Source organism: Rhodopseudomonas sp. P1, from assembly GCF_039642825.1.
In the GTDB taxonomy this organism is placed as follows: Bacteria; Pseudomonadota; Alphaproteobacteria; order Rhizobiales; family Xanthobacteraceae; genus Rhodopseudomonas; species Rhodopseudomonas palustris_H.
The window spans coordinates 2785068-2842738 of record NZ_CP088006.1 but is presented as its reverse complement, the minus strand read 5'-3'; the positions used below and the strand labels follow the sequence as shown (position 1 = coordinate 2842738).

The following is a 57671-nucleotide window of genomic DNA, read 5'->3' as shown; positions in this document are numbered from 1 at the left end:
GCAGCCGTTCAGCATAACGGTCGAACCGAGCCGCCTCCTTCCGGGGGCGGCTTTGTTCTTGACCGCATCCGTTGCGGATCAGCTCACCACACACCGCACGACGAAGGCCGATCGCTAAAATTGTAGCGATCGGCTCAACCGGCCCCACAACAGTTTTTGCCACACTCAGGTTCGGACAGGGGAGCCGAACATGAGCGAAGCCGAATACGATCTGTTGCTGGAATCAATCAGCGACGCCGTTGCGGAAAGCACGCAGGACAACGTCGTGCGGCCGAACGTGGTGGCGACGATGCGCCGCGCCGCTAACGACAATTCGGTCGAATGGCCGCTGCTGCCCTTCCCGTCCGACTGGTACGCCTCCTGCTGAGCGAGGCGCTGCTGCCGCCCTAGCGGCCTTCCTGCGCGACGGTGTCCGCCAGCGAATCCAAATGCCGCTCCGCGAGCTCCTCGATCACCAGATCTGGCTTCTCGCGTTCGATCAACGGCGCGATCTCGCGTGACGGCTTGAAGCCCGACCGGGCGACATAAACCACCTCACCAAAACTGCGCGACAGATACTTCACCAGTGCTTCGGTGAACGAGTCGCCGATGAACATGATCTTGTATTTGGCCTGCGGACAAAACGTCCGCCCGATCGAAATGTCGTCGCCCACCGGCTGATACGCCGTCGCGGTGAAAGCACAGCGATCGGCCGGCAGCTCCGACAGCCGGGTCGGTTCCCGCCGCGTCAATCCCGCCATGCCGGCGAGATCGCCCGCGTGGTCCGAGGGAATCGCAAACTGCGTCGCATCGAGATCGAGCACCGGCAGATCGGTCAGCGGCAGCGCAGCCATGATGCGGCGATAGCCGAGATACGCGCCCCAATCGGTCCAGTGCGAGTCGTCCTTGAGGTACACCTGCCCGTCGGCCTTGCCCTGCCGCAGCGTGGCGCGCAGATCGAGCACCGGGAGGCGCGCAGCTTCCGCCATCGCGACGACTTGGTCGAGCTGCGACGGCGGATCGCGCCGCGACATGAAGCTCGGCATCATCTCCGGATAGATCGTGTGCTTGTCCGGCACCACCACGAACAGATATGGCCGGCTGGCCGCCTGCAGCGGGCGCATCCGCAACGCGAGCGCAGCTTCGGTATTGGCAAGCTGCAGCGTGCTGAAAGGACGCTGGTTGCGATACAGCTCGATCGAATTGTCGCCGGCGTAGAACAGCCAGTCGTCCTTGCCGAACACCACTTTGTCCGACGGCGAGCGTCCCAGCATCACCGTGGTGAAGTTCGAGTTCAGCCGCAGCAGCAGCTTTCGCAAGCCGAAATTGTCGTTGAAATAAGCATCGAACCGCTCCGGGAAGCTGTCCCACTGCGCCACCGTGCGCGGCCATCCTGGGAGCTGGGTGAGCGCGCGCTTCTCGCCGATGCTGATCTCGGCGTGCTTGAAGGTCATCGCGATCAGCGACGCGAACGAAAACGCCGCGACGAGGCCCACGAGGGCGCCGCAGTACAGCCGAACGGTGAAAGGGGTTCGCTGCATCGCTAGAACCGGAAATAGATGAAGGGATTGTAGGTGCCGGCCGCGACCTGGCTGCTGGCCAGCAGGCCGATCGTCAGCAGCACGATCAACCGGCCCGTCATCATCAGGGTCCCATCACCGCCGATCTGCAAGGTGCTGATGTCGGGATGCACCCGGCCCTGGTTCTGCTCCCGGCGCAGCCGCCAGTCCGCGGTCAGCGGGCTGAACGCCGCAGCACTCGCCAGACTTCCCATCACCAGGCAGATGACGACCAGCGGATCGACATTGCCGACGAAATCCAGCGACCAGCCGGCGCCGAGCCCGACCATCGCGCGCAAATAGGCGATCGCGTGCGACAGGTCGGTGGCGCGGAAGAACACCCAGGCCAGCGACACCACGGCCAGTGTGTAGACGTGCCGCACCGGCCGCGGCATCCGCGCCAGCAGCGACGCCAGTCCGAGCCGTTCGAAGATCAGGAACAGGCCATGGATCAGGCCCCAGACCACGAACGTCCAGTTGGCGCCATGCCACAGCCCGCACAGCAGGAACACGGTGGCGAGATTGAAATACACCCGCCACGGCGGCACGCGGTTGCCGCCGAGCGGGATGTAGAGATAGTCGCGCAGCCAGTTCGACAGCGAGATGTGCCAGCGCCGCCAGAATTCCTGCAGCGACTGCGACAGATACGGATAATTGAAGTTCTCCAGGAAGGTGAAGCCGAACAGCCGCGCCAACCCGATCGCCATGTCCGAATAGGCCGAGAAGTCGAGATAGATCTGCAAGGTATAGCAGAGCAGCCCGAGCCAGGCCGCGCCCGGGCTGAGGTCGGCGGCCGGCAACGCAAAGATCCGGTCGGCGACTTCTCCGAGCGGATTGGCCAGCAGCATCTTCTTGCCGAAGCCGGCCAAAAACCGCTCGAGCCCGGAGGCCGCCAGCTCCAGCGTCACCGGACGGCGCCGAAGCTGATCGGAGATGTCGTGATAGCGGATGATCGGGCCGGCAATCAGCTGCGGAAAGAACGCAATGTACAGCGCGAAGTCGACCGGCCGGCGCTGTGCGCGGGCGACGCCGCGATAGACGTCGATCACATAAGACAGCGCGTGGAAGGTGAAGAACGAAATCCCCAGCGGCAGATGCGGCGCCACAATGGTGACCGGGGCGATTCCGACCGTCTCCAGCAGCGCGTTGAGGTTCGCGATCAGGAATTCTGAATACTTGAACACCGCAAGCAGGCCGATGTTCAGCACCACCGCGGCGGCCACCACTAGCTTGCGCCGGCCCGGGTCTGTCAGGGCATCGAGCGCCAGCCCGAGCAGCCAGTTGCCGAAAATCGACCCCAGCATCACCAGCGCAAAGAACCGCTCGCCCCAGGCATAGAACACCAGGCTGGCGACCAGCAGCACGCTGTTGCGAAGCGGCCGCGGCACGCTCCAATAGACTAGGAGCAGCAGCGGCATGAACAGGAACAGGAAGACCGGCGAACTGAACAGCATCAGGCCATCGCCCTCGCTTCCCAGCTCCTGCAGTTGCGCTCCGGCATCGCCGCCCCGTCGTTTGGTGCGCCTTCTCCTTGCGCGACCGCCCCCGATTGTTCAAGGCCGCCTCTGTCCCCAGGACTTTTCGCTGGATGGGGCATTCGCGCGTGACCCGATTCCGCGCGCAACAGCGCGCGACTCGACGCGGTTCCGGTCGAGTCTCAGGAAGATCGGCTAAGTGCTTGATTGGAAAGTGGAGGCCACGACCAGAATTGAACTGGTGTACACGGTTTTGCAGACCGTTGCGTAACCACTCCGCCACGTGGCCCCACGCGGCGAACTCATATACGGCCGAACGGCGATAGGCAACCGTCGCACAGCACGTTGCAGCGATCGAGATCGTCGCGTCAGGCCGCGGCGCGGGCGCGCGCCCTCACCCGCGCTTCTTGCGGCGCCAGTCGCGCTTCTTCGGCTTCGGGGCCAGATCCGGCCGCTCGGCCTGGACCTGCTTGAACCGCGCCAGCATCCGGTCGAAGGCTGACAGCAAGGCAGTCTCGATCTCCGGGCGATGCTCCAGCCGCGACAGCAGCATGGCGGCGGCTTCCAGCGTCGACAGCCCGTCGCGGCGCGGCTCCTTGCGCAGCCGGCCGTAGCGCGACGGCGCCGCGGGGTCGAGAATCACCCGCTGGCACTTCAGCATCCAGGCATTGCGCCACCACAGCGCCTTGGCCTGACTCCAGGTGCCGTCGAGCAGCACCACGCCCTCGATCTCGTCGAGGATCATGTCCTGATACGGCTCGGGCTGGCCCTTGGCGTCGACCGCGAGGATCTCCCGCCCCTCGGCCAATTCGACCGCGCGGGCCGAACCGAGATACAGCACCGCCCAGCGCGACGGATCGTGCACGGTACGGCCGAGCGCCTTGGACAGGCTCGGCCATGACAGCCCGATCCGCACCACCGCGTTCTTGAAATGCTGCGCGGTCAGCCGCGCGGTGCCGAGTGCGCGATCCTGCTCCTGCGGATGCTGCAGAATCAGAAGCTGGATGCGGCTGGCGATCGGCTCGACGGTGTCGCAGATGCACAGCGGCAGCGCTTTGCCGCAGCGCTCGCACTCGGGCTCCGGCGCGCCCAGCTCTGCCGCAGGTGTCTCGTGTTCGGTGGTCATCTCGTCCCTACCCCGCCGGCACTGCGGCCGGCGCACCGCGGCGCCAGCGCCGCTGCCGCACCCGGTCGATCAACAGATAAATCACCGGCGTCGTATACAGCGTCAGCACCTGGGATACGAACAGCCCGCCGATGATGGTGATGCCGAGCGGCCGGCGCAGCTCGGTGCCGGGGCCGACCGCGACCACCAGCGGAATGGCGGCGAACAGCGCCGCCAGCGTGGTCATCAGGATCGGCCGGAATCGCACGATACAGGCTTCGAAGATGGCGTCTGCGGATGGCAGGCCGCGGTCGCGTTCGGCCTCCAGCGCGAAGTCCACCATCATGATCCCGTTCTTCTTGACGATACCGATCAACATGATGATGCCGACGAAAGCGATCACCGACAGCTCGGTGCCGGTGACCAGCAGCGCCAGCAGCGCCCCCAACCCCGCCGACGGCAGCGTCGAGATGATCGTCAGCGGATGCGCCAGGCTCTCGTAGAGCACCCCGAGGACGATATACATCGCGATGAACGCCGCCAGGATCAGCAGAGGCTGCTTGTTGGAGGTGGCGCGAAAATCGCCGGCATTCCCGTCGAACGAGCCGCGAATCCCCTCCGGCATGTGCAGTTCATCGACCGCGCGCTGAATGTTGGCGGTCGCCTCCTGCAGCGGCACTTCGGGCAACGTGTTGAACGACACCGTCGTCGACGGCACGCCCTGGGTATGGGCGACCGCCAGCGCCGCCAGCCCGCGCTCGGCGCGCACCACCGCCGACAACGGCACCTGATCGCCGCTGGTGCTGTCGACGTAGATCCTCTTCAGGTCGGTCGGATCGGTCTGGAAATTCGGATCGATCTCCAGCACCACCTGATACTGGTTGCGCTGGGTGTAGATCGTCGCGATCTGCCGCTGCGAGAATGCGTTGTTGAGCGCGTTGTCGATGTCCTGAATCCGCACGCCGAGCCGCGACGCCATGGTGCGGTCGATCGACAGCGTCAGCTGCAGGCCACCGTCGTCGCGATCGCTGGTGACGTCGGTGATGCCGTCGACCGTCTGCATCCGCTTGGCGACGATCGGCGCCCATTTCTGCAACAGGTCGAGATCGGGACTGCTCAGCGTGTACTGATAATTGGATTCGCTGGAGCGGCCGCCGCCGCGCAGATCCTGGGCGGCGAACATAAACAGCCGGATGCCGGCAACGCGGCTGAGCTGCCGGCGCAGGCGATCGATCACCATCTGGGTGGTGACACCTTCGCGTTCGGCGGTCGGCTTCAGATTGATGAACATCGTGCCGCGATTGGCGCCGCCGGCGCCCGGCCCGCCGCCGCCCAGCACCGAGCCGACGCCGCTCACCGCCGGATCGGCCATCACGATGTCGGCGAGCTCCTCTTGCAGAGTCCGCATCGACTGGAACGAGATGTCGGCCGATGCGCGGGTCGAACCGATGATGAAGCCGGAATCGTCGATCGGGAAATAGCCCTTGGGCACCTTGATATACAGCGTCACCGTGAGCGCGATGGTGGCGATGAACACCACAACGGTCAGCCACGGCACCGACAGCACGCCACGCAACGTCCAGGCGTAGAAGCCGACGATGCGGTTCAGCGTGCCTTCGACCGCGCGATCGAACCAGGTCTGCTTCGGCAACGCTTCGGCGCGGATGTAATGGGCGCAGATCATCGGCGTCACCGTCAGCGACACCACCGTCGAGACCACGATCGCAAACGTCAGCGTCAGCGAGAATTCGCGCAGCAGCCGGCCGATCAGGCCGTCCATGAAGATCAGCGGCGCGAACGCGGCCACCAGCGACAGGCTGATCGACAGCACCGTGAAGCCGATCTGCCGGGCGCCCTCCATCGCGGCCGGCAGCGGCGCCATGCCGCGCTCGAGGTTGCGGTACATGTTCTCGATCATCACGATCGCATCGTCGACGACGAAGCCGACCGCGATCGCCAGCGCCATCAGCGACAAATTGTTGATCGAAAACCCGCTGATCCACATCCCGGCGCAGGTCCCGGCCAGCGCCAGCGGCACCGACACGCCGGCGGCGATCGTCGGCGTCAGCCGGCGCAGGAACAACAGCACCACCGCCATTACCAGCACCGCGGTCGCCAGCAGCGTCCACTGCATGTCGTCGACGCTGGCGCGGATCGTGCCGGTGCGGTCGGCCAGCACCGAGATATCGACACCCGCCGGAATCCACTGCTTCAGCTCGGGCAGCAGCGCTTTGACCCGGTCGACGGTCTCGATGACGTTGGCGTCGCCCTGCTTGGTGATCTGGATGATCACCGCCGGCTGCTTGTTGTACCAGGCGATGGTGCGGGCGTTGCGGGTCGCGTCGCTGACGGTGGCGACATCCGACAGCCGCACCGTGCCGTTCGTATCGCTCTTGATGACGATGCTGCGGAATTCCTCCGCGGTGCGCATCTGCGGATTTGTCGACAGCGTTTCGGTCAGCCGCGGCCCGTCGAATGAGCCGACCGGGCCCACCGGATTGGCGTTGATGATCGCGGTGCGGACATCGTCGGTCGAGATGCCGGCGTTGGACAGCGCAACCGGGTTGAGCGCAATCCGCACCGCAGGCTGGTCGGCGCCGGAGACCGTGACGTCGCCGACGCCCGGCACCTGCGAGATGCGCTGCGCCAACACCGTGTCGGCGACGTCGTAGATCGCGCTCGCCGGCATCGTCTTGGAGGTCAGCGCCAAGATATAGACCGGCGCCGCCGCGGAGTTGAACTTGCGGAACTTGGGTAGCGTCGGCAGGTCGGTCGGCAGGTCGCTGACCGCGGCGTTGATCGCCGCTTGCACATCGCGCGCGGCGCTGTCGACGTTGCGGCCGATCGAGAACTGCAGCTGTATGCGGGTGTTGCCCAGCGAGCTGGTCGAGGTGATCTGATCAAGCCCGGCGATTTCGCCGAGCCGGCGCTCCAGCGGTGCCGCGACGGTCGAGGCCATCACCGACGGCGCCGCCCCAGGCCGCGACGCCTGCACCATGATCATTGGGAAATCGACGTTCGGCAGCGCCGCCACCGGCAGCACCGCATAGGCCACCATGCCGACCAGAAACAATCCGATCGCCAGCAGCGTGGTGCCGACCGGCCTTCGGATGAACGGGTCGGACATCGAGGCCATTACAGCCCCTCCCCGGCGCCGGCCAGCGGCGGCGATGGTGTCGCCGGCGGGACCGGCGGCAATGCCCGCTCCAGCTTCCGGTTGATGCGGTCGAGCGCCAGATAGATCACCGGCGTGGTGTACAGCGTCAGCAACTGGCTGAGCAGCAAACCGCCGATGATCGAGATGCCGAGCGGAAACCGCAGCTCAGACCCGGTACCGCTTTCGACCGCCAGCGGCAGCGCGCCGAACAAGGCCGCCAGCGTCGTCATCATGATCGGCCGGAAACGCAGCCGGCAGGCTTGAACGATCGCCTCGTAGGACGACATCCCCTGTCCGCGCTCAGCTTCGAGCGCGAAGTCGATCATCATGATGGCGTTCTTCTTGACGATGCCCATCAGCAGGATGATGCCGATCAGGCCGATCACCGACAGATCCTGGCCGAACAGCATCAACGCCAGGATCGCACCGACGCCGGCCGACGGCAGCGTCGACAGGATGGTGATCGGGTGGATGTAGCTCTCGTACAGCACGCCGAGCACGATGTAGATCGCCACGATCGCGGCCAGGATCAGCCAAGGCTGGCCGGCGAGCGCCTTGGAGAATTCGGCGGCGTCGCCATAGAACACCCCGACGATGCTGCCGGGCATCCCGATCTGTTTCTCGATGGTTTCGATCCGCTTCAACGCCTCACCGAGCGACGCATCGGGCGCAAGATTGAAGCTCATCGCGACCGACGGGAACTGCGCCTGGTGCGAGATCGCCAGTGGCGCGATGGTGCGCTTCAACTCGGCGACCGCCGAGATCGGCACCTGGGCGCCGGCATTGCCCGGCACATACAGCTTGGACAGGATCGACGGGTCCTGCTGATAGACCGGCATCGCTTCCAGCACGACGCGGTACTGGTTGGCCTGGCCGTAGATCGTCGAAATCTGCCGCTGCGCGAAGGCGTCATTGAGCGTGTCGTTGATCGCCTGAACGCTGACGCCGAGTTGCCCGGCGCGCTCGCGGTTGACGTCGAGCGCGGCCCGCAGGCCGCCCTCCTGCGCCTCGGTCGAGACGTCGCGGAACAGCGGATCGCGGCGCAGTTCACCGAGCAGCCGATTGGCCCATTGCGACAGCAGCGCCGCATCTGTCGCGGTCAGCGTGTATTGATACTGCGACCGGCTGGCCTGGGTCGAAATCTGCACGTCCTGCACGGCCTGGAAGTACACGGTCATGCCGGGAATGCCGGCGACGCGCTGCTTCAGCCGTTCGATCACCTCGCCGACGTCGGACTTGCGGTCGCCGCGCGGCTTCAGCGTTAGCACCAGCCGGCCGACATTCGGCGTCGGATTGACCGAGCCGGCGCCGATCACCGACACCACGCCGACGACATCCGGATCGGCTTCGATCGCCTGGGCGGTCTCGGTCTGCCGCGCCTTCATCTCGGCGAACGATACCGCAGGGCCCGCTTCTGTCACCGCGGTGATCGAGGCGGTGTCCTGCAGCGGCAGGAAGCCCTTCGGCGCGATCGCATACAGCACCAGCGTCGCGGCGATGGTCAGGAACGTCACCACCAGCGTGGCGCGCTGATGCTTCAACACCCACAGCAGGCTGCGGTGATAGGCCTCCGCACCGCGATCGATCCAGGCGGTGATGGTGGCGAGCCCCGGCACCTGGCGCTCGTCGCGGGCGTGCTTGAGCAGCCGCGAACACATCATCGGCGTCAACGTCAGCGACACGATTGCCGAGGTGACGACCGCGATCGTCAGCGTCAGCGCGAATTCGCGGAACATCCGGCCGACCAGCCCGGACATGAACAGCAGCGGGATGAACACCGCGATCAGCGACATCGTCAGCGAGATCACGGTGAAGCCGATCTCGCTGGCGCCCTTCAGGGCCGCCTGCATCGGGCTCTCGCCGTCCTCCATGTGGCGGACGATGTTCTCGATCATCACGATGGCGTCGTCGACGACGAAGCCGGTGCCGATCGTCAACGCCATCAGCGACAGATTGTCGAGGCTGAAGCCCATGAAATACATCACGCCGAAGCTGGTGATCAGCGACAGCGGCAGCGCCACGCCGGCAATGATGGTGGCACGCATCGAGCGCAGGAACAGCAGCACCACCAGCGTCACCAGCACCACGCTGAGCAGCAGCGTGAACTGCACGTCGTGCACCGAGGCGCGAATGGTTTCGGTGCGGTCGCTGACCACGGTCAGCTTGACGCCGGCCGGCACCAGCCGCTGGATCCGCGGAATTTCGGCGCGGATGCCCTTGACCACATCGATGACGTTGGCGCCGGGCTGGCGCTGAATGTCGAGGATTACCGCCGGTGTGCCTTGGTACCAGGCGCCGGTGCGCTCGTTCTCCAGCCCGTCGACGATCTGCGCGACGTCGCCGATCGTCACCGGCGAGCCGTTGCGATACGCCACGATGATCGGCCGGTACGCATCCGCAGCAGCGATCTGGTCGTTCGCCGCGATGGTGTAGGCCTGCTGAGCGCCGTCGAGCGAGCCCTTCGGCCCCGACACGTTGGCGTTGGCGATCGCCGTGCGCAGGTCCTCCATCGAGATGCCGTAAGCGGCGAGCCGGGCCAGATCGGCCTGCACCCGCACCGCCGGCTTCAGCCCGCCGAGCACCGAGACGCGGCCGACACCGGAGATCTGCGCCAGCCGCTGTGCCATCAGCGTGTCGGCAAGGTCGCTCATGGTGCGCAGCGACACTGTGGTCGAGGTCAGCGCCAGCGTCATCACCGGCGCATCGGCCGGATTCACTTTGGCATAGACCGGCGGGTAAGGCAGGTTCTTCGGCAGAATGCCGGCGGCCGCATTGATCGCCGCCTGCACGTCCTGGGTCGCGCCGTCGATATCGCGGTTGAGGTCGAACTGCAGCGACACCTGGCTGACGCCATAGGACGAGGTCGAGGTCATCGCCGTCAGCGACGGAATCTGGCCGAGCTGCCGTTCCAGCGGCGCCGTGATCAACGACGCCACGACGTCAGGGCTCGCGCCTGGGAGCTGGGTCGTCACCTGCACGGTCGGAAAATCGACCTGCGGCAGGGCCGACACCGGCAGCGCCAGATAGCCGAGCAGACCGCCGATCATCAGCGCCACGCCAAGCAGCGAGGTCGCGATCGGACGTCGGATGAACGGCTCAGATACGCCCATGAAAACTCACCTCAGCGTTGCGTCCTGACGTCTCGCGCTCCGGCATCCGCCACCGTCGCGCTGGCAGCGGACCGCGTCAGGGCGCCTTGGGCGCACCCGACGACGGGGCTCCGCCTGCGGCCGGTGCCTGCTGCCCGGCTTCACCGCGGCGGCGCTTGCCTTGCCCCTCGCCGGCTTCGTTGCCTCCCTGGCCCTGAGCACCCGGCGGACGACGGCGCTTCTGCGGAGCGAGATCGGCGGTCGGAATCTGGCTGGCATCGCCGATCGTCACCTTGGCGCCGTCGGCCAGATTGGCAAAGCCGGTGGTCACCACCCGGTCGGCCGGCGTCAGCCCCTCGGCGACCACGGCCTCGCTTTCGTTCTGCTGCGTCACCTTCACCGGGCGGGCATGAACGATGTTGTCCTCGCCGATGATGTAGCTGAACGTCCCGGCGGGGCCGCGCTGCACGGCGGAGACCGGCACCACGATCGCCTGCTTCAAGGTGTCGACCTTGAGCCGCACGTTGACGAACTGGCCGGGCCAGAGCTGCAGCTTGGCGTTGGGGAATTCCGCCTTCAGCTTCACCGTGCCGGTGGTCTGATCGACCTGATTGTCGATCCCCTTAAGCATGCCGGTATCGACCACGCTGACGCCGTCATTGCCGAACACGTCGACCGGGAGCGGCGCTTCGGCAGCCGCGGCGTTGACCCGCACGATCTGCTGCTGCGGCAGGCTGAACTGCACCGCGATCGGCTTGAGCTGCGTCAGCACCACGATGCCCGTGGCGTCCGAGGCGTGCACGATGTTGCCCTTGTCGACCTGGCGCAGGCCGGCGCGACCCGAGATCGGCGCCACCACCTTGGTGTAGCTCAGCGTCGCCGCGGCATTATCGATCGCGGCCTGATCGGAGCGCACCTGCGCCTCGAGCTGCGCCACGGTCGCCTTCTGGGTGTCGGCCTGCTGCTTGGAGCCGGCATTGGAGGCCGCGAGCTGCTGATAGCGCGCCAGATCGATCCGAGCGTTGGCGAGCTGGGCTTCGTCCTGCGCCTTCTTGGCGACCGCCTGATCGTATTGCGCCTGATAGATCGCGGGATCGATCTCCGCGAGCACGTCGCCGGCCTTGACGTCCTGCCCCTCGGTGAAATTCACCGCGATCAGCTTGCCGTCGACCTGGGCGCGCACCGTCACGGTGGCGAGCGCCTTCACGGAGCCGACGCCGTCGAGATACACCGGCACGTCGGCAACCTTCGGCGTCGCCGCCAACACCGGGACCGCGAGGTCCGGCGGCATCCGCCGCTCCGCCTGCTTGGTCTGGATCGCACGCCAGGCGATGAAGCCGAGCCCGCCGAGGATGGCCACGACCAGCAGCAGCGACACGCTGCGGCGGCGCAGGCGCTGGCCCCAACCGTTGCGTCCGGGCCCGGCGCCGGACGTATCCTTCGCATCCGGCTTAAAGAGCATCGGCTGTTCTTTCCATCTTTGGCTCCCAGCCGCCCCCGAGTGCCTGAAACAGACTGACGATCGCCTGGAAGCGCGCAAGCTGCGTCTGGATCAGCGCGTCCTCGGCCTGGAATAGCGTGAGCTGCGTATTCAGCACCGTGACGATGTCACTGGTGCCGGCGCGGAGCTGCTGTTCGGCGAGATCGAACGCCCGCCGCGACGACGCCACCACCTCGCGCTGCAGCCGCAGCCGCTCGGTGTTCTGCTTGATTGACTCCAGCGCGTTGTCGACATCCGCGAATGCCGACACCACGGTCTTGCGATAGGTCTGCAGCAGCTCTTCCTGCTGCGCCTGCGTCAGATCGAAATTGCCCTGGATGCGGCCGCCATCGAAGATCGGCTGCGTCAGCCCCGCGGCGATGTTGGAGAACGTCGCCTGCGGCGTGAACAGCGACGCCAGCGCCGCGCTCTGATAGCCGCCCTGCGCGGTGAGCTGGATAGTCGGGAAGAACTGCGTCCGCGCGCTGCCGACGTTCGCAGTTGCGGACGCAAGCTGCGCTTCCTGGCGGCGGATATCGGGCCGCTGCGTCAGCAGATCGGACGGCAGCCCCGGCGTCACCCGCGGCGACGACAACCGCGTCAGCGAACCGCCGGCGACCTTCACGCTCTCCGGCGGGCGCGCCACCAGCGTCGCCAGCGCGTTGACGTTCTGCGCCAGCGTCAGCCGCAGCGGCGGCAGCGCGGCGCGCTGGTTCGCCAGCACGCTCTCCTGCTGTGCCACGTCGAGATCGGTGCCGGTGCCGGCTTTGAGCCGCTGCTTGATCGCGTCGAGAATCCGGCTGGCGCTCTTGATGTTGCCTTCGGCAGTGCGAATCCGGTCCTGCGCGGCGAGCACCTGGAAATACGCGTTGGCGACGCTCGCCATCGTGGTCAGCATCACCGTGTCGCGGTCGAACCGGTTCGCGGTGGCGGTCTCCTCGGCCGCAAGTGCGGCGTCGTGGTTCTTGCCCCAGAAATCGATCTCGTAAGATGCGCTGAGCGACGACGAATAGGTGCTGTAGCGGCGGCCGGCGATCGTGGTGTTGGAGATGTTCGATCCCGAGGTCTTGACCTGACTGCCGTTGCCGCTGGCGCTGAGGCTCGGCAGCAGCGCCGCGCCGGTGATCCGCGCCTGCGCGTCCGCCTGGCGGATACGCGCCACCGCGGCGGCGACGTCGAGATTGACGGTCTGCGCCTCTTCCATCAGTTGCGTCAGCTCGGCCGACCGGAAGCCGCGCCACCAATCCAGAGCCGGCGGCTTCTCGACCGCGGTGCGCGACGCAGCCTTGTAGCGATTCGGCAGGTCGAGCGCGGGATCGGGCAGATCTTGCGTGAGGATGCAGCCGCCGGACGCAGCGACCAGCGCCGAGGCCACCACCAGTCGGGCTGCGCGGCCAAGGTAGCGAAGTGTGGTGCTCATGCTGGGCGCGATCCATCTCCCGGCGCGGCGTAAAGCCGCGCACGCCGCGCCACGATCGACTTCGGCGCACGATGTTCTCTGCCAGTCACTTGCAACTCGATCACGGAAGACTGCTGTTTGAAAGCCAGCCGCCATTGTAACGGGCGGAAACGCCGACGCACAGGGCCGTCATCGCCGCGTTCAGTGACAAGTTGTTTCCGGTATCCCGCCGCCTGAGCCGGCTTCGGCGGTGCGATTCTCCCGATTCCATCGGTGTTCCCTCAGCTTGACGGCCCCGCCGAATGCGGCAAAGCTTACAAAGATTTCATCTGCTGATACGGCCGTCCGAGGACGATTCCCTGCCCGCCCTTCGAATTTTTTCGCTGCCGGACGTGCTGAAACTCTCGAGCCTGGATGCCGTAACTCGGTCGCCGGTGGGCTAGAGGGGGCTTGGAATGCGCGTTGCTATCGTCGGAACGGGGATCGCGGGGAATGCTGCCGCGTGGGCGCTGTCTCAGCGCTATCCTGTCACAGTGTATGAGCGCGAATTGCGCGCTGGCGGCCACAGCCACACCGTCACGGTCGATTACGACGGCACCTCGATCCCGGTCGACATCGGCTTCATCGTCTACAACCAGCTCAACTATCCCGACCTCACCGCGATGTTCGCCCATCTCGGCGTCGAGACCGTCGAAAGCTGCATGAGCTTTTCGGTCAGCGCCGACGCCGGACGATTCGAATGGAAGGGCGGTGGATCGAACTGGCTGGAAACGGCGGACGGCCTGTTCGCGCAGCGCCGCAATCTGCTGTCGCCGTCATATCTGAAGATGCTCCGCCACATCCTGATCTTCAACGAGCGGAGCGTCGAAGACTTCAAGACCGGCGCCCTCGCCGGCCTGTCGCTCGGCGACTATTTCACCAGCCGCAAATTCGCGCCGCGACTGCTGACCGATTATCTGGCGCCGATGGGTGCCGCGATCTGGTCGGCGCCGGCGTCGCAGATCCTGGATTTCCCGGCGGAGAATTTCGTCGCCTTCTTCAACAACCATCGGCTGCTGCATTACGAACGCCCGATCTGGCGCACCGTGAAGGGCGGCAGCGCGCGCTATGTCGAGAAGCTGACCAGCGCCTTCAAGGAGGATATGCGGCTCGGCGCCGCCGTCACCTCGATCGAGCGCTCGCCGAAAGGCGTGATCGTCCGCGACAGCCTCGGCGGCCTCGGCGTGTTCGATCACGTGGTGATCGGCGCCCACAGCGATCAGGCGCTGGCAATGCTCTCGGACGCCAGCGACGTCGAGCGCGACATTCTCGGCAGCATCGGCTACGCGCCGAACATGGTGTACCTGCATCGCGACCCGCGACTGATGCCCACGCGCAAGCGCGCCTGGGCGTCGTGGAATTTCCTGCGCTGGCAGCGCGAGGGCTCGCCCGTCAACGACGTCGCCGTCACCTATTGGATGAACCGACTGCAGGGCATCGATGCGGACAAGCCGCTGTTCGTCAGCCTCAACCCGCCGTTCGAGCCCGCGCCCGAACTGACCTTCGGCCGCTACGCCTGCGACCATCCGCAATACACCGCCAAGGCATTTGCGGCGCAGCGCCGCGTCGGCGAGCTCCAGGGCCATCGCAACACCTGGTTCTGCGGCGCCTGGACCGGCTACGGCTTCCATGAAGACGGGCTTCGTTCGGGTCTTGCGGTCGCCGAACATCTCGGCGCTCCGGTGCCGTGGCGCGGCCCGCCGTCGGAATTCCGCGAAGCGGCCGAATAACCATGGCCGCCCTCGCCGCCTCAACTTTGTCGACCCGCGGCGCGCCGCCCGCAGCGGCCGCGTCGCTGTATATCGGCGATGTGATGCATGCGCGGCTGAAGCCGGTTGGGCACCGTTTCCAATACCGGGTGATGTCGCTGCTGATCGATCTCGATCGTCTGGACGAGGCCGACCGGATGTCGCCGCTATTCGGCGTCAACCGGCGGGCGCTGTACAGCTTCCATGAAACCGATCACGGTCCGCGCGACGGCACCTCGCTGCGCGCCTACGCTCAGGCCAGCGCCGCGGCGAAGGGCGTCGATCTCAGCGGCGGCCGGGTGCTGCTGCTGACCTATCCGCGGATCGCCGGCTACACCTTCAATCCGCTGTCGGTGTACTTCTGCTACGACGCCTCCGGCGCCCTCGCGGTGGTGATCTACGAAGTCCGCAATACCTTCGGGGACATCCATCCTTATGTGCTGCCCGTGAGTCCCGGCGAACTCGGGCCAGCCGGTCTGCGGCAGGAGCAGGACAAGCTGTTCTACGTCTCGCCCTTCATCGAGATGGCGATGCGCTATCACTTCCGCATCGTGCCGCCGGGCGAAATCGTACGCTTGCGGATTCTCGAGACCGACGCGGAGGGTCCGGTGCTTGCTGCCACTTTTGCAGGCACGCAGCGGGTTCTGTCGACGGCATCGCTGCTACAGGCATTCCTCGCGCTACCGCTGATGACATTGAAAGTGATCGCCGCGATCCATTGGGAAGCGCTGCGGCTGTGGATCAAGGGCGCCAAGCTCGTTCCGCGTCCGGCGTCGCCGCCGCCTCCGACCGGCTTTGCAGCCGGCGGTCACGATGCTTATACTCACTAAAGCTAAAGTATGAGCCCGGCGTTGCTCCCGTCCCGCTGGGCGCAAGCAATGGAACTGGAATGTCCGAGTTAGTAGCGCTGACCCCCGACAACGTCGATGACCGTGTGGCCGATCTGCCGCGCTTGGTCCGGATGGCGCTGGCGTTCGGTGCGCGGCTGCAGCGCGGCACGCTCGACGTCACCCTCCCCGATGGCCGCCGCTTTCGTCTCGGCGGCACCGAGCCCGGCCCCGCCGCCGAGATGCGGCTGCACAGCTACGCGTTTGCGTCGCGGCTGATCAATGGCGGCGACATCGGAATCGCCGAGGCCTATCTGAACCGCGAGTGGGACACGCCCGATCTCACCCAGTTCCTGTATCTGTTCTGCGTCAATCACGAGATGATCCAGGCGATGCTGGCGGACAATCCGCTGATGCGGCTGGTGCAGATGGTGCGGCACTGGTTCAACCGGAACACCAAGCGGCAGGCGCGCAAGAACATCTACGCCCATTACGATATCGGCAACGAGTTCTACTCCGCCTGGCTCGATCCGAGCATGACGTATTCGTCGGCGCTGTTCGAAGATCACACCCACGATCTGACCGCGGCGCAGATCAACAAATATCAGCGGCTGGCCGAGGCGATCGACCTCAGGCCGGGACAGTCGGTGCTCGAGATCGGCTGCGGCTGGGGCGGCTTTGCCGAATATGCCGCCAAGACCTTCGACGTCCGCCTCGTCGGCCTGACGATCAGCCGGGAACAGCGCGATTTCGCGCAGAAGCGGATGTTCGAGGCCGGACTCGCCGACAAGGTCGAGATCAGGCTGCAGGACTACCGCGACGAGCGCGGCCGCTACGACCGCATCGCCTCGATCGAGATGATCGAAGCGGTCGGCGAGGAATTCTGGCCGAAATACTTCTCACAGTTGCGCGATCGGCTGATGCCGGGCGGATTGGTCGGTATCCAGGCGATCACCATCCAGGATCGCTTCTTCCAGACTTACCGGCGCGAGGTCGATTTCATCCAGCGCTACGTGTTCCCCGGCGGCATGCTGCCCTCACCGGGCGTGCTGAAATCGCTGGGCGAGACGTTCGGCGTGCCGGTGGTGCGCGAGCGGGTGTTTGGAGAAGATTATGCCAAGACGCTCGCAACCTGGAGAGACAATTTCCGCGCCGCGTGGCCGAAGCTGACGTCGCAAGGCTTCGACGACCGCTTCCGCCGGTTGTGGGAATACTACCTGTCGTATTGCGAAGCCGGCTTCCTGTCCGGAAACATCGACGTCCGCCAAGTGGTGTTCGCAAAGGCGGGTTGATCTCGGCTGCATGGTCGCCGCGTTTGCTCAATGCAGCGGCATGCGTGCCTTGTCTCGCGCCGCGCGGTCTCTTACCTTGAGGGCCCGCAACGTCACCAGCCGGACAGCATGAGCATCAAGAACGACGTCGTCGACGCCATCGGCAACACGCCCCTGATCAAATTGAAGCGCGCGTCGGAACAGACCGGCTGCACCATTCTCGGCAAGGCCGAGTTCATGAATCCGGGCCAGTCGGTGAAGGATCGGGCTGCGCTGTTCATCATCCAGGATGCGGTGAAGCGCGGTGCGCTGCGCCCCGGCGGCGTCGTGGTCGAAGGCACCGCCGGCAACACCGGCATCGGGCTGGCGCTGGTCGCCAACGCGCTCGGCTTCCGCACCGTGATCGTGATCCCGAATACGCAGAGCCAGGAAAAGAAGGACATGCTGCGGCTGTGCGGCGCCGAACTGATCGAGGTGCCGGCCGTCCCCTACGCCAATCCGAACAACTACGTGAAGCTGTCCGGCCGCCTCGCCGCGCAGCTTGCGAAGACCGAGCCGAACGGCGCGATCTGGGCCAATCAGTTCGACAACGTCGCCAATCGCCAGGCCCACATCGAGACGACCGCTCCGGAAATCTGGAATCAGACCGATGGCAAGGTCGACGGCTTCGTCGCCGCGGTCGGCTCCGGCGGCACGCTCGCCGGCGTATCGATCGGCCTGAAGCAGTTCAATCCGAAGGTCCGCATCGTGCTCGCCGACCCGTTGGGCTCGGCGCTGTACAATTACTACAAGAACGGCGCGCTGAAGTCGGAAGGCTCTTCGATCACCGAAGGCATCGGTCAGGGCCGCGTCACCGCCAATCTCGAAGGCGCGCAGATCGACGACGCCTATCAGATCCCCGACGATGAAGCAGTGCCGCTGATCTACGATCTGCTCGAACACGAAGGCCTGTGCCTCGGCGGCTCGAGCGGCATCAACGTCGCCGGTGCGATCCGCCTCGCCAAGGATCTCGGCCCCGGCCACACCATCGTGACCATCCTGTGCGACTACGGCAGCCGCTATCAGTCCAAGCTGTTCAATCCGGACTTCATGCGCAGCAAGAACCTGCCGGTACCGGACTGGATGGAGACCAAGAGCACGATCCAGGTGCCGTTCGAGCAGGCCTGAATGCCGAGGGCCGCAGGCGCGGCCGCGACATCCTGAGCGACCGCGTTAACCCGCCGCCAACCGTGCTCATACGGGGCGCTGCGCATTAAACTGAAACTTCATGGCGCCGGCCGATCCTTGCGCAAAACAAGGAGCGCGTCGGCTCATGTCCGTGTTCAGGTCGTTCGGCGCCACGCTGGTGGCGGCGGTTGCTGTGCTGTTGGTCTCAGATGCTCTGTTCGGCGACGACAGCTACCGCTTCGATCGGTCGCTGTACGACAGCCGGCTTTATGCCCCGCGACACACGCCAGGCGCGGCGGGGATAAGCGACTTCGACGAAGCGATGACGCCGGCCGAGCGCATCCGCGAAACCTTCAGCCAGTTCACCGTCAGCAGCGCCAAGCGCTACACGTCGCGGGCGACCATCATCAGATAGCGCAGCCTCGATCGTCCGGCCTCAGCGCAGGATCTGGCTGAGGAATAGCTTGGTGCGCGCGTGCTGCGGATGGGCGAAGAACTCCTTCGGCTCGTTCGCCTCGATGATCTGCCCGGCATCCATGAACACCACGCGGTCGGCGACCTCGCGGGCGAAGCCCATTTCGTGCGTCACCACCAGCATGGTCATGCCCTCTTCGGCGAGGTCGACCATGGTGTCGAGCACCTCCTTGACCATCTCCGGGTCGAGCGCCGAGGTCGGCTCGTCGAACAGCATCACTTTCGGGTTCATCGATAGCGCCCGCGCGATCGCCACGCGCTGCTGCTGACCACCTGAAATCTGGCCGGGATATTTATTCGCCTTGTCGGGAATCCGCACCCGCTCCAGGAATTTCATCGCGGTGGCTTCGGCATCCTTCTTCGGGATGTTGCGCACCCAGATCGGCGCCAGCGTGCAGTTCTCCAGCACGGTCAGGTGCGGAAACAGGTTGAAGCTCTGGAACACCATGCCGACTTCACGACGGATCTCGTCGACGTGCTTCAGCGTGGGTCCGAGGTCGATGCCGTCGACCACGATCTGGCCTTCCTGAAACTCCTCCAGCGCGTTGATGCAGCGGATCAGCGTCGATTTGCCCGAGCCGGACGGCCCGCAGATCACGATGCGTTCGCTGCGCGCGACATCGAGGCTGATGTCGCGCAGCACATGGAACTCGCCGTACCATTTATTCAGGCCCGCGATCGAGACGATCGGAGTATCAGCCATCAATCGATCCTTCCGTCAGGTCCGCCGGTGCGCGTTGAGCCGGTGCTCGACCGACAGCGAATAGCGCGACATCCCGAAGCAGAACACGAAGTAGATCAGCCCGGTGAACGCGAAGCCGGTGAACAGCGTCGTCGGCGTCGACCAGGTCGGATCAGCAAATGCGGCGCGGAGCTGGCCGAGCAGATCGAACAGCGCGACGATCGACACCAGCGAGGTGTCCTTGAACAGCGCGATGAAGCTGTTGACCAGGCCCGGAATGACGTGACGCAGCGCCTGCGGCAGCACGATCAGCCCGGTCGTCTTCCAATACGACAGCCCGAGCGCGCTCGCCGCCTCCGCCTGCCCGCGCGGGATCGCATTCAGGCCGCCGCGAATGACCTCGGCATTGTAGGCGCCGGCGAACAGCGCGATGCCGATCAGCACCCGCATCAGATTGTCGATGGTGAAGTTGCCGGGCAGGAACAGCGGCAGCATGTAGGTGGCGAAGAACATCACCGTGATCAGCGGCACGCCGCGCCAGAACTCGATGAAGGCGACCGAGAAAATCCGGATCAGCGGGATGGTCGAACGGCGGCCGAGCGCCAGCGCAATACCGATTGGCATCGAGGCGACGATGCCGGTGACTGACACCACTAGCGTCACTAACAGGCCGCCCCACATCCGAGTATCGACCACAGGCAAGCCGCCGCGGTCGAGCCGCAGCGCGGCGACCATCACGGCGATGCCGACGAAGATGCCGACCGTGGTCGCCAACGCGCGCCAGCCGTTGCGCACCCCGGTCAGGATGAACACCAGCGCAGTGACGGCGACCGCGGTGAGGAGAAGATCGAGCCACACCGGCTGCGACGAGGCCTGGATCCAATCGCGCAGCGCCACCAGCGGCCAGCTCAGCCACACCAGCACGGTGCCGAGGCCGAGCAGCACCTGCCCGATCACGCTGCCGATCGGCCCGCCCGCGGCGAGCTTGCGGCCGGCGCGCCCGACGCTGTCGGCAACACCGCTCAGCAGGTCCGCGCTCCAGGTGACGCCGAAGCCCTGCACGCCGCCGCCATGCAGCAGGAAGAACGCCAGCACCGGAAAGGCGATGAAGAACAGGCCGGCATTCAGCGTCTTGGCCGGCGCCCGCGGGATCAATAGCGGCAGCAGCAGCAGCGCGCCGAGCGCGAACACCAGATCGACCCGCCAGCGTTCCGGCGTCGGATAGAAGCCGTAGATGAACTGCGAGAACTTGGCCTGCACGAACGGCCAGCAGGCGCCGACCGGATGCCCGGCCTTGTCGGCGAGGCAGTCGGTGCGGTTCGAACCGGACCACACCGCATCGACCAGCAGGAACTTCAGCGTCGGCACCACGGTGAAGTACAGCAGCAGCGCGCCGATGACGGTCAGCAGGATATTGGTCGGTGAGTTGAACAGCCGCTGCCGAATGATGCCGATCACCCCCGGCTGATGCACTGGCGGCGGCCGCTGCGGCACCATCTCGCCGCGCACGAACACTGGCGTCACGGACCCGAGCTCGCTCATGCGCCCATGCTCCGGTTGATCCGCCATGCGTACAGGCTCATCAGCGCGCTGGTGACCAGCGAGATCAAGAGGTACACGCCCATGGTGATGGCGATCACCTCGATCGCCTGCCCGGTCTGGCTCAGCGTGGTGCCGGCGAACACCGAGAACAGGTCCGGATAGCCGATCGCGACCGCCAGCGACGAGTTCTTGGTCAGGTTGAGATACTGGTTGGTGAGCGGCGGCAGGATTACCCGCAGAGCCTGCGGGATCACGATCAGCCGCAGCGTCTGCCCGCGCGACAGGCCGAGCGAGGCGCCCGCCTCCATCTGCCCCTTGTGCACCGACAGAATGCCGGCGCGGACGACTTCGGCGATGAACGCGGCGGTGTAGGTCGACAGCGCCAGCGTCAGCGCCACGAATTCAGGCGCCAGCCGCGAGCCGCCGACGAAATTGAAGCCGCGCAGCACCGGCACTTCCAGCGAGAACGGCTTGCCGACGATCAGGAACGCGATCAGCGGCAATCCGATCAATAGGCCGAGCACGATGGGCCAAACCCGCATTGGCTTGCCGGTGGCAAACAGCCGGCGCCGGGCGTACAGCGGCAACAGGATCGCGGCAGCGACTGCGATCAGCAGCGCGACCAGGAAGCCATCGAGCCCCGCCTCGCCCACCAGCCGCGGCACCACGATGCCGCGGTTGGACAGGAAGAAGCTGTCCATCACCGAGACGCTCTGGCGCGGTGACGGCAGCGCGCCGAGCACGGCGAGGTACCAGAACAGGATCTGGAATAGCAGCGGCAGGTTGCGGACGATCTCGACATAGCCGCCACCGATCCGCGAGATCAGCCAGTTCGGCGACAGCCTCGCCAGCGCGACCGCGAACCCGATCACGGTGGCGAAGAAGATGCCGACGACCGACACCACCAGCGTGTTGATCAGGCCGACCAGGAACACGCGGGTGTAGCTGTCGGACTCCTGATACGGGATCAGCGTCTGGCTGACGCCGAACCCCGCAGTGTGCGACATGAAGGCGAAGCCCGAGGCGATCCGCTGGTTGGCGAGGTTGTCGCGGGCGTTGTCGACGATCTCATAGCCGATCCAGACCAGCGCCGCGACGAACAGCACTTGGGCGAGCAGGCCCTTCCAGCCTGAGCGACCGCCGAGCACTCGTCGCAGTTTCGCGACGAGCTGTGGCGGCGGTGGACGTGCGTCGATCGCCATCGGCGCGGATCTTAGGCGATCAGCGGATCGGCGGGGCGTACATGATGCCCCCCTTGTTCCAGAGCTTGTTGAGGCCGCGCGCGATCTCGAGCTTGGAGCCGGTGCCGACGTTGCGCTCGAACGATTCGCCGTAGTTGCCGGTCGCCTTGATGATACGGGCGACCCAATCCTTGGTCAGGCCGAGCTGTTCGCCGAGGTTACCGTCGGTGCCGAACACCCGCTTGAGCTCGGGCTTGTCGGACTTGGCCATCTCGTCGACGTTCTTCTGGGTGACGCCGAGCTCCTCGGCATTGACCAGCGCGAACAGCGTCCACTTGACGATGTCGAACCACTGATCGTCGCCGTGGCGGACCAGCGGGCCGAGCGGCTCCTTGGAGATCACTTCCGGCAGCACGATATGATCGGCCGGGGTCGCCAGCTTCAGGCGCTGGGCGTAGAGCTGCGAGACGTCGGAGGTGAACACGTCGCAGCGGCCGGATTCATAGGCCTTGACCGCCTCGTCGGCATTGGCGAACGCGATCACCTCGTACTTCATGTTGTTGCCTTTGAAATAGTCGGCAACGTTCTGCTCGTTGGTGGTGCCGGTCTGCACGCAGATCGAGGCGCCGTTCAGTTCCAGCGCCGAGTTCACCTTAAGCGACTTCTTGGCCATGAAGCCCTGGCCGTCATAATAGCTGATGCCCGCGAAGTTCACGCCGAGCGAGGTGTCGCGCGACAGCGTCCAGGTGGTATTGCGCGACAGCACGTCGATCTCACCGGACTGCAGCGCGGTGAAGCGATCCTTCGCCGACAGCGGCACGAACTTCACTTTGCTGGGGTCGTCGAACACCGCGGCCGCGATCGCGCGGCAGACATCGACGTCGAGACCGGTCCAGTTGCCTTTGTCGTCGGGCGCCGAAAAACCGGGCAGTCCCTGGCTGACGCCGCAGGACAACATGCCGCGATCCTTGACCGTCTTCAGGGTCTGCGCGTCCGCCGACGTCACCGAGAATACGGCGGCGGCTGCAAAGGCGGCGACGAGCGATACACGTTTCATGGAATGACCTTTCAAGGGATGTCCTGGCCGCTTCAATCGGCTTCGTGGGCGATGCGTTCCGATTGGATCCGCCGTTCGATCGCCCGAAGGCCCGCGCGCGGCAGCCGTTGCCCGGCACCATGCTGCAAAACTCTCGCCCGGCATTCGCGAGCCCCTCAGCACGATCTCCAGACAGACCGGTATGCATCACAGAACGAGACGCGCGCCGGGTCAAGGGGTTGACGGCCGTCTTCCAGAAGCTGCTATTACCCCCATTCGTCGAAGTAGCCGAAGCACACGCACGAACGCTGTCACATTCGGCACAACCACCAGCGAGCCACCATGGACGCCTCCGACTCCAGCGGGACACCCGCGCCGCTCAGCACGCAGACCCGTCTCGTCACCGCAGGGCGCGACACTGCGGCGCAGAAGGGCTTCGTCAATCCTCCGGTGGTGCATGGTTCGACGGTGCTGTACCCGACCGCGGCCGATCTGCACGCCCACCGCGGCGAGTACTCTTATGGACGGCACGGCACCCCGACCACCAAGGCGCTGCAGCAGGCGTTGATGGCGCTCGAAGGTCCGCAGTGTGCCGGCGTGGGGATCACGCCCTCCGGCGTGTCGGCGATCTCGACCGCCCTGCTCGCCGTCGTCAAAGCCGGCGATCATGTGCTGGTGTGCGACAACGCGTATCGGCCGACCCGGCTGTTCTGCGACCAGATGCTGAAGCGGCTCGGCGTCGAGACCAGTTATTTCGATCCGCTGATCGGCGCCGGCATCGCTGCGCATTTCCGGCCGAACACGGCGGTGGTGGTGGTCGAGGCGCCCGGCTCGCAGTCGTTCGAGATGCCGGACATCCCGGCGATCGCGGCGGTCGCCAAGCAGCACGGCGCGCTGGTGATCGACGACAACACCTGGGCAACGCCGCTGTATCATCGCTCGCTGGAACAAGGCGTGGATATCTCGATCCAGGCCGCGACCAAATATATCGGCGGTCACTCCGACATCATGTTCGGCACGATCTCGGCCAATGCCGCCGCGTGGCCGAAGGTGTCGGAAGCGATCCGGCTGCTCGGCGTCTGCGCCGGCCCGGACGATGTGTTCCTGGCGCTGCGTGGTCTGCGCACCCTGGAGGTGCGTCTCGCCCGGCACTATCAGGCCGGCCTGGACATGGCGCGCTGGCTCGCGGCGCGTCCCGAGGTACAGCGCGTGCTGCATCCCGGCCTTGAAACAGATCCAGGCCATGCGATCTGGAAGCGCGACTTCACCGGCGCCTCCGGGCTGTTCTCGGTCGTGCTGCAGCCGGCGCCGCAGGCTGCCGTCGATGCCCTGCTCGACACCGTATCGCTGTTCGGGATGGGCTATTCCTGGGGCGGCTTCGAAAGCCTGGTGATCCCGTTCGACTGCGCGTCGTACCGGACTGCGACGCAGTGGAACCCGGGCGGCCCGGCGCTGCGGCTGCATATCGGGCTGGAATCGACCGACGACCTGAAGGCCGATCTCGACCGCGGCTTCGCGGCGTTCAACGCGGCGCGGTAAGCACTCTCTCCGTCATTGCGAGGAGCACCCGGATCGGCGCTTCGCGCCGTCCGGGCACAGGCTCCGCGACGAAGCAATCCAGCGCAGCGCACGGAGCTTCTGGATTGCTTCGCTTCGCTCGCAATGACGGGAATAATCTCTGTTCTGATCGCGCTGAGCAGCGTCAGACGGTCAACCCACTGCCGATCAGTTCGGCACGCTCTCCGAGCCGCGGGCGTGCGCCTTGATAATCAGCATGATGTTGCGCACGTAGATGATGGTCGCCATCGCCTGGCCGAGGATGATCACCGGCTCGCGTTTGGCGATGCCGTAGATCAGCGTCATCAAGCCGCCGCCCATCGAGAAGAACCAGAACGCCATCGGCACCACGCTCTTGCCGGCGCGCTCGCTCGAGATCCACTGCACCAGGAAGCGCGCGGTGAACAACAGCTGCGCGATCAGGCCGAAGGCGAGCCAGAAATCGAATTTGGCGACGAACACGTCGTACAGGTAGTCGCCGAGTTCCTGACCGTATTGAATCAGCATCAGTTCACCTCAGTGGCGACCGGTGTCGCTTTCTTGCGGCGGATCAGCCACCACACCCCGGCGAGATCCATCAGCCCGACCCACAGCCGATCGAAGAAGCCGTAGTTGGACTTGCCCGACAATCGTGGCCGGTCGGCGACATCGACGTAAACGATGTCGAAGCCCTCGCGGCGCACCAGCGCCGGCAGGAACCGATGCAAGCCGTCGAAATACGGCAGCGACAGAAAGACGTCGCGCCGGAACGCTTTCAGGCCGCAGCCGGAGTCGCGGGTGCCGTCGCGCAGGATGGCGTTGCGGACCTTGTTGGCGACGCGGGACTGCAGCCGCTTGAAGCCGGTATCCTTGCGGCCCACCCGCTGGCCGGCGGCAAGGCCGACCCGCGCCCCACCCTGCTCCAGCGCAAAGATCAGTTCGGGAATGAACGCCGGGTTATTCTGGCCATCGCCGTCGAGCGTCGCGACCATGCCACCGCGCGCGGCGCGGACGCCGGTCCGCACTGCAGCCGACTGGCCACAGGACGCCGCGTGGCGGATCTGGCGCAGATTGGGCCGCTCGGCGCGCAACGCGGCAAGCCGCTGCGGGGTCGCATCGGTCGAGCCGTCGTCGACATAGACGATCTCGTAGATCCAGCGCCCATCGAGCGCGGCGGCGATCTCGGCGATCAGCGGGGCGACGTTGTCAGCCTCGTTGCGCACCGGTACCACGATGGACACCGCAGGCGGCGGTCCGGACTGAGACAAGGTTTCAGGCATGCTTCGGAACAATCCGGGGCCGACGGGAACTCGCGGCCGGGGCGCTGTCTGCGCGCCCGCTTCTTATGGGGCGGAGCCGCCGCGGGCAACCCTTTTGACGCGATCCCAGGACGGCCCTGGCAGCGGATCGATGGTGCCATCCTGCCGGATGGTGAATGCCAGCCGCCGCGCCGCGAACCAGTACCGCACCGCCATTGCGCCGACGAGCCCGAGCAAGGCGCCGGCGACCACGTCGCTCGGATGGTGGGCAAGCAGCACCAGCCGGCTGAGCAGGATGGCGAACACGTAAGCCGCCATCAATGCCGTCAGCCGCGGCCACAGCGCCGCCACCGCAAAGCCCAGCGCCGCCGCGGTGATCGAGTGGCCCGAGGGGAAGCTGGCGTAAGCCTCATTCCAGGCGAACAGCGAGAAGTTATACGGATCGGCGGCGCCGCCGACGAACGGCCGGCCACGGCCGATGATGCCCTTCAGCACTTCGCCGATCGCGACCGGCACCAGCACGGCCAGAAACAGAAATTGCAGGCGGGTGCCGAAACCGATCATCACCGCACGCGACATGCCGCGCAGCAACGGCACGATCAGCAAGATCACCAGCAGCAAGCCTGCGAGCGCCCACAGCACGTAAGCGGACTTGCCGAAATCGGTGATGATCTTCACCGGCCACAGCGACGGCGTGCCCCGCGGCGGCATCAGGCCGATCTCGAACGCATCAACGCCGACCATCAGGATCACGATCGCCAGCGACAGCGCGGCCGTCAGCCACAGCGCGTGCCGCGCCCAGCGCCGCGCAGCTTCGGCGCGCCGCGAATGCGACGGCGGGCGGACGAGCTGCGCCAGGGCGCGGCCGATCACCAGCACGAGCTCAACGGGGTAGATTCGCTGCGGCCGGCCGGCCTTGGCGGGCACGGCCATGTTATTGCGTGCCTTCGGAGCGGAAGATCGCGATCGAGACCGGCTTGCCTTGCGAGAAGTTGTAGCCGTCGATCCGGGCCGCAACATTGTACCGCAGACCGATCGCCTCCGCCCGGCTGGCGAACGCCCGCTCGCTGCGCGACTCGACGATCGCGAACCGGCAGGAGCCGCCGAGCAGGAAGTCCGCGGCGCCGGAGCCGTCGGTCAGCAGCGTATCGGTGCCGGTCATGAACACCAGACTGGGCTCGTGATAGCCAGCCGCGGCCGCCTTTGGCCCGACGCAAACCACCTTGCGCAGCTCGCGGGCGATCTCGACGCTCGGGAACACTGGCCGCAGCGTCGGTACCACAACACCGAACACCGCCACGACCAGAAACAGCGACGCCAGCGCGCCGTTCAGCAGCGAGGCTTCGGCGCGGTTGTCGTCGAACAGCCGCCAGGCGAACAGACCGAAGATCAGCGAGCCGGCGGCGAACGGCCACGCCAGGAACATCGGGTGGCGCGTCAGATACACCGAACCGATCACCACCAGCGGCAGGATGATGGCCGGAATCGCGAACCACCACGCCGAGCCGCGCGCCAGCCACGAGCGCGACAGCACCCGCCGCTCGATGGCACCGGCGGTCATGATCGCGATCGCCGGATACAGCGGCAGCACGTAGTGCGGCAGCTTGGTGATCACCAGCTCGAATACGATCCAGGACGGGACCAGCCAGGCCAGCAGATATTGCGCGCCCGGCTCCCGCCGCGCCCGCCACACCGCCGGCGCCGCCATCGCGGCCAGCGGCGCGCCGGGCCAGAACGTCGCCCAGAACAGCAGAAAATACAGACCGGGAGGCGCGCCGTGGGATTCCTGCGGGCTGGCGATCTTGCTCAGCATGTCGCCGCCGACCGAGTCCGCAAAGAAGGTGTCACCGGCGCGCAAATAGATCGCGATGAACCATGGCAGCACCCACAGCAGCATCCACGGCACACCGAGCAGCGGCCGCAGCCGCCATAGCCAGGCCGCCGAGCGATCCAGGATCGCCAGCGGGATCACCGTCAGCGCGATGAACATCAGGATCAGAGGGCCCTTGAGCAGAATCCCCGCCGCCAGCGCGGTCCAGAATACCGCCGGCACGACCCACGACCGCTCCGGACCGATGTCGCCGCGCTGCCAGCCGAGATAGGCCCGCGCCATCGCGCCGAGCGCGGCGGTGACGGTGAACAGCAGGAACGCGTCGGTTTTGGCGAGACGCGCCTCGACCCCGAGCAGGATGCAACTACACAACATCAGGGCGGCGATCACCGCCCCGCGTCGTCCGACGAAGGCCAGCGCCGCCCAATAGGTCATCAGCACCGCGCCGATCGCACCGGCCAGCGACGGCACCCGGTACAGCCAGATCCGGACCTGCGCGCGCGGCAAGCCGAGCTTGCCGGCGGTCTCGACCACGGTGGCCTGCAGCCAATAGATGCCGACCGGCTTCTTGTAGCGAACCTCGTCCTGATAGCGGATGTCGATGAAGTCGCCGGTCTCGACCATCTGCTTGGTCGCCTGCGCGAACCGCGCTTCGTCGCGGTCGATCGGCGGGATGTTGAAGAATCCCGGCAGGAAGAACAGCAGCCCGACCAGCACCAGGAAGGCCGACGCGCGCAGGTGACTGACCGTCACGAAGTCCAGCACCGCGACCAGCCCGCGGCCGGGATCGACGGTGGTTTTAGGTTCGCGCGGCGCGCCGAAACGGGGTCTGGCAGAGGTCTCGATCATCGGCCTCGCATACGCTGAAACCGATACAGCGACAACTGCTTAGCCCGGCTCTATTGAATTCTGACAACAACTGTGTCCGCGGCGCCAGAGGCGTCCATCACGGTGAGCCGGACGAAGCCCGGACCGGGCGGCGCGATCAGCCGTTGCCGCCGTCCGTCGATCTCGCCGACCGACAATCCGTTGACCATCACGGTCATCGGCAGCACCCCGCCGGCAACCTTGACCGGCAGCGCGCCGGCCGAGGCTTCGCTGACCGCATCGATCCGCGATCCGTTCAGGGGAAACTGGATCCGCAGCGCCTTGTCGTCGCCGGGCTGCACCAGATCGCCCGACGACCGGAACCGGCGCAGCGGCAGCGGCAGCCTGGCGTTAGAGGCGACCAGCGTGCCTTTCGGCGCCTTGGGCAGCGGCGCCCGCATCTGGCCGCTGCGGGCGAAGGCGTCGAACAGCACCGGCGCGGCGGCGACGCGGCCGATCATCCCGGGCACCGGGGCGCCATCGGGCCGGCCGACCCAGACCCCAATCGTCATCCGGCCATCGAACCCGACCGACCAGGCGTCGCGGTAGCCGTAGGAGGTGCCGGTCTTGAATGCGATCTGGTTGCGCACCGCATTCTCCGGCGGCGGTGTGCCGAGCAGAACGCTGCCGACCTGCCAGGCGGCGACTTGATCCATCAGGCGCAGAGTCTCGCGCTTGTCGTTGCCGGAACTTGCAATTTCGCGCAGAGGCAGAACGCTGCCGAGACGCGGCAATCCGCTGTAGAGCTGCACCAGATCGACCAGCTTAATGCCGACGCCGCCCAGCCCCATCGCCAGACCCGGCGCTTCGTCCTTGGGCAGTACCAGCTCCGTGCCGGCCTGTTTCAGCCGCGACGCCAGCCGCGCGGCGCCGACGCGGTCGAGCAGTTCGATCGCCGGAACGTTGAGCGACAGCTGCAGTGCCTTCCGCACCGGCACGGTGCCCTGGAACGTCATGTCGAAGTTTTCGGGCGCATAGGCGCCGTACCGCACCGGGCGATCGTCGATCAGGCTTTCCGGATGGACGAAGCCGTCCTCGAAGGCGAGCCCGTAGATGAACGGCTTCAAGGTCGAGCCCGGAGAACGTACCGCGCGGGCCATATCGACCTGCCCGGCGCGGCGGTCGTCGAAATAGTCGGCCGAGCCGACATGGGCGAGCACGTCGCCATTGGCATTGTCGACCGCGACGATGCCGATCGAGATGTCGGGCCCGAGCGCGGCAGCGCGGTCGCGCGCCAGCGTCTCGAGCGCGCGCTGCAGACCGGCGTCGAGCGTCAGGCGGATCAGCTTGGCGGTCTTGTCGGCGATCACCGCTTTATCGGCCGAATGCGGCGCCAGCACCGGCATCGGCTTACGCTGGCGTGCGACCGGCACCGCCCTCGCCTGCGCCGCGTCGTCGTCGCTGATGACGCCGTCTTCGACCATCCGCGCCAGCACCCGGTCGCGCGCGGCCTGTGCGGCATCCGGGAAACGATCGAGCCGGCGGGTTTCCGGCGACTGCGGCAAGGCGACCAGCAGCGCCGACTCCGCCAGCGTCAGCCGCTTCGGCTCCTTGCCGAAATACGCGATCGAGGCGGCGCGAATGCCTTCAAGATTGCCGCCATACGGCGCCAGCGCCAGATAAAGGTCGAGGATTTGCTGCTTCGACAGCATCTGTTCGAGTTCGACCGCGCGCACCATCTGCCGCAGCTTGGCGCCGAGCGAGCGCTGGCGCCGCGGCTCCATCAGCCGCGCGAGCTGCATGGTGATGGTCGAGCCGCCGGAGACGATCCGGCCGTGACTGACGAGCTGCAGCGCGGCGCGTCCGACCGCCAGCGGATCGACGCCGTGATGCTGATAGAACCGCTTGTCCTCGTAGGCGAGCAGCAGCTTGAGGTAGCGCGGATCGACTTCGGTCGCGGCATCAACCGGCAGCCGCCAGCGTCCGTCGGCCATCGCAAATGCCCGCAGCAGCTTGCCGTGGCGGTCGACCACCGTCACCGAGGTCTGCCGCGCGTCGTCGAGCGGCAACGGGCCGAGCGAGACGGCGTAGGCAACGAGGCTGCCGATTGTGGCGACCACCAGCACCACGGAAACGATCGCGGCGGTTCTGATCCACCCCCAACCTCTCCACCCGTCATTGCGAGGAGCGAAGCGACGAAGCAATCCAGGGGCTGCAGGCGCGGCGTCTGGATTGCTTCGCTTCGCTCGCAATGACGAAAGTGAGCGTACGGCGCGCGCGATACTCATTTCGCCGCCCGCACCTCGATGGTGCCGGTGCCGGTGCGGCCGTAGCGCGAGGGATTGTACATGTCCTCGACCACGGCCTGCGGCAGAACGTATTTGCCGGGCGACACCGCGCGCACCACGTAGGCGACCGTGAACACCGACTTATCGTCGGCCTTGCGGTCGATCGCGGCGGTGAAGCGGTCATCGCGGAACTCGGTGTTCACCGGCTCGGCGCCATCGGCGATCCAGCTCAGCGTGCCGGAGTCGCCCGACGACACCAGATGCGGATTGTCGATCTCCAGCCCGGCCGGCAGGTAGTCGGCGATCATGACGTGGCCGTATTCCGGCTTCGGCTCGGTGATCGTCAGTACCACCGCGAAGCGGTCGTTCTGCTTCGCCTTGGTGATGTCGGCCGGCTCGCCGCCGAGCGTGAAGTAATTGCGCTCGATCTTGAAGCCATTGCTGGCGGCCGGCTCCGGGGTGATCGGCGAACCGCTCACCGTCACCACCGCCTGCACCGGGGAGTCGCCGGTGTTGGCGATCTTGAGCGGCTGGGCCTTCACCTCGTCCGCCTTGTAGCTGCGATACAGCGCCGTCTTCACCGCATCGCCGTTGAGGTCGAGCGCCATCGTCTCCTTGGCGAGCGCGCGCGCCGCCAGCACCAGCCAGGCGTTCTCCTGGGTCGAGGTGTAGGGCGACAACCCGCGCGCGGCTTCGACCCGCTGCACCGCCGTCGTCAGCGTCGGCCGCGGCGCGTTGCCTTCGCTGGCAAGCGACACCAGTGCTGCGGCGTCGCGCAGCTCGGAGCCGTAATCGACCCGCCCGAACACGATCGACGGCTTGGGGTTGAGGCTGTCGGCCGCCGCCGCATAGACCCGCTCGGCGCGGGCGCGATCACCGACCAGCGCCAGCGCCGCGGCGAGCTGCGCCTTGGCGATCGGAGTGGCCAGCTTGTCGAGCTTGGTATCGGCGAGATAGCGCAGGTCGCCGATCGGTGCGGCGCCGTTGCGGGCGAGCACATAGAGGCCATAGGCGAGATCGCGGCCGCCGTCCTTCTCCGGCTCGTCGGCATTGACCACCGAGTTGCGGATGCGGTCGAGCGCGGCGCGGAACGCGACGTCCGGCACCACGAAGCGCTTCTCGCGCGCCCGGGTGAGGAAGTCGGTGACGTAGGCGTCGAGCCAGGCATCGTCGCCGCCTGTCGACCACAGCCCGAACGAGCCGTTCGAGCCCTGCCGCGACAGCAGCCGGTCGATCGCGCCTTTGATCCGCTCGTCGGCGCCACCATCCATCGCCAGATGCGCACCGGCAGCCAGATCGTTGACGTAGAGCAGCGGCATTGCCCGGCTGGTGATCTGTTCTGAGCAGCCGAACGGATAGCGATCGAGCGCCTTGAGAATGGTGGCGGCGTCGAGCGCGGTCGACATGCTGACTGACAGCGACAGTCCGCCAGTGCCCGGCACCAGGTCGGAGAACATGTCGGAGGTCAGCGTCAGGCTGTCGCCCTTGGCGAGCGTCCGGATCGAGCGCCGCGCCAGGGTCTGGTTAGCGGGCCGGACGTCGAGCGCATAGTGCCGCGCCAGCGACAGGCCGTTCGGTCCCTGGATCGCGACATCGAGCGCAGCCGTGCCGGCGCCACCGGCGTCCAGCATCAGCTTGGCCGAGCCGCGCTGCTTGGCGGCGAGCTTCATCGTGGTGGCCGCTTCGCCGCTCAGCTTCACCGGGCCGCTGGCGCTGACCTTGATGGTGTAATCGCCCGCGGCGCCTTCGACGTTGTCGAGATCGAACGCCATGGTGCCGCGGTCGCCGTTGCGCAGGAAGCGCGGCAGCGTGGTCGTCAGCACCACCGGATCACGCACCGTGACGTCGGTATTGGCGCGGCCGACCTTGGTGGCGGTCCACGCCACCGCCATCACCCGCGCGGTACCGGCGAATTCGGGAATGTCGAAGTCGATCGTCGCGGTGCCATCGGCCGCCACGGTGACGATGCCGGAATACAGCGCCAGCGGCTTCTGCGTCGGCGGGCTGCCCTGCAGCTCGGCCGCGGAGGAGTCACCGCCGGAACGGATCTGGCCGCGCGCGCCCTGCATGCCGTCGATCAACTGGCCATAGAGGTCGCGGATCTCCGCGCTCAGCCGGCGCTGGCCGAGATAGTACACGTCCGGTGCCGGCGGCTTGTAACCGGTGAGATTGAGGATGCCGACGTCGACCGCGGCGACCACGATCTTGGCGTCTTCGCCGGGCGACAGCCCGCCGAGCCGGACCGGCAGTTTCAGCGTCGTGGACGGACGCACGAGTGCCGGCGGCGACAACTCGACCGACAGCGTCCGCGCCGCCTTGTCGATGCCGAACCATTTCAGGCCGATCGCACGGCCCGGCATCCGCTGCGCGGCGGTGTCGAGCGGCCGGCGCAGCGTGGTGACGACGTACGCGCCCGAGCCCCAATCCTTGCCGACCGTGAGCTTGACTTGGGAACTGCCCGGCTTGACCTGCAGCGACTGCGTGGTCAGCAGCCGGTCGCCGAGCACGTTGACGGTGAGAAGACCCGCGGTGCGCGCGTTGACCGTCACCGTCATGGTATCGCCGGAGGCATATTCCGGCTTGTCGATCGAGGTCTCCAGCAGATCCGGGGTGTCGGCCGAACCGTCCGAATACCAGCCGACGTCGAACTGCACCGAAGTCAGCGGACCGGCGACATCGGCGGTCTTGACGTCGAGCCGGTAGCGGCCGGGCTCCGGATTGAACTGCAGCCGCGCCGGCTCGCCGGCCTTGATCGACAGATCGCCGTCGGCGACCCGCTTGGTCGACTTCACCGGCTCGTAATCCCAGGACGAGTTCTGCCGGTACCACTGATAATGCGACTCGATCTTGAGCAGCTCGTAACGCAGCCCGCTGCGCGGCAGCGAGCTGCCGTCCGGCGCCACGAAGGCGACGTCGAATTTGGCGACATCACCCTCGGCCACGTTGCGGTCGGCGAACAGCGGCTTGACGCCGATCATCGCCGCCGCCGGCGCGACCGGCAGCACCAGCTTGCGCTCAACCGCGCGGCCGCCGGCTTCCGCCATCCGGACGAAGATCTGCGCTTCCTGCGGCCGGGTCGAGGACGGCGGCTTCGGCAGACTCACCTCGAAGGAGGCGGCGCCGTTGGCGTCGGTCTCGGGCAGGTTTTCCAGCGGGGTGCGCTCGTTGCTGGTGGTCTCTTCGTCGGCGACGCCGAACTGATAGCCGGCATAGCCCGGCCGCCCTTCGGCCGGCGCCACCAGCAGCTCGCCCTCGACCTGCAGCGCCGAGGCCGGCGCGCCGTACAGGAAATGGCCGTCGACCTTAAGTTCCACAGGAGCATCAGCTTTGATCGCCTTGTCCTTGGTGGAAATGTCGAATTCGATCCGATCGGGAACGTAGTCTTCGACCATGAAGGTGGTTTCGCCAACGCTGGCGCCCTTCGGATCGGTGAATGCACGCACCCGCCAGGTACCGGTCGGCACCGCCGAATTGAGCGCGACATCGAGGCTGCGGCCGCCGGCGCCCTGATCGGACAGCACGGCCCGGCGGTATTCGACGCCATCCGGGCGCTCCACCACCAGCGTCATCGGGCTGGCGGTCATCGCCACGCCCTGCCCGTCGCGCAGCAGCGCCGTGAGGTGCACGGTCTCGCCGGAGCGGTACACGCCGCGCTCGGCATAGACGAAGGCGTCGGCGCCGGCCGGCACCGCACGCCCGGCGACGCCGCGGTCGGACAGGTCGAAGGCGCTGGTCTTCAGGCTGAGGAAGGCATAGTCGGCCTTGTCGCTGGACGCGGTCAGCAATGCCGGCGACAGCCCACCCTCGCCGCGCGCCAGGCCGGCTTCGAACAGCACGTGGCCGGAGGCGTCGGTCTTGCGGGTGGCCAGCACCTCGTTGTTGCGCGCGATCAGCCGCACCTCGGTATTGGCGAGCGGATCGGTCGAGGCCAGCGAATTGACGAAGACGTGGATGCCGTCGTTGCCGGAGAACGCGGTCAGGCCGAGATCGGAAACGATGAACCACTGGGTGGCGAGCTGGCCGTCATCGTCGGAATTGGCGGTCGGGCCCTTCGGCGCCGCGGTCATCACATAGACGCCGGGCTGCAGGTCGCCGAGCACCTGATCGACCGGGAACGCGGTGGTGACGTCGGCATTCAGCGCCGCGGCCGCGGTGTCGAGCTCGCCCGACCACACCTTGGCGCCGCGTTCGTTGCCGAGGTCGCTGAGCTGGTAGCGGCTCAGCGTCCGCTGGAAGTCGCTGTCGACCACGGTGTTGATCAGGTTGCGGTCGCCGATCCGGAACACCTGCACCGCGACGGTCGGGGTGTTGACGCTGACCAGCGGAATGCCGCGCTGGCCGGTGCGCGGCAGCACATAGGCGCGGCCGGTGAAGCGCACCAGCGGCTTGCGGTCGCGGACATAGACGTTGAACTCGGCCGACTTCGCCAGCGCTTCCTTCACGGTCGACGGCAGGCCGGCGCGCAGATTGATGTTGTAGCGCTCGCCGTGCTTCAGCCCCTCGACGCAGAGCTGGCGGTCCTCCGCGCTGATCGCCGGCTTGTCGGTGCCGGCCAGCGTCACATAGGGCGCGAAATCGGTGCGCTTGGCGAGCTCCTCGGAGAACTGGAAACACACCCGCGGCGACGCCGAATCCGAGTCCACCGTGTAATCGAGCAGCCGGAAGCCGTGTTCGGCGCGCAGCTTCTCATATTGGCCGCGGATGTCGGCGACCTCGCGCAGTTCCAGCGAAATCCGCAAGGCATCGAGCGCCGGCCGCCACAGGCTGCGGTCGGCCATCGCGCGGCCGAGCAGCGCCAGTGCGGCGGCCTCCTCGCCCGGGCTCTTGGCGCGCTGATAGGCGATATAGGCCGCGGTGGTGGCGCGCTCGCGCAGGAAGGTCTGTTCGGAACTGGTGGCGGCCTTGATCTGCAGCACGGTGCGGGCGAGCCGCAGCCAGTTGTCGCCATCGGACGGATCGAGAGCCGCGATCTGCCCCAGAATCTGCAGCCCGCCGCGGTAGTCGCCGCGCTTGAACGCGGCGTCGGCGTCGCCCCGCAGCACCGCGGCGGGCTTGTTGGTGGCCGCCGCCTCGCTCTTGATCTGGGCTTCGAGCTTGATCGCGGCGTCCGCCAGCTCGTCGCGCTGGAACGCCTTGTCGGCCGCCTGTGCCGATGCGAGCCCGAGCGCCAAACCGGCGCAAAGCGTGAGGGCGCGAACCAGACCGATCATGCTTGAACTCCCTTGCCGCGAACGACCGTCGCGTTAGATCTTGTCATGCCGTGACGAAGATGACGCCGTGATGGCTGCGGGCGGACGCAGGGGCCGCCGGTTTCGCCATCCATCTTCCGCCCTCGCCGGCCAGCCCGGCTCGAGACTCACATCCTCGCCCGCGCGCGCGCCGAAAACAACGCGCCGCATGCGTTGGACGCCAGATGGTGGCAAATGGTTCGGGGCGGTTGTGGCGGAAGCGGATTTTTTGTATCCGGTGGTGCTATAAAGCCCCCAACGGTCCCATAGCTCAACTGGATAGAGTAGCGGATTTCTACTCCGCGGGTTGCAGGTTCGAATCCTGCTGGGATCGCCATTCTTTTCGCCAGCAGTATCCTCTTTGCGATAGACCTTCGGAGCTAAGCTGAATCATCCATTTCACTTCGCAACACTCGGCTGATCCAACCCAAACGATTTGAATTCTTTCGCTATACGGGAGCCCCGCCGGTCGGCCACGATCAATTCAAGAGACGCCTAGCACAGGCGTCGGAGAATCGGCGTCGGCGCCACGGAATGGCTAAAAGTTCGTTGCTCTCGCGTTGTCATTGCGATTGGATGAAACTTTCATTGAAGGTCATTCGCCATGCCAAAATCTTTAACACTCAGTCACGACCTCGAATTCTCAAGCATCACCGACGCCAAGAAGCACTTTGACCTATTCCGCACCGGCGGCGACCTTCAAAAAGACGTCCCGAAGGAGCAATTTGAACAGCTCAAATTGCTCTACGACGCATACTGCAAGGCGACCGATTACACCCCCAAGGGTGAAGTTGTCGCATTCTTTCCAACTATTGAAAACCGCAATGGCGGACACACACGGTGCCTTGCTGCACGGTTCTCCGATGGGACATCCCAGACATTTTCTCTCGACAAAGCATTAAGAGCGGTCGCATCGGGCGATTAGTTTATATTCATCCTACACCCGGGCACCCCAATGGCTGACGAAACTGCAAAGCCCATCAACGCCGAACACCTTCGCTACATTGAGCGAACTAGCAGCTTAATACGCGACACGCTGGACGAAATGCAGTGCCAGCCGATCTTCTTCGTAGGTTCCGGCATCTCAAAGAGGTACTTTGGCTGCCCTGGCTGGCTCGAACTACTCAATGCCATCGCTACAAGAATCGGAATCTCGGCGGACGAATTTAGCTATCTCATGCAAAAGCATGACCATGCCGCCATTGCACTAGGCCAAGAACTCCAGGAACGAGTCTTCGAATGGGCCTGGAAATCGGGAAAACCCCAATTTCCAGACACCTATTTTCGGACAGACGTCCATCGCGCCCTTTTCCTGAAACACATGGCCTGCGAAATCATATCCCAACGCATCCCAAAAGACTCCGCGATCAAGAAACTGCCCCTTCACGAAGAAATTTCTCTTCTTCAGGCAACCGCACCGCACGCCATAATCACAACCAACTATGACAGTTTTCTTGAATCTCTATTTCAAGGCTACGAAGCCATCGTCGGAGAAAAAGTTATCCGCTACAACCTAAACATGGTCGGCGAGATATTCAAAATCCACGGCAGCAGCAACGATCCTTCAACACTCGTACTAACGCATGACGATTATGAAAATTATCGAGAGAAGAAGAAGTACATCTCCGCAAAACTATTGACCTATCTCGCTGAACATCCCGTCTTCATTTTAGGATATGGATTCGGCGACCCCAACGTAACCTCAATCATTGAAGACGTCGGGGAAATCATTGGAGAAGACGACCGATTCATAAATAACATCTTCTATGTCCAATGGAACGAGTCTGTTCATGAACAAAGCTCGTTCCGCGAAGAATACGTTATTGGATCGGGAACAAAGCAATATCGAGTACGCGCAATTGAAGCGAACGAGTTTTCGTGGATTTTCAGGGCTATTGCTCAGGAGCGGCAGATAAAAGCCATCAACGTGCGAACACTTCGTGCTGTGGCATCGAGAATGTACAAGCTAATCAGAACAGACATTCCGCGACGTCAGTTTGAAGTAAATTATCAAACGCTCGAAGGGCTCATGAGCTCAGATGAGAACCTACCCAACCTGCTAGGCATCGTTCCCGCCAGCAATACAAACATGTCCCACCCACTCGTATTAACGCAAGTAGGTCAGCGACTGGGTTATCCGAGCTGGCACGGCGCGCGAAAGCTGATTGAACGAATACATTCTGAGAAGGGCGTCAACATCCTCTCCACGGACAATCGATATCACTGCGCCGTAAAATCAGGGACCGGACCTCACTCTAACGTCAGAAAATACTCTACAGAACTTGTTGAGCTCCTGAAATTGGTGAAAGCGGGCTCTCCTTACACTGTGACACTATGAACTTTGAATTTCGTAAAATTAGTTGATGTGACGAACGCCCGTCGGGCCATTGAAAGCCATCCCTGATCAGCTCACCGGCACCCGCGGCTTACGATGATGCCGGACCGCTGGGACCCTCGGCGGCGGTGGCGGTGCGGCCGGCTGCAGCGTCACCACCACCGGGTTGGGTTTGTGATCCATCGCGGCGCCGGTGGCGGCGTCGACGCCCATGCCGACCACGCCACCGAGCAGCAGATTGCCGGCAAAGCCGGCGCCGCCGCTGCCGGAGACTTCGCGGGTCAGCGGGATGATCTGCGGTTCATAGCCTTCCTTGCTGAGGCTCACAGTGATGTCGGCGTTGCGGTTGACCTCGACCACGCACGGCGTGACGCAGGAAAACGGCGCCTCGGTGCCGGACACATCGGCCTTGGCGCCCGACGGCGTGGTCGCGATCGAAATGTTCTCCGTGGTGCCGCGCGTCACCGACGCGCACCCCGACAGCAGCAACGCGGCCAGCACCGCGCCTCCCAATGACCGCATCGCAATCCCCCTGATACCGATGCTCCCAAAGCACCGCGTTCCAGGGGGAATTCAAGCCGGAGCGGGCCGCCAAAGCCGCACCTGAGACGCAGGGACAAACCTATCTGCAGGATGTCCCCACCGCGGACGATCACGGCTGAGATGCAGTCCGAATTTTACCGGCGATCCCGCTCACATGACGCGACAGCGGCCCTATGGCAGAATCGGATACCGATCTGCATTCCGGCAAGCATTCGAGATCGCGTGGACCAGTCCCAAGCCCGAGCCATTCTGCATCTGAAAGCGGAGATCGTCCGGGTCCGCTCGTTCGGCCAGTCGCACCTCTACAAGTTCTGGGCCTTCAAGGTCGACGAGATCAGCGATCCGGTGTGGACCGACGGTGCGGCGACCACCTCCACGGTGTGGCTGACGACCGATTACGGCCTGCTCGACGGGACCGGCTATCGGGACCGCCGCAAATTCCGCATCGATCCCGGCGGCCGGGTGTCGCTGATCCAGGCCAGCAGCCACGACGGCAGCATCGTCGAGGGCCGCAATGCCGGACGGCTGGCGAGCGGCGTGGCGCGCTCGGTGGCGTGGCCCGGCACCGGGCGTTGATCAGAACTGCCGGCTCTTCAAGAGATACGCCGGGATCGCCAGCCCCGCCCCGATCGCGCCGACGATCGACAGCACCCGCACGAACGCCTGCGAGGCCGCGACGATCTGCGCGGTCGAGGAGCCGGTGGTGTCGGCGGCGACCGCCATATAGCCGAGCATCGCCTGGCCGAAGAACGCGCCCGGCACCATCGGAATGCAGCCGGCCAGCGCCACCGCGTTGCAGGCCGGGCCGAGCCAGCGCAGCGCCAGGATCGCGGTGAACGAGGTGACGAACGCCGCCGCGAAGGTCGCGGCCTCCAGGCTTCCGCCGGTCTGCTGCACCACGGTGCGCACCGCCAGCGCCAGCGCCCCGGCGACCGCGCACCAGGCCAGCGTGCGCCAGCCGAAATTGAACAGCACGCCGAAGCCGGCCGCGGCCAGCGCCCCGAACGCCGCCTGATGCGCCAGATACGGCAGCATCGCGATCCAGGTCGCGCTCATGTGTGGATCCTCAGCACGAATTCGGCCAGCCACAGCCCGGTGACGGCGAACACCATGATCATGATGACGGTGACGGCGCGGGCGCTGCCCATGGTCGGATAGCCGTCCATCACGTCGGTCTGCGCGTTGGTGGACGGCACGCCCGGCACCAGCAGCAGGATCGACGCCATCATTGCCAGCTCGGTGGTCGAGCTGCCGATCAGCCGCGCGCCGAGGCCGCCGAGCGCCGCCGAGATGCAGCCGACGATCGCCGCGACTACAAACACGTTGAAGCGGCGGCCGAGCAGCAGATGGCGGACGCCCTGCCCGATGCTGGCCGCGGCCAGCACCGGCCCGAACGACAGCCAGTCGGAGCCGAGCAGCCGGCCGAACGCGGCGCAGGCGGCGCCGGTGGCGATCGCCACCAACCACGGCGGATGCCGCGGCGTGTCCTTCTGCAGCCGCTTCAGCTCGGCCTCGATCGCGTCCGGCGTCATATCGCCGCGCGAGGCGCGCTTGAGCAGCTCACGCACCGCAAAGTCGAGCCGATGGTTCACGCCGTGCGGACCGATCTGGGTCATGCGCGTGAAGCTGTGATGGCCGCGCGCCAGCGTGATCTCAAACGAGGCGTAGCCGGAGCGCATCCCGAGCACCTCGACGCCGAGCCCCTCCGCCACCATCCGTGCGCCCTCATGCACCACGCGCACCGACGCCCCGCTCTGCGCCAGCACCGCGCCGGCCTGCAGCGCCACATGCGAGATTCGCGCTAGCGAATACGGGTGAATCGGCTCGAGGTCTGCAGGATCTGGCTGAATCATCGTCATGGTCGGTGGCTATACAGATTGAAGTGGGGCGAAAGCAGGATTGGTCGGACAGCTGCGCTACATGGATACTAACCGCTTAACTAAGCGCGGTCGCATATTACCATTTGCGCTTGATCAGTGACGGGTTAACGCCGTTGGCGTTGAACGCTTCCAATTCCGCAATGCAGGTCTATGCTCATCGCGGTCTCGGCCGCTGCTTATTCGAGGAATGGGGTTGAAGATGAAGTTACCGACATTGATCGTCGCCTGCATCGCCGCCGCTGTGGTGGTGTTCGGCGTCCGCAATTTCAAGGCAGAGCCCAACCCGAACGAGGCGACCGAACAGGCGGCGGCCAGTGCGGCTGCGGTCCCGGTCAGCCCCATCAAGACGCTGACTTCGACCTCCTGCCCGTCCGACGGCTGCCCGATCTCTTGCGAAGACGACGACACCCTGCTGTCGGCGTTCTGCGTCAGCGGCACCAAGGCCCGCTTCGCCGACACGCTCAAGCTTGCGAGCGGCAAGCTGACCGCGACCTGCGGTATGGGCGCCAGCAGCATCCTGGCCTATTGCGGCCGGCAGTAACCGCGGCAACGACGGCCCGGCGCAGGCCGGGCCATCGCATCATCGGCCTTACTTGAGGCCGAGCAATTCCACATCGAAGATCAGGGTCGCGTTCGGCGGGATCACGCCGCCGGCGCCGCGCGCGCCATAGCCGAGCTCCGGCGGAATGATCAGCGTGCGCTTGCCGCCGACCTTCATGCTGGCAACACCCTCGTCCCAGCCCTTGATCACCCGGCCCATGCCGATCGGAAACTCGAACGGCTCGTTGCGGTCGACCGAGGAGTCGAACTTGCGGGTCTTGGCGCCGTTCTCGTACAGCCAGCCGGTGTAGTGCATCACACAGATCTGGCCGCGCGCCGGCGACGCGCCGGTGCCGACCTGGGTGTCGACGATCTGGAGGCCCGACGGCGTGGTCACGGCTTTGACGGATTCGGACATGGCGGGGGTGCTCGACATCAGGGCCGCGGCGGGAGACAGCGCAACGACGGCCAAAGCCAGCACAGCGCCGGCGGGAAAAGCGAAACGCATCGGATTGTCCTTTGGGAAGATCGACGTCGGTCGCGGTGAGGCCCGGTTGTAGCCGCTCGGCGCCGATCCGACAACCAAGCGCGCCACGGCCGCCTGCCGGCCGGCCTCCCCGCCCCGTCACCCCAGCCATCGCGGCCCCGCAGCGAGCCGGGCCGCGATCGTACGGCTCAGTCCCCCGCGAACAATGACGGCCCGAACTTGTAGTTCACCCCGAGCGACACCGTCTGCAGCCTGTTGCTCTGCGGCGCCAGATTGACGCCGTCCAAAGCCGGCGTCACCGACGTCGCGAACACCGGAGATGCGCCGAAGTCGAAGTACTTGTATTCGAGCGCCATCGACCAAGACGGCGCCAGCGCGTATTCGAGACCGCCGCCGATCGTCCAACCCCAATTGGTGCTGGTGTACGCCAGCGTCGTGCCGCCGACACCGACGGTGTTGAACTGATCCTGCTGGCGATCCCACGCCGCGCCGCCCTTGACGTAGAGCAGCGTGCGATCGATCGCGTAACCGCCCCGCGCCGTCAAAGCGCCGATCGCGTCGATCTTGCTGCCGCAGTCGAAGCCCGCCACCACAGGATCGGGATACGCGCCGAAGCAGGTGTTGGTGCCGCGGATATTCGCCCAGTTGGCCGAAGCTTCGACACCGGCGACGAGATGCCCGAACTGGTAATTCGCGCCGATCTGGCCGCCGAGCAGCGCGCCGCCGAGGTCGACCCGATCACCCGTCGTCGGAGTCGGGAACGGGTCCGCATAGGTGGTGCGGCCCCAGCCCGCGCCGACGCTGGCGCCGACATAGAGGCCGGTCCAATTGACGGATGCGATCCGCGGCGGCGCCTTGGTGATGCCGGCGGCCGAAGTCTCTGCCGCATCGACATCGCCGAACTTGTACGAGGTCTGCACGAAGCCGCCGTAGCGTTCGGCATAGAACTGCATCGGCGAGGTCGTCGCCTCTCTCGGGAAGATCGTGCTTGCGCTGTCGGTCGCGAAGTACCAATAGCGGCCGCCGACGCCGACGCTGAAACGATCGGTGACGGCGTAGGACAGGATCGCTTCGAATTGCGTGCCCCAGCCGTGGCCGACCTCCGACTGCGGATTGATGTCGGCGCGGAACCAATGATTGTCGAAGCCGGCGCGATTGACGTACGGCAGATAGGCCGCATCCACCTCCAGCCGCAGCCGTTCGGTCAGCGGCGCGCGAACGTTGAGGCCGAGCGCGACGCCGCGCCAGGACTCGGTCTCGCTCAGACCGACGAAGTTGGTGGGAAACGGGACGCCACAGGTGTCGAAATCGGTCGCGATCTGCCGACAGCCGAAGCCGTTGCCGGTCTGGTAGAACGAACGATAACCGACGAAGCCACCGAGCTTACGGCCGCCATCGTTGATGAAATTGTAGCCGATGTCGGCGCTGCCGAAGGCCAAGCGGCCGTCGCGCATCTCCGAGATCGTGTTCGAGTAATTCACTTCGCTCGGGAAGTCTTCGTCGTTGAGCTGACCGCTCACGAGATGGCCGAGACCGAGATTGGCCTTGGCGAACAGACCCGAGGCGTGATCGACGCGCACGAAGGCTTCGAGCGAATGTCCGGTCTGATCGCCGTAGATCAGCCGCGAATTCAATCGGCTCGGCTGGACATTGTCGTTCAGATCCTTCTGCATTCGCCCCGAGCTGCCCCAATACCGGGTGCCGGCCTCGATCTGCCAGCCGAGCGGCAGCGCGGCGGCTTTGACGAACAGCGGCACGTCGCTGCCAGCGCCAAGCGTCGGTGCGCCGGAGCCGAGCCGATAGTTGAGGCCAGCCTTGACCAGATCGAGCTTCTGCTTGAAGCCGACCTCGGAAGCATTGCCGAACTGATCGACGTAAGCGGTGTCTTTGGTGCCGAAATCGACGTGGTTGTACTCCACGAAGGCCGACAGGTTCGGGCTCAGCGCGTATTCCAGGCCGGTACCGGTGACCCAGCCCCAGCGCGTGCCGCTTTCGGTGAAGCGGCTGGCGCTGCCTGCGCGCTGCACGTCGCTGCTGCCGGTTGCCCACGCCGCACCGGCCTTGCCGTAAATCAACAGATTTCCCCAAGTCTGGCCGAGCCGACCGGTGATGGTGCCGAGCGACGACAGCTCGTTGTGGCAGGTGAAATTTCTCCGTGTCCCGATGTCGGTGGCGCATTTGGCGTAGCCGCCGATATCCGCTGCGGCGGCGGACGCTTCAACGCCGGCGACCCAGCGGCCGACTTGATAGTTCGCGCCGATCTGACCGCCGCCGAACAGACCCGAACTGTCCCCGCGCCCGGGGAACCCGCCCGACGTCGATGCGGCGAGCAGCGCGCCCGTTGCCGACTCCCAGTCGTTGCTACCGAAGCCGCCGCCGGCATGGACACCGAGATAGATGCCGGTCCAGCTCCACTGCGGCAGCGGAACTCCCGGGAGCGGCGCCGCGCTGACCGAGGCCGCGCCGAGCCGGTAGTTGAGGCCGACCTTCACCAGGTGCGCGGTCTGGCCGATCGACACGTTCGATACATCACCGAACTGATCGGCCATCGTCAGTGAGCGATTGCCGAAATCCGCGTAGTTGTACTCGATCTTGCCCGACAGGCCCGGCAGGAAGGCATATTCGACGCCGGCGCCGAGCAGCCATCCGGTGCGCGTCTCAGACTCTTCGAGCACATTGACGAAGTTGCCGCTGACCATCCGGCGATTGACATCAGCCCAGGCGGCGCCGGCCTTGCCGTAGAACAGTAAATCGCCTGCGGCGTAGCCGAAGCGCGCGGCGAGCGTCCACAGTTCATCGATCCGGCTGGTGCAGGCATAGGTGCCGCGCAGGCATCGTGCCAGGCCGTTGATGGAACCGAAGCTGGCGTCGCCTTCGATGCCGAGCACGTAATTGCCGAACTGGGCGTTGTAGCCGCCCTGAATGCCGGCGATCACATTGCCGCTCACGCCATGACCGTAGAAGGCCTCTCCAGCCAGCGCGGCACCGCCGCCCGAGATGCTGTTCCAGGCGCTATCCGACGCGGCGGCGCCGACGTGGCTGCCGACGTAGAAGCCGGTCCAGTTCGTGACGGCAACTGCTGATGACGGAAACGGAGCAGCCGGCAGATCGGCAGCGTGCACGCCGCTGCATCCAACGGCCACGATCGCCCACACACTCAGCCACGCTGGAACCTGCTTCATCCTGTCCCCCTCGCTCGAAAAGCGCACCACCCAGTCCAGGGCAAACATGATTCTGTCAGGGAACTCTACGGTCACGCGCGCATGGAGACTGAGCAGAACACAACAAAGTTCCGCAGCCGTACGCTGACGCGCAAAACTCAGCGAAGGTTGTGAGCGCAGCCGATCTCAGTACACTTAGGAAAGGTACGGGGCAGCACGATGCGGAACGGGATGTACTCAATTCACATCCGGATGCTCGACGGCATCCGCGCCCGTTCGAACGGCGTGATCCTGCTGCGCGATGGCCGGCTGCTCGGCGGCGATCCGTATTTCTTCACCACCGGCCACTACACCGTCGCCGACGGCCGCTGGAAAGGCGAGCTGCTGACACGGCAGCACACACCTTACAGCGAGACGCCGGGGCGACCGCTATTCTCCGGACATGACGTGACGACCGGGTTCTCCGGCAGCTTCGTTGATGATGAGTCCGAGGTGTTCGGCACGTCGCTGATCGGCAGCCGCAGCGTCAGCTTTCGCGCCACGCTGCGGCTGCTGGTGACGGACTAAGCGGACGACGAACGTTCGTCGCCCTCGTCGCGGGCGATGCGGACTACTTCTTCATCTGGTCCTTGGACATGCCGTCTTTGGACATGGCATCCTTCTTCATGCCGTCCTTCGCCATCGTGTCTTTCTTCATGCCGTCCTTGCTCATCGAGTCCTTGGCCATGGAGTCGTGAGCCATGCCGTCCTTCTTCTCCATCTTGTCCATTGCGTAGGCGGCCGGCGCCATCGCCAGGCTGGAGGAGAACGCGGCGACCATCAGGGCGAGAACGATGCGGGTGCGGGTCATGTGATGTGATCCTTGTCGAAATCGATCGGCGCGGCGACTGCCGCCCTCTTGCTCGACGGATCGGGAACCCGGCTTGTTACGTCGCGCCGAAATAATTCTCGGTCGCAGCTATCTGGGGCAACGGTGGTTCGGCACCGCAACAACACCCGCGCCGCACTGCAACTAACAAAACCGGTCGCAATCGGCCCGATCGCCGCGTCTCGCCTTGACCGCTCAGCGAGCAATGCTTTAGCGATTCAGACAACAGAAAATGATCGGGAGAGAAACGATGCTGTCACGCCGCCACCTCCTCGTCTCCGCACTGGCAGCGCCCGCCGTCCTGAAATACGGGATCGGATCGGCGCAGGCGGCAACGACGCTGAAGATCTCGCATCAGTTTCCCGGCGGCACCATCGACAAAGGCGACTTCCGCGACCGGCTGTGCCGCAAGTTTGCCGAGGAAATCAGCAAGCGCTCCGGCGGCGAACTGGTCGGCGAAGTCTATCCCGGCTCGTCGCTGATCAAGACCAACGCGCAGTTCTCGGCGATGCGCAAAGGCGCGCTCGACCTGTCGCTATATCCAATGCCCTATGCCGGCGGCGAAGTCCCGGAGACCAATATCGGCCTGATGCCGGGACTGGTCTCGACCTATGAGCAAGGCCTGTCGTGGAAGACCAAGCCGGTCGGCAAGGCGCTGACCGATTTCCTCGCCGACAAGGGCATCGTGCTGGTCACCTGGGTGTGGCAGGCCGGCGGCGTCGCCAGCCGCTCCAAGGCGCTGCTGTCGCCCGACGATGCCAAGGGCCTCAAGGTTCGCGGCGGCTCGCGCGAGATGGACATGGTGTTGCAGCAGGCCGGCGCCGCGGTGCTGTCGGTGCCGTCCAACGAAATCTACGCCGCGATGCAGACCGGCGCCTGCGATGCCGGCATCACCTCGTCCACCAGCCTGATCTCGTTCCGCCTCGAAGAAGTCGCCAAGCATCTGACCTCGGGCGCCGACGCCTCGTACTGGTTCATGCTCGAGCCCCTGATGATGTCGAAGGCAATCTTCGACAAGCTGCCGAAGAACCATCAGGACATCATCCTATCGGTCGGCGCCGAGCTCGAAGCGTTCGGCAAGCAAGGCGCCCAGGCCGACGATATCGAAGTCGCCAAGGTGTACGAGAAGGCAGGCGCCAAGGTCGACAAGCTCGACGCCGCCACGGTCGAGAAGTGGGCAGCGATCGCGCGCGACACCGCGTGGAAGGACTACGGCAAGAAGACCGCGACCTGCGCCAGCCTGCTCAAGCTCGCGACCGACGCGGCATGATGCACGGACCCGTGCCGGGCCAGCCGGATCCGACCAGCGCCGCGCAGCGCGAGACCGGCGGCCCGCTCGGCCACGCACTGGCGCTGGTCAACCGCGCGATCCTGGTGCTGGCGGCGATCGCACTGGTGGTCGCCTGCGGCATCCTCAGCTACAGCGTGGCGGTGCGCAGCCTGTTCCACAGCGCGACCTACTGGCAGGACGAGGCCGCGGTGTTCCTGCTGGTCGGCGCCACCTTCCTGACCGCCGCCTTCGTGCAGAGCCAGCGCGGCCATATCGGCATCGAGGCGTTCACCGGCCTGCTGCCGCCGGCGGTGAACCGCATCCGGCTGCTGCTGGTCGACATCGCCAGCCTCGCCTTCTGCGGCTTCTTCGCCTGGAAATCCTGGACGCTGACGCATGAGGCCTATGTCGACGGCCAGGTTTCGAATTCGATCTGGTCGCCGCCGCTCGCCATCCCCTACGCGCTGATGGCCGCCGGCATGACGCTGCTGTGCCTGCAGATCGCGGTGCAGATCGTGAACTCCTTCGGCAGGACGAAGCGCGCGTGACAGTCCTCGGTATTGGTATCAGCTACGGCCTCGCCACGCTGGCGGCGATGTTCTCCGGCATGCCGATCGCATTTGCGCTCGGCGCCGTCGCGCTGGTGTTCATGGCGATCTACATGCCGCACGCCTCGCTCGATACGGTGACGCAGAACGTCTACGAGGAGATGGCGTCGATCACGCTGCTGTCGATCCCGCTGTTCATCCTCAAGGGCGCGGCGATCGGCAAATCCCGCGCCGGCCAGGATTTGTACTCCGCTCTGCATGCCTGGCTGCATCGCGTGCCGGGCGGGCTCGGCGTCGCCAACGTTTTCGCCTGCGCGCTGTTCGCCGCGATGGCCGGCTCGTCGCCAGCGACGTGTTCGGCGATCGGTTCGGCCGGCATCCCCGAGATGCGCAAACGCGGTTATTCCGGCGGCTTCGCAGCCGGGATCATTGCAGCCGGCGGCACGCTCGGCATCCTGTTGCCGCCGTCGATCACCATGATCCTGTTCGCAGTCGCCGCCGAGAAGTCGCTCGGCCGGCTGTTCCTCGCCGGCATCGGCCCGGGCCTGCTGCTGGTGGGGCTGTTCGGCCTGTATGCGGTGGTTCGCTTCCGCCGCGAATACGCGCTCGCCAAAGAGTTGTACGACCAGACCGGACAGACCTCGCCGATCCTCACCCGCGAGACCTACACCATGGCGCAGCGCTTCGGCGCGCTGCCGCGGGTGCTGCCGTTCGTCATCCTGCTCACCGGCGTGATGATCGCGCTGTACGGCGGCTACGCGACACCGTCGGAAACCGCAGGCCTCGGCGGCCTGCTGGCGCTGCTGCTGATCGCGCTGATCTATGGGGTGTGGAAGCCTTCCGACCTGTCGCCGATCATGACCTCCACCGTGCGCGAGTCGACCATGCTGATGATGATCATCGGCATGTCGCTGCTGTACTCCTACGTGATGAGCTATCTGCACATCTCGCAGTCGGCCGCCGAAGCCATCGTGGCGATGCAGCTGCCGCGCTGGGGGCTGCTGGTGGCGATCCTGGCGCTGGTGGTGGTGCTCGGCTTTTTCCTGCCGCCGGTGTCGATCATCCTGATGACGGCGCCGATCATCCTGCCGCCGCTGCGCGCCGCCGGCTTCGACATCATCTGGTTCGGGGTGGTGATGACCATCGTGATGGAGATGGGTCTGATCCATCCGCCGGTCGGCCTCAACATCTTCGTCATCCGCAACGTCGCCCCCGACATCCCGCTGTCCGAGGTGATCTGGGGCACGCTGCCGTTCGTGCTGCTGATGATGCTGGCGGTGCTGCTGCTGTGCCTGGTGCCCGGCATCTCGACCTGGCTGCCGGATCTGGTGATGGGTCCGGAGAGCGTCAGATAATTCTCTGGATGGATTCGGCGCACTCACGCCGCAACCCACCGCCCCCTCGCCGCATCAGAAACAAGATGGTGGGTTACGCGCCGACGGCGCTAACCCACCCTGCCGGTCACTACCACGTGACGTAGAAGTCGCCGCGATTACCCATATTCAAAGCCAGGGCTTTGCCGCCATCGATCGCCGCCTTGGTATCACCGGTCGGCTTCACGCTGGTCGACCCCATCGTCCCGCCGCCACCGGCGTCGGCAAAATGAACCGCCCACGACTGCATGTTGAGGTCAGGCACGTCGGACGCCTTCTGGAATTTGAGCGTGCCGTTCTGCAGCGCGTCGCTGAGCGACTGCGCCTGCTCGGTCATGCCCTTGTCCTGAAGCGCGGTGATGTGACTGGCGATGGCCGAGTGCGTTGCAAAGACGAACATGACGTCGTCGGACACCACCTGGCCTTCGGTCGAGCTCGCGAACTGGCCGCCGTTCTTGGCCAGATCCTGCATCGCTTGCGCGTTGTTGTAGAGCTTGGCGCCGGCTTCCAGGATGGCGATGTTGTCCGCGTTGCCCTGTTGCTGCCAGAGCGGCGTGCCCGACAGCACGCTGTCCCCCGCACTGGTTTGGTCCTTCGAACCTTTCAGCCCGTTTCCGAGATCGTGAATTTGATCGAAGATCGATTTGTTATTGGACGATGCTTTGTCGGACTGAGCCGAGCCCTTGTTGCTGGACCTGAAGGCATCGACCTGGGCCGCGAGTTTCTTGGCCGCGGCCTGATCGGACGCGTTCCTCGCCAGCATTGCCTTGGCGTTGTCTGACAGATCCACGATCGTCGCGGGACCGGACCGCGAAGACGCCGCTGCATTCGGAGCCGCAAAGCTCCCGCTGCTGAGCCCGGCAATGACGCTGTCGCTGGTGGCGTTCTGCACGCCGATCACGGTCTTGATCGCCGAAAGGTCCGGAAGCGTGGGAGCGATCGTCGTCATGATGGGCCTCCCTGGCCGCGCCGCTGACCCGGTAGATGAAACGGGGTCGAGTCGCCAAATTCGAGTATCAAATGATACGGGTATCTTCAGGCGCGCATTGTTAAGAATGAATTAACGCAACTGTCTTCGACCGGATCGACGCGGACCGCCTTGCCAAAGAATTGTTCTAGACTGGCCTGGATCTGCGCGGCCTAGGACGCTGAACCCACCCGCTTGTTCTTAGCATTCAGCGCATTGACGACTCGGCTGACCGGCGGGCGGCCGAGCAGTGCGGCGACGCTGTTCGTCGCGGCAATCAGCCTGTCCATGTCGACGCCCATCGGCACGCCCATGCCATCCAGCATGTAGAGCACATCTTCGGTCGCAACGTTGCCGGTAGCACCCGGCGCATAGGGGCAGCCGCCGAGGCCGCCGGCGGCGCTGTCGATCACGCGGGCGCCCTCTTCCAGCCCGGCATAGAGATTGGCGAGCGCCTGGCCGTAGGTGTCGTGGAAGTGCATGGCGAGCGACTGCATCGGGATCGCCTCGGCGCAGGCGCGCAGCAGCTCGCGAACTTTCTTCGGCGTGCCGACGCCGATGGTGTCGCCGAGAGAGATTTCGTAACAGCCGAGATCCCACAGCGTGGTCGCGGCATCGACCACCGCCTGCACCGGCACGTTGCCGTCAAACGGACAACCGAGCACGCAGGAGATGTAGCCGCGGACCTTGACGCCGTCGGCCTGCGCGCGCCTCAGCACCGGCCTGAACCGCTCGATCGACTCCGCCACCGAGCAGTTGATGTTGGCGCGCGAGAATCCTTCCGAGGCCGAGGCGAACACCGCGACGACCTGCGCCCCGGCGGCGCGGGCGGCCTCATAGCCCTTCTCATTGGGCACCAGGACGTGAAACTCGCCCGGCAGCTTGAGCGAGGCGCGCAGCACCTCGTCGGAGCCGACCATCTGCGGGATCGCCTTCGGCGACACGAACGCGCCGACCTCGACGGTCGACAGCCCCGCCGCAACCAGCGCCTCGACGAAGGCGATGCGGTCGGCGACGCTGACCGGCGTCTTCTCGTTCTGTAGCCCGTCGCGCGGGCCGACTTCGACGATACGGATGATGTCGGTCATGCGCCCTCCACGTATTACTTCGTCATGCCGGGCCATGTGCCGGGCATCCACGCCTTTCAGCGGATCAACGCCCGAAGGCGTGGATGGCCGGGACGAGCCCGGCCATGGCAGCGGTGGTTATTCCTCTGCGTCCGGCTCGACTTCTGCGAGTTCGGCGCCTTCCTGGACAATGTCACCGACCTTGCATTTCACCGCCGTCAGTGTGCCGGCGAACGGCGCGCGCAGGGTCTGCTCCATCTTCATCACTTCGAGCGTGAGGATCGGCGCGCCCTTGTCGAGCTTGGCGCCGACTTCCGCGAGCAGCGCCACCACGGTGCCGGGCAACGGCGCGACGATCTTGTCTTCGCCGGTCTGCTCCTCGCTCTCGCCGCCGAACGGATCGACCAGGTGTAGCTCGAACCGGCCATGGCGCGTCCGCACGTACAGCTCGGCGCCATCGACCACGGCCTGCACGCGCGAGCGCGTTTCGCCGAGGGCCACATCAATGCCGTCGCCGGCAGCGGTCCAGGCGAAGGCAAGCTCGCGGCCAGTGATGTTCAGCGCCGACGTGCCGCCGCCATAGGTGAGTTCGATCTTGTGGTCGGTGTGGTCATGCCCCTGCCCGCGGCGGAACAGGAACGCGCGCTTGCGCCGGCCGACCGGCATCCAGCCGGAGGTCCGCCACGGCGACGCGCCCTCAGCTTTGGCGGCGTCGTCCTCGCTGCGCAGGATCGCCGCAACCGCGGCGGCGAGTTCGAGATCGCCGAGCGCGTTCGGCGCCGCGGTGAGCGCTGCGAGATGGCGTTCGATGAAACCGGTGTCGATCGCGTTGGCGCGCACTTCGGGATGCGTGATCAGCGCCGACAGGAACGGAATGTTGGTGACGACGCCGCGGACGTCGGTCTCGTTGAGGCCGCGGTCGAGTCGGTCGATCGCCGCCGCACGGGTCGGCGCCCAGGCGATCACCTTGGCGAGCATCGCGTCATAGTATGGCGATACGCTGTCGCCGCCGCGATAGCCGGCATCGATGCGTAGGCCGTCGACTTCCGCCGGCGTCCGCCAGGTGGTGATCTTGCCGACCGACGGCATGAAGTTCTTCGCCGGGTTCTCGGCATAAACCCGGGCCTCGATGGCGTGGCCGTTGAGCTTCAATTGGTCCTGCGTCAGCGGCAGCGCTTCACCGAACGCGACGCGGAGCTGCCACTCGACGAGGTCAACGCCCGAGATCAGTTCGGTCACCGGATGCTCGACCTGCAGGCGGGTGTTCATCTCGATGAAAAACACGTCCTTGCCGTCGGAGACGAACTCGATGGTGCCGGCGCCGACATAGTTCACCGCGCCTGCCGCGCGCCGCGCCGCGGCACACACCGTCTCGCGCTGCGCGGCGTCGAGCGTCGGCGACGGCGCCTCCTCGATCACCTTCTGGTGGCGGCGCTGCAGCGTGCATTCGCGTTCGAACAGCGAGACCAGATTGCCGTGGCTGTCGCCGACGATCTGCACTTCGATGTGGCGCGGATTGTCGACATACCGTTCGATCAGCAGCGTGTCGTCGCCGAACGCCGCCTTGGCCTCGCGCTTGGCGCTGACGATCGCGGCGGACAGTTCGTCGGCCTTGCGCACGACCCGCATGCCGCGGCCGCCGCCGCCGGCCGAAGCCTTCACCAGCACCGGGAAGCCGATCTTGTCCGCAGCCGCGGCGAGCGTCGCCTCGTCCTGCGCCGAGCCGTGATAGCCCGGCACCAGCGGCACACCGGCCTTTTCCATCAGCGCCTTGGAGCCCGACTTCGAGCCCATCGCGGTGATCATCTCCGGCGTCGGCCCGACGAACACCAGGCCAGCATCCGCGCAGGCCTGCGCGAACTCGGCGCTCTCGGACAGGAAGCCGTAGCCGGGATGCACCGCCTCGGCGCCGGTCTGCTTGGCGGCCTGGATGATGCGCTCGATGTTGAGATAGCTGTCGCGGGCTCGCGCCGGGCCGAGCAGCACGGCCTCGTCGGCTTCGGCGACGTGCTGGGCGCCGGCGTCGGCCTCGGAATACACCGCGACGGTGCGCAGGCCCATCGCGCGCGCGGTGCGGATGACGCGGCAAGCGATCTCGCCGCGATTGGCGATCAGGAGCGTGCGGAAGCGACGATACAAGGTTGGCTTGGTCATCATCAGATCCTGCTCATCACATCCGGAACAGGCCGAACTTGGTCGGCTCGATCGGCGCATTGCTGGAAGCTGAAAGCCCGAGCCCAAGCACCAACCGCGTGTCGGCAGGATCAATCACGCCGTCGTCCCACAACCGCGCCGTCGCGTAGTACGGGCTGCCTTGCGTCTCGTACTGCGCACGGATCGGCGAGCGGAATTCCTCCTCCTCCTCCGTGCTCCACGAACCGCCCTTGGCCTCGATATTGTCGCGGCGGAGCTGGCTCAGCACCATCGCGGCCTGCTCGCCGCCCATCACCGAGATCCGCGCGTTCGGCCACATCCACAAGAAGCGCGGCGAGTACGCCCGGCCGCACATCCCGTAATTGCCGGCGCCGTAAGAGCCGCCGATCACCACGGTGAACTTCGGCACATTGGCGGTCGCGACCGCGGTGACCAGCTTGGCGCCGTCGCGGGCGATGCCGCCGGCTTCGTACTTCTTGCCGACCATGAAGCCGGTGATGTTCTGCAGGAACACCAGCGGAATGCCGCGCTGGCAGCACAGCTCGATGAAGTGCGCGCCCTTCAGCGAGCTTTCGCTGAACAGGATGCCGTTGTTGGCGATGATGCCGACGGGAAAGCCCCAGATATGCGCGAAGCCGCACACCAGCGTCTGGCCGTAGAGCTTTTTGAATTCGTCGAACTCGGAGCCGTCGACCACCCGGGCGATGATGTCGCGCACGTCGAACGGCTTGCGGCTTTCGGCCGGCACGATGCCGTAGAGCTGATCGGCCGGATACAGTGGCTCGCGCGGGGTGCGCATGTTCAACGGCGGGTGCTGCGGCGGCTTCAAGGTGCTGACGATCTTGCGCGCGATGCCGATCGCATGGGCGTCGTTCTGCGCGTAGTGATCGGTGACACCGGATTGCCGCGAGTGCACGTCGGCGCCACCGAGTTCTTCAGCCGACACCACTTCACCGGTCGCGGCCTTCACCAGCGGCGGGCCGCCGAGGAAGATGGTGCCCTGGTTGCGGACGATGATGCTCTCGTCCGACATCGCCGGCACATAGGCGCCGCCGGCGGTGCACGAGCCCATCACCACCGCGATCTGCGGAATGCCTGCCGCCGACATATTGGCCTGGTTGAAGAAGATCCGGCCGAAGTGCCGCTCGTCGGGAAACACCTCGTCCTGCTGCGGCAGGAAGGCGCCGCCGGAATCCACCATGTAGATGCACGGCAGATTGTTCTGACGCGCGATGTCCTGCGCGCGCAGATGCTTCTTCACCGTCATCGGGTAATAGGTGCCGCCCTTCACCGTCGCGTCGTTGGCGACGATCATGCATTCGCGGCCCATCACGCGGCCGATGCCGGTGACGATCGAGGCCGAATGCACGTCACCACCGTAAAGGCCGTTGGCGGCGAGCGGCGACAGTTCGAGAAACGCGGTGCCGGGATCGAGCAGCAGGTCGACGCGCTCGCGCGGCAGCAGCTTGCCGCGCGCGGTATGTTTGGCGCGGGCCGCCTCGCCGCCGCCGGCAGCGACCGCCGCCAGCTTGTCGTTCAATTCGGCGACCAGTGTCCGCATCGCATCGGCATTGCGCGCGAAATCGGCCGAACCGGGATCGATCTTGGAGTGCAGCGACATGGCGTTTCCGGCAGGTTCTGACTCGCTTCGGGACCGAAGCGTTGAAGACATCGTGTCATCGCCAAGCCGCCAGGCGCAACCCTAACCTGACCCGGCGCAGCGCAGGACGCGCATAGCCGTTCGGCGCAGCCTCAGGCTTGCGCCGAGCAGTCGTCGAGGCCGCCGCGGCACCTCACGGAGCCACGGCGAATGCCGGATCAGTGGGTCCAGGGCTCGGGACGGCGGAAGGCAAAATTGTCGGCGTAGGCTGCGCGGCGGCGCGCCGGCTCCTTCGGCTCGATCACCTGATACGGAATGCCTTCCCGCTCGCAATAGGCCACCGCCTCGTCGCGGGTGTGGAAGCGCAGGCTCACCTGCTGCTGCATGTCGGACGACGAGGTCCAGCCCATCAGCGGCTCGATCATGCGGGGCTTCTCGGGCTCGTAATCGAGCTGCCATTCCCGGGTCTTGGCGGTCCCGGATTGCATCGCGTTCTTGGCGGGCTTGTAGATCCGTGCGGTCATGGAAGGGTCGAGCCTGTCGGGGTGCGGCGCTGCGCCGGTTTGGTGGAAGCGGCGATCTTGGTGTATTGTTCCGCCGCGTAACGGATCGGGTCGGGATCACGTAAAGTTTTGAGGTTGGTCCCGGCCACTTGTGATTCCGTCGCCTGCGGTTTCGTTTCCTGATTTCCTATATGCCGTCCCCGGCACCCTGACAATCGTGGGGACCGGCGGGCGCCCCTCGCAACAACACGGACAATCGGCTCCATGGAAATTCAGGCCATTCTGCCCAGCAAAGGGCGCGATCTGCGGCTCGACCTGTTCCGCGGCGTCGCCAACTGGGCGATCTACCTGGATCACATCCCGAACAACGTGGTGAACTGGATCACAACCCGGAACTGGGGATTCAGCGACGCCGCCGATTTGTTCGTCTTCATCTCCGGCTACACCGCCTCGTTCGTCTACGCCAAGATGATGCTGGAGCGCGGCTTCATCGTCGGCGGCACCCGGCTGACCAAGCGGGTGTGGCAGCTCTACGTCGCGCACATCGTGCTGTTCGTGATCTACATCGTGGCGATCGGCTACGTCGCGCAGCGCTTCTCCGATCCCGAGATCATCAACGAGTTCAACGTCGCCGGCCTCGTCGCCAATCCGATCGAGACGCTGCGACAAGGCCTGCTGCTGAAGTTCAAGCCGGTCAATCTCGACGTGCTGCCGCTGTACATCGTGCTGATGGGGCTATTCCCGCCGGTGCTGTGGCTGATGCTGCGCCGGCCGGACGCGGTGATGATCGGCTCGTTCGTGCTGTATTTCGCCGCGCGTTACTTCGAATGGAATCTGCAGGCGTTTCCGGAAGGCACCTGGTACTTCAATCCGTTCTGCTGGCAGCTGTTGTTCGTGTTCGGCGCGTGGTGCGCACTCGGCGGCACGGTGCGGTCGCGCTCGATCATCGACTCGCGCGGCATGCTGTGGTTCTGCCTGGCGTATCTGGTGTTCGCGCTGGTGATGACGATGGCCGGCCGCTTCCAGGAATTCGGCGACCTGTTCCCGCGCTGGCTGTACGACGCCTTCAATCCCAACGACAAAACCAACCTCGCCCCGTACCGCTTCCTGCATTTCGCGGTGATCGTGGTGCTGGTGATCCGGTTCGTGCCGAAGGACTGGAAGGGGCTGGAATGGCGCGGCTTCGATCCACTGATCAAATGCGGTCAGCAGTCGCTCGCCGTGTTCTGCGTCGGCGTGTTCCTGTCGTTCGTGGCGCATTTCGAGTTGACCATGAGCTCCGGCTCGCTGCTGGCGCAGATCCTGGTCAGCGTGATCGGCATCGCTCTGATGACGCTGGTGGCCTACTACATCTCCTGGTCGAAGCAGCAGGACAAACCCGCCCGCCCCGCCGCGAAGCCCGCCACTCAGGCTGCTCCCGTTGCTCCGGTCGCAGCCTCGGGTGCCGAGCCGCAGCCGGCGCGGTCACAGCTTCAGGACAGCGGCGTGCCGGCCGTCTCGCCCGCGATGATCGCGGCGGCGCGGTCGAGCCCGGAATAGAGATCGTGGCTGGCGCCGTAGCGGGCGCCGTTCTCGCTCCATGACGTACGGCGCCCCGGCGCCGTCGCCTGACGCAGCGCCTCATTCAGGTTGCCGGGACCGAACGGCTCCGGCAGCACCACACCGGCATCGGCGGCTGCAACGTGCCGTGCATAGCCGCACACCGCGGTGGTGATCACCGGCAGGCCGTTGACCACCGCCTCCAGGATCGCGGTGCCTGTCGTGTCGACCCGCGCCGGATGGATCAAAACATCCGCCCCCGCCATCAATTCGGGAATGTCGCGGCGCATGCCGAGCAAGCTGATCCGGTGGGACACCTTGGCGTCGCCGGCGAGCCGGCGCATCAGCCGCCCCTGCTTGCTGTCGTCGGCAACCCCGGCCACCACCAGCCGCGCCTCCGGAAATGCCGCCAGCGCCGCCACCGCGCGGTCGAGCCCCTTGGTCAGCGGATGCGCCGCCACCGCGAGCCAGACCACGGGATCGCCGACGACACCGAGCTCGCCGCGGATGCGCTCGCGGGTGCGGTCAGTGCGATATTCCGGATGGCGCCGGCCGGGATCAATCGTCGGCGGCATCAACGCCAGCCGCTCCGGCTCGGTGCCCCAGGCGAGTTGGAAGCTGTCGAGCTGGTTCTGACTGAGCATGAGACAGCGTGTCGGCCGTCCCGGTGCGAAACT

Annotated in this window: 45 protein-coding genes and 2 tRNA genes (1 of these 47 only partly in view); 17 read left to right on the top strand and 30 right to left on the bottom strand. The window is 65.7% G+C overall.

Going from position 1 to position 57671, the window contains the following annotated elements; all coding sequences use genetic code 11:
* Nucleotides 1-190: 190 nt before the first annotated feature.
* Nucleotides 191-367, top strand: coding sequence for a hypothetical protein (locus LRC39_RS13140; RefSeq protein ID WP_199851737.1), 177 nt, complete (start codon nt 191-193; stop codon nt 365-367).
* A gap of 19 nt (nt 368-386) precedes the next feature.
* Here LRC39_RS13140 and LRC39_RS13135 read toward each other — a convergent pair whose 3' ends face one another.
* The 8 genes from LRC39_RS13135 to LRC39_RS13100 form a co-directional block, all read right to left on the bottom strand.
* Nucleotides 387-1520: an alginate O-acetyltransferase AlgX-related protein gene (locus tag LRC39_RS13135; RefSeq protein WP_346294603.1), complete on the bottom strand. Its 1134-nt coding sequence runs from the start codon at nt 1518-1520 to the stop codon at nt 387-389.
* A gap of 2 nt (nt 1521-1522) precedes the next feature.
* The gene (locus LRC39_RS13130) at nt 1523-2992 is read right to left on the bottom strand and encodes an MBOAT family O-acyltransferase (protein ID WP_346294602.1); all 1470 of its coding nucleotides are present in this window, start codon (nt 2990-2992) and stop codon (nt 1523-1525) included.
* 236 nt (nt 2993-3228) lie between these two features.
* A tRNA-Cys gene (locus tag LRC39_RS13125) sits at nt 3229-3302 on the bottom strand.
* A 105-nt stretch (nt 3303-3407) separates the two neighbouring features.
* Nucleotides 3408-4139 carry a tRNA-uridine aminocarboxypropyltransferase gene (locus LRC39_RS13120; RefSeq protein WP_346294601.1) on the bottom strand — a complete coding sequence of 244 codons (732 nt, stop codon included), beginning with the start codon at nt 4137-4139 and terminating at the stop codon, nt 3408-3410.
* Between the two features lie 7 nt (nt 4140-4146).
* Nucleotides 4147-7254, bottom strand: coding sequence for an efflux RND transporter permease subunit (locus LRC39_RS13115; protein WP_346294600.1), 3108 nt, complete (start codon nt 7252-7254; stop codon nt 4147-4149).
* The gene (locus tag LRC39_RS13110) at nt 7254-10385 is read right to left on the bottom strand and encodes an efflux RND transporter permease subunit (RefSeq protein ID WP_107355661.1); all 3132 of its coding nucleotides are present in this window, start codon (nt 10383-10385) and stop codon (nt 7254-7256) included. Before LRC39_RS13110 ends, LRC39_RS13115 begins: the two co-directional genes overlap by 1 nt.
* Before the next feature lie 76 nt (nt 10386-10461).
* Nucleotides 10462-11826 carry an efflux RND transporter periplasmic adaptor subunit gene (locus LRC39_RS13105; protein ID WP_346294599.1) on the bottom strand — a complete coding sequence of 455 codons (1365 nt, stop codon included), beginning with the start codon at nt 11824-11826 and terminating at the stop codon, nt 10462-10464.
* Nucleotides 11816-13264, bottom strand: a complete 1449-nt coding sequence (locus LRC39_RS13100) for an efflux transporter outer membrane subunit (protein WP_346294598.1) — start codon at nt 13262-13264, stop codon at nt 11816-11818. The genes LRC39_RS13105 and LRC39_RS13100 overlap by 11 nt, the downstream gene beginning before the upstream one ends.
* Before the next feature lie 434 nt (nt 13265-13698).
* On the opposite strand from LRC39_RS13100, the gene LRC39_RS13095 reads away from it, so the two are divergent.
* The 5 genes from LRC39_RS13095 (at nt 13699) to LRC39_RS13075 (ending at nt 18710) form a co-directional block, all read left to right on the top strand.
* The gene (locus LRC39_RS13095) at nt 13699-15012 is read left to right on the top strand and encodes an NAD(P)/FAD-dependent oxidoreductase (RefSeq protein ID WP_346294597.1); all 1314 of its coding nucleotides are present in this window, start codon (nt 13699-13701) and stop codon (nt 15010-15012) included.
* Nucleotides 15013-15014: 2 nt separating this feature from the next.
* Nucleotides 15015-15860 carry a DUF1365 domain-containing protein gene (locus LRC39_RS13090; protein ID WP_346294596.1) on the top strand — a complete coding sequence of 282 codons (846 nt, stop codon included), beginning with the start codon at nt 15015-15017 and terminating at the stop codon, nt 15858-15860.
* A gap of 59 nt (nt 15861-15919) precedes the next feature.
* Nucleotides 15920-17149 (top strand): cyclopropane-fatty-acyl-phospholipid synthase family protein, encoded by a 1230-nt coding sequence (locus LRC39_RS13085; protein WP_346294595.1) that lies wholly within the window; start codon nt 15920-15922, stop codon nt 17147-17149.
* A gap of 108 nt (nt 17150-17257) precedes the next feature.
* A complete protein-coding gene (locus LRC39_RS13080) occupies nt 17258-18295 on the top strand; it encodes a cysteine synthase A (protein WP_107355655.1) in 1038 nt (345 codons plus the stop codon).
* Between the two features lie 145 nt (nt 18296-18440).
* Nucleotides 18441-18710, top strand: coding sequence for a hypothetical protein (locus LRC39_RS13075; RefSeq protein ID WP_107344548.1), 270 nt, complete (start codon nt 18441-18443; stop codon nt 18708-18710).
* A gap of 21 nt (nt 18711-18731) precedes the next feature.
* Here LRC39_RS13075 and LRC39_RS13070 read toward each other — a convergent pair whose 3' ends face one another.
* The 4 genes from LRC39_RS13070 to LRC39_RS13055 are packed head-to-tail and all read right to left on the bottom strand — an operon-like array spanning nt 18732 to nt 23231.
* Entirely contained in the window at nt 18732-19472 is a 741-nt protein-coding gene (locus LRC39_RS13070) for an amino acid ABC transporter ATP-binding protein (protein ID WP_107344547.1), read from the bottom strand.
* Nucleotides 19473-19487: 15 nt separating this feature from the next.
* The gene (locus LRC39_RS13065; protein WP_346294594.1) at nt 19488-20993 is read right to left on the bottom strand and encodes an amino acid ABC transporter permease; all 1506 of its coding nucleotides are present in this window, start codon (nt 20991-20993) and stop codon (nt 19488-19490) included.
* On the bottom strand, nt 20990-22195 hold the full coding sequence (locus LRC39_RS13060; RefSeq protein WP_346294593.1) for an amino acid ABC transporter permease: 1206 nt from the start codon (nt 22193-22195) through the stop codon (nt 20990-20992). Before LRC39_RS13060 ends, LRC39_RS13065 begins: the two co-directional genes overlap by 4 nt.
* Before the next feature lie 19 nt (nt 22196-22214).
* Nucleotides 22215-23231: an amino acid ABC transporter substrate-binding protein gene (locus tag LRC39_RS13055; protein ID WP_107344544.1), complete on the bottom strand. Its 1017-nt coding sequence runs from the start codon at nt 23229-23231 to the stop codon at nt 22215-22217.
* A gap of 321 nt (nt 23232-23552) precedes the next feature.
* Here LRC39_RS13055 and metC point away from each other — a divergent pair, with 321 nt between their 5' ends.
* Complete coding sequence (gene metC, locus LRC39_RS13050) at nt 23553-24749, top strand: cystathionine beta-lyase (protein WP_346294592.1); 1197 nt, start codon at nt 23553-23555, stop codon at nt 24747-24749.
* Between the two features lie 186 nt (nt 24750-24935).
* On the opposite strand, the gene LRC39_RS13045 is transcribed toward metC, so the two are convergent.
* From LRC39_RS13045 to LRC39_RS13020, 6 genes are all read right to left on the bottom strand, one after another.
* Nucleotides 24936-25274, bottom strand: coding sequence for a lipid-A-disaccharide synthase N-terminal domain-containing protein (locus tag LRC39_RS13045; RefSeq protein WP_012496014.1), 339 nt, complete (start codon nt 25272-25274; stop codon nt 24936-24938).
* The gene (locus LRC39_RS13040) at nt 25274-26026 is read right to left on the bottom strand and encodes a glycosyltransferase family 2 protein (RefSeq protein WP_012496013.1); all 753 of its coding nucleotides are present in this window, start codon (nt 26024-26026) and stop codon (nt 25274-25276) included. Before LRC39_RS13040 ends, LRC39_RS13045 begins: the two co-directional genes overlap by 1 nt.
* A gap of 63 nt (nt 26027-26089) precedes the next feature.
* Entirely contained in the window at nt 26090-26938 is an 849-nt protein-coding gene (locus LRC39_RS13035; protein WP_346294591.1) for a phosphatase PAP2 family protein, read from the bottom strand.
* A gap of 1 nt (nt 26939) precedes the next feature.
* On the bottom strand, nt 26940-28685 hold the full coding sequence (locus LRC39_RS13030; RefSeq protein WP_346294590.1) for an ArnT family glycosyltransferase: 1746 nt from the start codon (nt 28683-28685) through the stop codon (nt 26940-26942).
* A gap of 50 nt (nt 28686-28735) precedes the next feature.
* Nucleotides 28736-30931: a penicillin-binding protein 1C gene (gene pbpC / locus LRC39_RS13025; protein ID WP_346294589.1), complete on the bottom strand. Its 2196-nt coding sequence runs from the start codon at nt 30929-30931 to the stop codon at nt 28736-28738.
* Complete coding sequence (locus tag LRC39_RS13020; RefSeq protein ID WP_346294588.1) at nt 30928-36141, bottom strand: alpha-2-macroglobulin family protein; 5214 nt, start codon at nt 36139-36141, stop codon at nt 30928-30930. Before LRC39_RS13020 ends, pbpC begins: the two co-directional genes overlap by 4 nt.
* Nucleotides 36142-36419: 278 nt before the next feature.
* Between LRC39_RS13020 and LRC39_RS13015 the strand changes: the two genes are divergently transcribed.
* The 3 genes from LRC39_RS13015 to LRC39_RS13005 all read left to right on the top strand — a co-directional run bounded on the left by LRC39_RS13015 (nt 36420) and on the right by LRC39_RS13005 (nt 38497).
* Nucleotides 36420-36496: transfer RNA gene (locus LRC39_RS13015), tRNA-Arg, on the top strand.
* A 267-nt stretch (nt 36497-36763) separates the two neighbouring features.
* Nucleotides 36764-37084, top strand: coding sequence for a hypothetical protein (locus LRC39_RS13010; protein ID WP_346294587.1), 321 nt, complete (start codon nt 36764-36766; stop codon nt 37082-37084).
* Between the two features lie 30 nt (nt 37085-37114).
* Complete coding sequence (locus LRC39_RS13005) at nt 37115-38497, top strand: SIR2 family protein (protein ID WP_346294586.1); 1383 nt, start codon at nt 37115-37117, stop codon at nt 38495-38497.
* Nucleotides 38498-38563: 66 nt separating this feature from the next.
* Here the strand turns inward: LRC39_RS13005 and LRC39_RS13000 are convergent, their stop codons facing one another.
* Nucleotides 38564-39016 carry a translation initiation factor 2 gene (locus LRC39_RS13000; protein WP_346294585.1) on the bottom strand — a complete coding sequence of 151 codons (453 nt, stop codon included), beginning with the start codon at nt 39014-39016 and terminating at the stop codon, nt 38564-38566.
* Between the two features lie 243 nt (nt 39017-39259).
* Between LRC39_RS13000 and LRC39_RS12995 the strand changes: the two genes are divergently transcribed.
* Nucleotides 39260-39613 (top strand): hypothetical protein, encoded by a 354-nt coding sequence (locus LRC39_RS12995; protein ID WP_119018581.1) that lies wholly within the window; start codon nt 39260-39262, stop codon nt 39611-39613.
* On the opposite strand, the gene LRC39_RS12990 is transcribed toward LRC39_RS12995, so the two are convergent.
* Complete coding sequence (locus tag LRC39_RS12990) at nt 39614-40093, bottom strand: threonine/serine exporter family protein (RefSeq protein ID WP_012496005.1); 480 nt, start codon at nt 40091-40093, stop codon at nt 39614-39616.
* Nucleotides 40090-40896 (bottom strand): threonine/serine exporter family protein, encoded by an 807-nt coding sequence (locus tag LRC39_RS12985; protein WP_346294584.1) that lies wholly within the window; start codon nt 40894-40896, stop codon nt 40090-40092. Before LRC39_RS12985 ends, LRC39_RS12990 begins: the two co-directional genes overlap by 4 nt.
* 220 nt (nt 40897-41116) lie before the next feature.
* Here LRC39_RS12985 and LRC39_RS12980 point away from each other — a divergent pair, with 220 nt between their 5' ends.
* Complete coding sequence (locus LRC39_RS12980; protein ID WP_107346591.1) at nt 41117-41458, top strand: hypothetical protein; 342 nt, start codon at nt 41117-41119, stop codon at nt 41456-41458.
* Nucleotides 41459-41506: 48 nt separating this feature from the next.
* Here LRC39_RS12980 and LRC39_RS12975 read toward each other — a convergent pair whose 3' ends face one another.
* Together LRC39_RS12975 and LRC39_RS12970 are read right to left on the bottom strand one after the other, a co-directional pair.
* The gene (locus LRC39_RS12975) at nt 41507-41965 is read right to left on the bottom strand and encodes an FKBP-type peptidyl-prolyl cis-trans isomerase (protein ID WP_107344532.1); all 459 of its coding nucleotides are present in this window, start codon (nt 41963-41965) and stop codon (nt 41507-41509) included.
* 167 nt (nt 41966-42132) lie between these two features.
* Nucleotides 42133-45126: an outer membrane protein gene (locus LRC39_RS12970; protein WP_346294583.1), complete on the bottom strand. Its 2994-nt coding sequence runs from the start codon at nt 45124-45126 to the stop codon at nt 42133-42135.
* Nucleotides 45127-45324: 198 nt separating this feature from the next.
* Between LRC39_RS12970 and LRC39_RS12965 the strand changes: the two genes are divergently transcribed.
* Nucleotides 45325-45672, top strand: a complete 348-nt coding sequence (locus tag LRC39_RS12965; RefSeq protein WP_107355639.1) for a GrlR family regulatory protein — start codon at nt 45325-45327, stop codon at nt 45670-45672.
* Nucleotides 45673-45715: 43 nt separating this feature from the next.
* On the opposite strand, the gene LRC39_RS12960 is transcribed toward LRC39_RS12965, so the two are convergent.
* Nucleotides 45716-45955, bottom strand: a complete 240-nt coding sequence (locus LRC39_RS12960; protein ID WP_164572914.1) for a pentapeptide MXKDX repeat protein — start codon at nt 45953-45955, stop codon at nt 45716-45718.
* 268 nt (nt 45956-46223) lie between these two features.
* On the opposite strand from LRC39_RS12960, the gene dctP reads away from it, so the two are divergent.
* Genes dctP through LRC39_RS12945 form a run of 3 tightly spaced genes read left to right on the top strand, consistent with a single transcriptional unit; the run spans nt 46224 to nt 49146 of the window.
* Nucleotides 46224-47243 carry a TRAP transporter substrate-binding protein DctP gene (gene dctP / locus LRC39_RS12955; RefSeq protein WP_107344528.1) on the top strand — a complete coding sequence of 340 codons (1020 nt, stop codon included), beginning with the start codon at nt 46224-46226 and terminating at the stop codon, nt 47241-47243.
* Complete coding sequence (locus LRC39_RS12950; protein ID WP_107355637.1) at nt 47240-47791, top strand: TRAP transporter small permease; 552 nt, start codon at nt 47240-47242, stop codon at nt 47789-47791. The genes dctP and LRC39_RS12950 overlap by 4 nt, the downstream gene beginning before the upstream one ends.
* Entirely contained in the window at nt 47788-49146 is a 1359-nt protein-coding gene (locus LRC39_RS12945; protein WP_346294582.1) for a TRAP transporter large permease, read from the top strand. The genes LRC39_RS12950 and LRC39_RS12945 overlap by 4 nt, the downstream gene beginning before the upstream one ends.
* A 109-nt stretch (nt 49147-49255) precedes the next feature.
* On the opposite strand, the gene LRC39_RS12940 is transcribed toward LRC39_RS12945, so the two are convergent.
* The 5 genes from LRC39_RS12940 to LRC39_RS12920 all read right to left on the bottom strand — a co-directional run bounded on the left by LRC39_RS12940 (nt 49256) and on the right by LRC39_RS12920 (nt 55476).
* Complete coding sequence (locus tag LRC39_RS12940; RefSeq protein WP_346294581.1) at nt 49256-50065, bottom strand: hypothetical protein; 810 nt, start codon at nt 50063-50065, stop codon at nt 49256-49258.
* Nucleotides 50066-50304: 239 nt separating this feature from the next.
* Nucleotides 50305-51219, bottom strand: a complete 915-nt coding sequence (locus tag LRC39_RS12935) for a hydroxymethylglutaryl-CoA lyase (RefSeq protein ID WP_346294580.1) — start codon at nt 51217-51219, stop codon at nt 50305-50307.
* 117 nt (nt 51220-51336) lie between these two features.
* The gene (locus LRC39_RS12930) at nt 51337-53352 is read right to left on the bottom strand and encodes an acetyl/propionyl/methylcrotonyl-CoA carboxylase subunit alpha (protein WP_346294579.1); all 2016 of its coding nucleotides are present in this window, start codon (nt 53350-53352) and stop codon (nt 51337-51339) included.
* A gap of 16 nt (nt 53353-53368) precedes the next feature.
* Nucleotides 53369-54973 (bottom strand): carboxyl transferase domain-containing protein, encoded by a 1605-nt coding sequence (locus LRC39_RS12925; protein WP_346294578.1) that lies wholly within the window; start codon nt 54971-54973, stop codon nt 53369-53371.
* Between the two features lie 197 nt (nt 54974-55170).
* Entirely contained in the window at nt 55171-55476 is a 306-nt protein-coding gene (locus LRC39_RS12920) for an ETC complex I subunit (protein ID WP_107344521.1), read from the bottom strand.
* 243 nt (nt 55477-55719) lie between these two features.
* Between LRC39_RS12920 and LRC39_RS12915 the strand changes: the two genes are divergently transcribed.
* Nucleotides 55720-56994 (top strand): OpgC domain-containing protein, encoded by a 1275-nt coding sequence (locus tag LRC39_RS12915; RefSeq protein ID WP_107344520.1) that lies wholly within the window; start codon nt 55720-55722, stop codon nt 56992-56994.
* On the opposite strand, the gene LRC39_RS12910 is transcribed toward LRC39_RS12915, so the two are convergent.
* Nucleotides 56928-57671: the 3' portion of a glycosyltransferase family 4 protein gene (locus tag LRC39_RS12910; protein WP_346294577.1), read on the bottom strand. It continues 375 nt past the right edge of the window; 744 of the gene's 1119 nt are visible here — the last part of the coding sequence; its start codon lies off the right edge, out of view; it ends in the stop codon at nt 56928-56930. The genes LRC39_RS12915 and LRC39_RS12910 overlap by 67 nt on opposite strands.

Coding starts and splice junctions, on each gene's coding strand:
- LRC39_RS12965 (WP_107355639.1), top strand. CDS start 45,325: ATGCGGAACGGGATGTACTCAATTCACATCCGGATGCTCGACGGCATC.
- LRC39_RS12930 (WP_346294579.1), bottom strand. CDS start 53,352: ATGACCAAGCCAACCTTGTATCGTCGCTTCCGCACGCTCCTGATCGCC.
- LRC39_RS13135 (WP_346294603.1), bottom strand. CDS start 1,520: ATGCAGCGAACCCCTTTCACCGTTCGGCTGTACTGCGGCGCCCTCGTG.
- LRC39_RS13035 (WP_346294591.1), bottom strand. CDS start 26,938: ATGGCCGTGCCCGCCAAGGCCGGCCGGCCGCAGCGAATCTACCCCGTT.
- LRC39_RS13085 (WP_346294595.1), top strand. CDS start 15,920: ATGTCCGAGTTAGTAGCGCTGACCCCCGACAACGTCGATGACCGTGTG.
- LRC39_RS13115 (WP_346294600.1), bottom strand. CDS start 7,254: ATGGCCTCGATGTCCGACCCGTTCATCCGAAGGCCGGTCGGCACCACG.
- LRC39_RS13110 (WP_107355661.1), bottom strand. CDS start 10,385: ATGGGCGTATCTGAGCCGTTCATCCGACGTCCGATCGCGACCTCGCTG.
- LRC39_RS12975 (WP_107344532.1), bottom strand. CDS start 41,965: ATGCGTTTCGCTTTTCCCGCCGGCGCTGTGCTGGCTTTGGCCGTCGTT.
- LRC39_RS13005 (WP_346294586.1), top strand. CDS start 37,115: ATGGCTGACGAAACTGCAAAGCCCATCAACGCCGAACACCTTCGCTAC.
- LRC39_RS13030 (WP_346294590.1), bottom strand. CDS start 28,685: ATGATCGAGACCTCTGCCAGACCCCGTTTCGGCGCGCCGCGCGAACCT.
- LRC39_RS12915 (WP_107344520.1), top strand. CDS start 55,720: ATGGAAATTCAGGCCATTCTGCCCAGCAAAGGGCGCGATCTGCGGCTC.
- LRC39_RS13020 (WP_346294588.1), bottom strand. CDS start 36,141: ATGATCGGTCTGGTTCGCGCCCTCACGCTTTGCGCCGGTTTGGCGCTC.
- LRC39_RS12970 (WP_346294583.1), bottom strand. CDS start 45,126: ATGAAGCAGGTTCCAGCGTGGCTGAGTGTGTGGGCGATCGTGGCCGTT.
- LRC39_RS13120 (WP_346294601.1), bottom strand. CDS start 4,139: ATGACCACCGAACACGAGACACCTGCGGCAGAGCTGGGCGCGCCGGAG.
- metC (WP_346294592.1), top strand. CDS start 23,553: ATGGACGCCTCCGACTCCAGCGGGACACCCGCGCCGCTCAGCACGCAG.
- pbpC (WP_346294589.1), bottom strand. CDS start 30,931: ATGAGTATCGCGCGCGCCGTACGCTCACTTTCGTCATTGCGAGCGAAG.
- LRC39_RS12925 (WP_346294578.1), bottom strand. CDS start 54,973: ATGTCGCTGCACTCCAAGATCGATCCCGGTTCGGCCGATTTCGCGCGC.
- LRC39_RS13060 (WP_346294593.1), bottom strand. CDS start 22,195: ATGGCGATCGACGCACGTCCACCGCCGCCACAGCTCGTCGCGAAACTG.
- dctP (WP_107344528.1), top strand. CDS start 46,224: ATGCTGTCACGCCGCCACCTCCTCGTCTCCGCACTGGCAGCGCCCGCC.
- LRC39_RS12935 (WP_346294580.1), bottom strand. CDS start 51,219: ATGACCGACATCATCCGTATCGTCGAAGTCGGCCCGCGCGACGGGCTA.
- LRC39_RS12960 (WP_164572914.1), bottom strand. CDS start 45,955: ATGACCCGCACCCGCATCGTTCTCGCCCTGATGGTCGCCGCGTTCTCC.
- LRC39_RS13130 (WP_346294602.1), bottom strand. CDS start 2,992: ATGCTGTTCAGTTCGCCGGTCTTCCTGTTCCTGTTCATGCCGCTGCTG.
- LRC39_RS13090 (WP_346294596.1), top strand. CDS start 15,015: ATGGCCGCCCTCGCCGCCTCAACTTTGTCGACCCGCGGCGCGCCGCCC.
- LRC39_RS13105 (WP_346294599.1), bottom strand. CDS start 11,826: ATGCTCTTTAAGCCGGATGCGAAGGATACGTCCGGCGCCGGGCCCGGA.
- LRC39_RS12990 (WP_012496005.1), bottom strand. CDS start 40,093: ATGAGCGCGACCTGGATCGCGATGCTGCCGTATCTGGCGCATCAGGCG.
- LRC39_RS13055 (WP_107344544.1), bottom strand. CDS start 23,231: ATGAAACGTGTATCGCTCGTCGCCGCCTTTGCAGCCGCCGCCGTATTC.
- LRC39_RS13100 (WP_346294598.1), bottom strand. CDS start 13,264: ATGAGCACCACACTTCGCTACCTTGGCCGCGCAGCCCGACTGGTGGTG.
- LRC39_RS13080 (WP_107355655.1), top strand. CDS start 17,258: ATGAGCATCAAGAACGACGTCGTCGACGCCATCGGCAACACGCCCCTG.
- LRC39_RS12950 (WP_107355637.1), top strand. CDS start 47,240: ATGATGCACGGACCCGTGCCGGGCCAGCCGGATCCGACCAGCGCCGCG.
- LRC39_RS13040 (WP_012496013.1), bottom strand. CDS start 26,026: ATGCCTGAAACCTTGTCTCAGTCCGGACCGCCGCCTGCGGTGTCCATC.
- LRC39_RS12980 (WP_107346591.1), top strand. CDS start 41,117: ATGAAGTTACCGACATTGATCGTCGCCTGCATCGCCGCCGCTGTGGTG.
- LRC39_RS13000 (WP_346294585.1), bottom strand. CDS start 39,016: ATGCGGTCATTGGGAGGCGCGGTGCTGGCCGCGTTGCTGCTGTCGGGG.
- LRC39_RS12920 (WP_107344521.1), bottom strand. CDS start 55,476: ATGACCGCACGGATCTACAAGCCCGCCAAGAACGCGATGCAATCCGGG.
- LRC39_RS13045 (WP_012496014.1), bottom strand. CDS start 25,274: ATGCTGATTCAATACGGTCAGGAACTCGGCGACTACCTGTACGACGTG.
- LRC39_RS13095 (WP_346294597.1), top strand. CDS start 13,699: ATGCGCGTTGCTATCGTCGGAACGGGGATCGCGGGGAATGCTGCCGCG.
- LRC39_RS13010 (WP_346294587.1), top strand. CDS start 36,764: ATGCCAAAATCTTTAACACTCAGTCACGACCTCGAATTCTCAAGCATC.
- LRC39_RS12985 (WP_346294584.1), bottom strand. CDS start 40,896: ATGACGATGATTCAGCCAGATCCTGCAGACCTCGAGCCGATTCACCCG.
- LRC39_RS13070 (WP_107344547.1), bottom strand. CDS start 19,472: ATGGCTGATACTCCGATCGTCTCGATCGCGGGCCTGAATAAATGGTAC.
- LRC39_RS13065 (WP_346294594.1), bottom strand. CDS start 20,993: ATGAGCGAGCTCGGGTCCGTGACGCCAGTGTTCGTGCGCGGCGAGATG.
- LRC39_RS13075 (WP_107344548.1), top strand. CDS start 18,441: ATGTCCGTGTTCAGGTCGTTCGGCGCCACGCTGGTGGCGGCGGTTGCT.
- LRC39_RS13140 (WP_199851737.1), top strand. CDS start 191: ATGAGCGAAGCCGAATACGATCTGTTGCTGGAATCAATCAGCGACGCC.